Consider the following 56,571-nt stretch of genomic DNA (forward strand, 5'->3'; position numbering starts at 1 on the left):
TCGTCCACTATGCCAGCGATCCCGAGATCCGCAGCAAGATCGTCTTTCTGGAGAACTTTGATCTGGAGATCGCCAAACATCTGGTTACAGGCAGTGATATCTGGCTCAATACCCCCCGGCGGCCTCTGGAGGCAAGCGGAACCAGCGGCATGAAGGCGGCCATCAACGGAGTGCAGAACTTCTCGGTCCTCGACGGCTGGTGGGACGAAGGGTACAACACCGAACTGGGCTACGCCATCGGGGCGGGTGAGGAATACGCCGACGAGGAGCTCCAGGACGAGATCGAAAGCAAGCTTCTCTACGACCTGCTGGAGCGGGAAATTATTCCTACCTACTACGAGCGGAGTCTGGACGGCCTTCCCCGGGAGTGGATTCGGCGCATGAAGGAATCCATGCGGCAGCTGGGAGGCCAATTTTCCACAAGCCGGATGCTCCTGGAATATGCGGAAAAATTCTATCTCCCCGCGCTCAAAAACTACGACAAGATGAAACGCGATGATTTCAACCAGCCCCGGGAGGTTGCGGCCTATCTGCAGACCCTCCAGTCTCAATGGGAGGGAATTTCTGTCAGCGCGCTCCACGATGAAAACAGCCGGAGCCTGAAGGTTGGTGATTCGTTCTCCGTATCATGCTCGGTTCACCTGGGAGAAATTGCCCCCGACCAGGTGGATGTCCAGCTTTACACGGGTCGGGTCAACTCCCAGGGAGAGCTGGAATCGCCCGAGGCGGTCTCCATGAAACAAAAGGATTCCGATGGGCCGCTCCACACCTATCACGGGAAGGTCCGCTGCAAGCTGGCAGGACGCCAGGGCTACGCGATCAGGGTGATGCCCAACCACCCCGATCTGGTACACCCCTATGTCCCGGGACTCATCGCCTGGAACAGCTGATTCCTGCCCCCCCATCGAGCCTGGAACGCACCGGGCGTTCCGGGCTCGATGTGTACCAGGCATGAGGCGATCCGGAGGTAAAACACCGGCCCCGCAGGCCAGGAAATCTAGAGAATAAACCTGCCGATCCAGGGGTCGGCAGCCACCAGAAGCAACACAATAACGAGGGCCGGCAGGAAGTCGGCTGTCTTGATTTTTCTCAACTCCAGAAGATTCAACCCGATCATCACCACGATGGCACCGCCCACGCCACTGATCTCACTGAGCATCAGGGGGGTCACCAGAGGAGCAAGGAATCCCGCCGCCAGGGTCAACCCTCCCTGATAGAGCAGAATCGGAATGGCCGAGAAACCCACCCCCAGTCCGTAGGCTGCGGTAAGGAGTACCGCCATGGCTCCGTCCATAACAGATTTTGTCAGAAGCAGGGCGTACCGTTGCTCCACCCCTGCCTGAAAGGCCCCGATGATCGCCAGCGCTCCCACGCAGAACAAAACCGTGGCGACCAGGAACCCCTCGGCAAAGGAATGGTCGGACCCGGTGTGGCGGGGGAGTCTCCGCTTGATCATCTCTCCACAGCGGTATATCCGGTCTTCGATCTCCAGAGCCGTTCCCGCCAGCCCCCCTGCAACCAGGGAGATCACCAGAAAGAGAATGCGCTGCGTCTCCAGGGCCATCTGAATCCCCAGAAGAATCGTCACCACACCGATACCGGTAAAGACAACACTCCGGAAATGCCCTCCCAGGCCCTTCCCCGCCAGAAGACCCAGGATCGTCCCCAGAATAACGGCGACAACGTTCACAACTGTAGCTATCATGGAGAGTGATTCTATCGAGCTTGCAGGAGCTGTGCAAACGTGCTAGCTTTTTCCCGATGACACAGTTGCGTTCCCCCTCCGGAACGAGCCTCCGGGCTCTGGTTTGTGTTCTTTCGCTTCTCCTCTCTCTCTCCGCCCTTGCCGGATGCCAGGGTGCCCCCGAAGAGATACCTCCCGATCTCAGCAGGATGGAGATGTTTCAGCGGGCCCAGGAGGCCGCCGACCGAAACCAGTGGGATCTGGCGCTCCGCTACTACCGGGAGTTTTCCCAGCGGTTCCCCGAGGATCGCGGCGCCATTATGGAAGCCGAGTACGAGATTGCCTTCATTTCCTACAAGCAACGGGATTACACCGAAGCGCGGCAACGCTTCCTGGCGATCCTCGCCACCTATGAGGAAGACACCAGCGGATCCCTGCCGGAATGGCCGCGCGTACTGGCAAACCGTCTTCTGGAAATCATCGCCGAACGAACCGAGGGGGATCAATCTGGAGGGACAGAACCCGATGGAAATGACCCCGAAGGGGAAGGAAATGACCCCGAAGGGAATGAAGATGATACACAGCCTCTCTGACTTTCTGAACCGTGTAACCGACGGCCCCCGGCGCGTAACAGAACTGCGGCGCCGGTACCGCCAGGCCTACGGGGACGACCCCACGGTGGTGGTGAGCGCCCCGGGGCGAACCGAGATAATAGGAAACCATACCGACCATAACAACGGCCGCGTGGTGGCGGCAGCGATCACCCAGGACACACTGGTGGTGGCCGGGCCATCCCAGACGCCCCGGGAAAGCACCCTGCGCCTCCTCTCGCTCGGGTGGGATCAGGAGTTCTCCCTGGATCTGGCTCACCCCGACAGGATGTCCCACGATACGGAACGACTCATGCTGGGGGTGGCCGAGGGGCTGGCCCAGCGGGATCTTCCCGCGCCTCCTTACTGGGGGTGCATGGAGAGCCGGGTTCTCCCGGGAAGCGGTCTCAGTTCATCGGCAGCCCTGGAGGTCGCCCTGGCGGGGGTCCACGGCGCTCTGGCGGGAGTCAATATATCTCCCCTGGAGGCAGCCCTGGCAGGGAAGTACGCCGAGAATACCCACATGAACAAGCCCAGCGGCCTCATGGACCAGCTTGCCTCGGCCTTGGGCGGCATGAACGCCATCGACTTTATCGATCCCGAGGCACCTCGGATTCACCGGATGGAAGTTGATTTCTCCCGCACCAATCACACCCTGGTGGTGGTCCACACGGGAGGCTCCCACGCTGACCTCACCGATGATTACGCCTCGATCCCCCGGGAGATGAAAGCCGTGGCCAAGGCCCTGGAGGCAGAAACCCTCTCGGAGACCTCCCGCAAGGACCTTCTGGCACACCTTTCGTCGCTCCGGGCGCAAGCGGGAGACAGGGCCGTTCTTCGGGCGCTCCACTTTTTTGCCGAGCAGGACCGCGTTTCGGCCTTTGCCGATGCCGCTGACTCACGAAAAACCACCGAACTTCTCCGGATCATCAACGAAAGCGGAGATTCCAGCACCGGACTGTTGCAGAATATCACCGCCGGTGGAGCCTGGCAGGATCAGTCCCTGGGTCTGGGAATCGCCCTGACCCGATCCTATCTGGAACAACGCCAGGCCACCGGGGCTTGCCGCGTCCACGGCGGAGGATTTGCCGGCACCATGCTGGCAATTATCCCCGACGATCTCCTGCCCGAGTATAGCCATGCCCTGGAACGGGCCTTCGGCGAAGGGGCCGTGGTTCCTCTGGAAATCCGCCCCCAGGGACTGATGGCAGCGCAACTCGCCGGCACGGAAGATATCCCGGAATAAGAATGCTTCCGGGATCGCCCCTGAAGTTAGAGGCCGCGATCCCGCTTTATGGTGTTCCAGGCCTCCTGTATTTCCTGAAACCGTTCCGAGGCGTACTCCACAAACTCCTGGGGCATTCCCTGGGCCACAATCCGGTCAGGGTGGTACTCCTGCACCAGTTGCCGATAGGTCTGACGCAACTCATCGTCGCTCGCCTCGGGAGTAAGCCCCAGCACGGAGAAGGCGTAATCGGCTCCCCCCAGATGCTTGTCCCGAATTGCCCGCAGCTCCGCCGCCGAAACTCCCAGCACCGAGGCAACGGAGGAGATGATCTTTTCCTCCTGGGGATGAAACTCCTTATTTGCCAGAGCCGTCTCAAAAAGCATATCGATCAGACTGGCCCGCAGATCCGGCTGGTTTCGGGTGCATTGGGCAAACTGCCGCGCAAAATCTTCTACCGAATAGGGTGAGTTCTTGGCTTCGTTGAAGACCCGGATCGCGAAGGCCCGTTGTTGCCCCGTTACACCCATCCTGTCCAGAAAAGAGATGGCCGCTTCTCCCTGCTCCCGGGTGATTCTGCCGTCGGCCTTGGCCAGTTTTCCCAGAATCGAGAAGAGAGCCAGAAAAAACGCAGCCTGTCGTTCTTCCCGGTGGCGCTGCTCTCCGTGACCCTGGGTCTGTTGTCCCCAGGGAGCCCCCCCTGTCCGAAAGCCCCCCTCCTGAGACCAGACCCGCCGGGAACTCCCCGGCCGGGAGCCACCGGCCTCCTGAGGCTGCTTATCAAAAAGGTGATGTCCGATCGCGGCACCCGCCACCGCCCCCAGGGGGCCACCCCCAATCACGAGACCGATGGTCCCTCCCAGAATTTTTCCGAACCAGCTCATCCTTGTTGCATCCTCTCTGTTTGTTCGCACACTCCGGATCATCGCACACACTCCGGAATGCAGACCACTCCGGGATCAGGAGTTCCGGGGTCGAAAAAGCCCGTCACCGCCCTGCCTGGACACGAGCGGCTGTGACCTCCCCACTGATCATGCTCATGGTTGTACCCGTTCCGGGAAGCGTGTACTGCCCGGCATAGTAAAGATTTGAAACCTTTTTTGACCTGTTTTTCAACCTGAACCAGGCTGTCTGAAAGAGGGTCTGTCCCAATCCGAAGGCGTTCCCCTTAAAGGCGTGATAATCCGCAGAGAACTCCTTCAGGGACATGCTTTCCTGAAACATCAGGTGCTTCCGCAAGGGCCGCCCCGTTTTTTCCTCCATCCGGTCCAGGGCGTGTTCCAGGTAAATCCGACGCTGTTCCGGCGTGTCCTCGAGCCCGGCAGCAACCGGTATCAGGAGAAAAAGCGCCTCTTTTCCCGGAGGAGCGCAGGTTTTGTCGGTCCGGGAGGGCAGATGCAGGTAGAAGAGCGGTTTTTTGATCCACCGGGGCTTCTCATAGACCGCATGAAAATGCTCTTCCCAGGGGGCATCAAAGAAAAAGGTATGGTGCTGAAACTCCTCCAGGGGACGATCGAAGGCAAGGTAATAGTTCACCACAGCCGGCGCCAGCGAGAGGCGATCCCACCGTCCGGGAGAGACCGACCGGTACTCCGGAGGCAGAAGTTGTTGCTCCACATGGTGGTAATCGGCGTTGGCCACCACCAGGTCGAACTCCTCCTGATAGGTCTCGCCCGCCTGGGTTCGAACCGAGGCCGCCCGGACACGCCGGCCCTCCAGGGAGAGCTCCGTGACTTCGTGGCCCAGGCGAAACCGTACGCCCAGATCCTCACAAACCTGTTGCATCGCCCGGGCCACAGCGGAAAACCCTCCCTGGGGATACCAGGTTCCCAGGGAGAAATCAACGTGGTTCATGAGTGTGTACACCGCCGGGGTTTTCCCCGCCCGGCTTCCCAGAAAGACCACGGGAAACTCCAGAATCTTCTGGAGCGCCCCATGGCGCACCTGGCGGCGAACCCGGGAGCCGTAACTCTGGAAGAGGTTTAACCGGGGCAAATGGGGAATTACCCGGGGGTGGAGAAAGTCGGCGATAGAATAATAGTTGCGGAAGACAAAGGAGTCCATGGCCAGGCGATACTTGGCCGCGCAATCCTCCAGATACCGGCTCAGACGGCCTCCGCTTCCCGGCTCGAGTCGCTCGAAGACATCCCGGGCTCCCTGGGGGTCCGCCGGGAGATCCAGATAGTATTCTCCCTCTTCGCCCAGGGGGGAATCAAAGTAGACCCGATAGCTGGGATCAACCCGGTGAATCTCGTAGAACTCTTCCCGGGAGCGACCCATTTCCCGAAACCATCGATCGTGTTCCTGGGGCATCCAGTACCAGCTGGGCCCCATATCAAAGCGGAAGCCCTCCCGGGAAAACTCTCGCGCCCGGCCGCCAACCCAGCTGTTCTTCTCGAGAACCGTTACATCGTAGCCATCCCGGGCAAGGAACGCCGCTGCTGAAATTCCCCCAAACCCCGCGCCAACCACCAACACGCGTTTCATCGATGCCTCCTGCGCCTCCAGCGCCTTGCTTCGGTCAGAACAATCCCTGTACCCGCCCCGTTTCCACATCGATATCGATCCCGCGGAAAGCGGGGACACTGGGCAGGCCCGGCATCGTCCGGATATCTCCAGCCAGGGCGTAGACAAAGCCTGCTCCTGCACTGGGCCGCAACTCCCGCACTGGAAAGATAAAGTTTTCCGGCGCGTTTTTCAAAGCGGGATCGTGACTCAGGGAAAGATGGGTCTTGGCGATGCAGACCGGCATGGTGCCGTAGCCCTCTTCCTCGTATCGGGCAATCTGACGGCGTGCCAGAGGGCTCAGCTCGATGTCCCTGGCCCCATAGACCCGGGTTGCCACGGTACGAAGCTTTTCCTCCAGAGGAAGCGAGAGATCGTAGAGAGGAGAGGGACTGGTGGTCCGGGGCGCATCGGCAGCCCTGGCCACGGCCTCGGCCAGGGCCAGGGCACCTTCACCACCCCGGGCATGATGGTGGGTAACCACCGCGTCGGCGGCCCCCGCCTGAAGAGCCGCGTCGCGAACCAGAGCCAGCTCCCCCTCGGTATCGGTATCGAAGGCGTTCACCGCCACCACCAGGGGAACACCAAAGAGGCCGGCGATCCTGATGTGAGCCCGCAGGTTATCCAGCCCCGATCGCAGGAGCTCCAGGTTTTCCTGGCAGTACTCCTGCGGCAAGGGCCGGCCCGGCGTTACCGCGGGGCCTCCACCGTGCATTTTCAGCGCCCGGATTGTGGCAACCAGCACGACCGCATCGGGCATGAGCCCGCTCACGCGGCACTTGATATCAAAAAACTTCTCCATGCCGATATCGGCACCAAAACCGCTCTCGGTCACCAGAAATCCACCCTGGGTCAAGGCGATCCTGTCGGCCATAACCGAGGAGTTGCCATGGGCAATATTGGCAAAGGGCCCGGCGTGGACAAAGGCTGGTTGCCCCTCCAGGGTCTGGAGGAGGTTGGGCCACAAAGCATCCCGAAGCAGCACCGTGGCCGCTCCAGCAACTCCCAGATCCTCCGTTGTAACCGGTGCCCCCCCGCGATCCAGGGCCACCACGATCCGGCCGATACGCTCCCGGAGATCCCGCAAGTCCCTGGCCAGAGCCAGGACCGCCATAAGCTCGCTGGCAACGGTTATGTCGAACCCGCCCTGGCGAAGAGGGCCATCGGCGAGAGCTCCCAACCCGGTGACAACGGAACGAAGAGAGCGATCGTTCAGATCAACCACACGGTTCCAGGATATTTCGTAGGGATCGATATGAACTTTTTCTATTCCCCGCTTCTGGAAGAACGCATCGGACCAGCGGGATTCGTGATACATCTGGTTGTCAATTGCCGCAGCGATCAGGTTGTGAGCAGCCGTGATGGCGTGGATATCACCGGTGAGGTGAAGGTTGAACTCTTCCATGGGGAGGACCTGGCTGTATCCACCGCCGGCGGCTCCGCCCTTTATTCCGAAGGTCGGGCCTTGCGAGGGCTGTCGGATGGCGCACATTCCTTTTCGGCCAATGGCGCCGAGCCCCTGGGTGAGCCCCACGGTGGTGGTGGTTTTTCCCTCTCCCAGAGGAGTGGGGGTGATCGCCGTGACATCGATATACCGGGAATCGGGGTGGCGTTCACCCCGGGCAACGGCAGGGTCAACCTTGGCAATATTTCTTCCCCAGGGAAGCCACTCCCCCGAGGCGAGTCCAAGCCTGGCCGCGATGGTTTCAATAGGCTCCACCTGGGCGGCCTGGGCAATTTCCAGATCTGATAGACGCATTGTTGTGTTGTACCACAAAAACGGTGTGCCGACAACGAAAACCTGGCCATCCCTCCGGGACTCCCCCTTATCCTGCCGGAGAGTTCCCCCGGGGATACCTAAAAGGGAAGGAAATAACGCACCCCGATGCCAGCTCCAAAGTTGGGAGAGGTATCGGGAACAATTCCCACTCCGGGGGCTATTTCTGCAAAAAACTCCAGGGGCAACTCCTCCAGGGGAAGAACCGAGAGCCCCAAGGGAACCCGCACCTCCACCCGGTGGTCAGAACCGATCCGGTACGAGAGCCCTCCCCCCACGAAGGGAGAAAGATACCGCCCTCCCGCCGTCTCGATGATTGTCAGGTGATAGAGGGCGTTGCTGTGAAGGTACAGACCGGCATCCTCCTGAAACGACCAGGCCACGGCCGCATCAACGGCAAAACCCGTCTCGGTGAACCAGACTTTTGCCGTAAACCCCGAGGGCTCACCCAGAATGATACCACCTCCGATGATCGCCGGCCCCTCGGCAAGCCCCGCCAGATCCACACGGCTCCGTTCCTCGGCCCGGCGATCTGCCTGGCCCCAGAGCGGCGCCGCTCCAAAGATTCCCAGCATCAACACCAGCACCAACACCCGCATCAATACCCCGGGAAGGGCGCCTCCCGAAGAAAGTCCCGGGACCGATCCGGCCCTTATTTTTTTGCTCTCCCTATTCGCGTTCATATTATCTTTGCTCACAGTCTGCTCCTTCGTGTCCGCCTAGGCCTCCGCGGCCGCCTTATTCCATTCCATCAGTCTACCCCAAAGATACGCCGGGAACCTCTTCAGGTCAAAACTTCGGAAGAGCGGAAAAAATTGATTGCGAAACCCTCGCAACTGTCGTACCGTATAGGAATGGAAGTTCGAGTCGTTACCATTTGCGTCAAACCTGAATATTACGACCAATTTGAGGAAGTCACCGCAAAAAATCACGCTGCGTCTCTGGAAGAGCCTGGGGTGGTCCGTTTCGACGTGCTAAAAGATGAACAGAACCCCGGCGTCTACGCGCTCTACGAGATGTACCGTGACTCGGGGGCGATCCTGGCCCACAAGGAGAGCAGACACTATAAAGCCTGGCGCGATCAGGTGGAGCCCATGATGGAGCACCCCCGCCACGGCATGGATTTCACCCTTCTCTATCCGGAGAAAACTGGGAAGGATTAGCCCTCCAGGGAACCCTGAAAGGCGGCGCTCACGCGGTGCCCCGGAGCCACTTCGGTCATGATCAGCTCCCGGGGGTCTTCCACGGGAGGGGCCGTGAGGTCTCCCGTAGCCGGAACGGGCGGCGGCGTCAGCGGTCGTTCCCTGCGGGGCCGTCCCAGGGCAGGCTGAGCCTCGAAGAGGTACCGTGTGTAGGGGTGGAACCGCCCCGCCAGAAGCGCTCCTGCAGGAGCCTCCTCCACCAGAACGCCCCGATACATAACGCCGATCCGGTCACACATATACCCCACCACGGCCAGATCGTGGCCAATAAAAAGCATCGTCAAATTCCGCTCTTCCCGCACCTGGAGGAGCAGGTTCAGTATCTGCCCCTGGATGGAGGCGTCCAGGGCGCTCACCACCTCGTCACAGATAATCACCTCGGGCTCCGTGATAAGCGCCCGGGCAATGGATATTCGTTGCCGCTGCCCCCCCGAAAAATCGGCCGGGCGCCGATCCAGGTCTCCTGCCCGGAGCCCCACCTCTTCCAGTATCCGCCGGGCCTCCACCTCGGCCCGGGCGCGGCCGGGCCAGGAAGGAGCATAGCGGTACCCCGAGAGTAAAACCTCCCGGATAGTCATACGGGGGTTCAGAGAGCGGGCCGGATCCTGAAAAATGTAGCGAATCCGGCTGCGCATCTCCTTGAGGGACCGGCGATCCAGCCGGGAGAGGACAAACTCGCTTCCATCACGACTGCGAAAAGTGATCTCTCCCGCCGAGAGACGCTCCATCCGAACGATCATTCGGGCCGTGGTGGTTTTGCCGCACCCCGACTCGCCCACCAGGCCGTAGATCTCGCCTGGCTCAACGGCGAGGCTCAGACCGTGCACGGCGTGAACAAACCGGTCCTGGCGGGCAAAGAACCCCGCCTCCAGGGGGTACCGCTTTTCCACACGCTCCAGGGTAATCACGGGAGACCTCCTTCACCCTCGGCCGGGGCGGATCCGCCGGGGGGATTCTCCCCCACTCGGGGGAACCGCAAGTCGGGCCCCTTGGGACCGGGAACCAGACACCGAAAGGAGCTCTGCCCTTCTCTTCGCCAGGGCGGAAGCTCCCGGCGACACTGGGCAGTCACCAGAGGACACCGGGGAGCGAAGGGGCACCCCTCCTCGGGGGCCAGAGGGTCAGGCGGTGATCCTGCAAGCCCTCGCAATGGTCCGTCCCGGTGATGCGCCCCCAAGGGCACAAGCCCTCCCAGAAGCGCCTCGGTATAGGGATGCCCCGGTCGGGCCAGAACCTCTCCAGGGGGGCCCTCCTCCAGAATGATCCCCGCGTACATTACCACCAGCCGGTCGGCAAACTCCGAAATCAGCGCCAGATTGTGGGTAATAAAGAGAATCGCCAGATTCCGCTTGCGGCGGAGCTCCAGCAGCAGCTCGATGATCCCCGCCTGGATCGTCACATCCAGGGCGGTGGTGGGTTCATCGGCGATGAGCAACGCCGGTTCGGCCGCAAGAGCATGGGCAATCATGATTCGCTGCAGAAGCCCCCCGGAAAACTGGTAAGGAAAGTTGTCGAGCCTCCTGGCCGGGTCGGGAACCTTTACCTCCTCCAGAAGCCGGATCGACCGTTCCCTCGCTTCGCGGGGAGACATCTCCGGCGCATGGGCGCGCAAGGTCTCTCTCAGGGAGGCTCCCACGGTATAGAGGGGGTCAAAGGAGCGGCCCGGCTCCTGGAAGATCATGGCCGCCTCCTTGCCCCGATACCGGCGCAGAGCCGGGGCCTTCAACCGGGCGATATCTTCCCCGCGATAGAGGATTCTTCCCCCCGTGATCGCTCCGTTGCCAGGCAGGAGCCGCAGGATCGAGTGGGCCGTAACACTCTTGCCACTTCCCGACTCACCCACGACCCCCACAATCTCGCCCTGATCGACCTGAAAGGAGACGCCCCTCACCGCCTGGAGCGTTCCTCCGGAGGTGGCGAAGTCCACCCGCAGCTCCTCCAGGGCAAGCAGCTCTGTGTTCTCTTTCACGAGGAAACCTTCCGTTCCCGGTGGTAGGGATCCAGGAGATCCCGCAGAAGATCACCGATAAAGTTAAAGGCCAGGGTGGCCAGAAGCAGGAAGAGCCCCGGGTAGAGAAACCAGGGAAAGTTTCTCAGGTTTGCCAGCGTGGAAATCTCCCGGTTCAACAGACTTCCCCAGCTCACGGCGGGATCCACGATCCCCAGACCGAGGTAACTCAGAACCGTCTCGCCCAGAATAAACCCGGGGATCCCCAGGGTCACACTCACGATCAGAATGGAAGCCATCTGGGGAATGATATGCCGAAAGATGATCACCAGAGGGGGGATGCTCTCGAGGCGGGCGTTTACCACAAAATCCTCGCGCTTGATGCTGTGCACCAGCCCCCGGATAAGACGGGCGCTTCCGGGCCACCCCACAAAGGAGAGGATCACCGTGATCAGCATAAAGGATTGGCCCGAATCGAGCTCCCGCGAGAGGAGGCTTCTCAGAAAAAGGATCAGATAGAGACCGGGAATGAGGATCACGAACTCGGCGATCCGCATGATCAGCCAGTCGATCCATCCTCCGTAGTAGCCGGCAAACCCTCCCAGAACGATGGCGATCGAGAGGGAGATCGAGATGCCGATGAAGCCGATGGTAAGGGAGATCCTGCTTCCGTAGAGAATCCTCGAAAAGAGATCTCTGCCCAGGTTATCGGCACCCATAAGAAAGACGGGGTAGGTTCGCCCGCCCTGCTGCCAGTCAGCGCCCCGTTCATCGTAGGGTTCGTCCGTTCCAAAAAGCCGAACTGTTCCCGGCAGAACCCCCGTCAGACGATAGGACGGACCGGAGGTGAAGAACCGGATCGGCACGTACTCGCCCCGGACGGGAGCGTAGCGCCAGGTCGATTCATCGATCAGGACGTGCTTCTGCACCTGCGGCCGAAACCCCAGCTCCCGGGAATAGAGGCGAAGGTTGGGCGGGTGATAGGCGTGCTCCCGGAAGACCGTTCCCGCCGGGTAGGGTGCAAAAAACTCCGCCAGGACCATGGTTCCGTAGAGGATCACCAGGACCAGCACGGAGGTTCCCGCCAGGGGGCGACGGAGGAGAAGCCGGCCAAAGCGCTTCATCGGTCTGCTCCAAACTTGATCCGGGGGTCCACCAGCGCAAGGAGGATATCGCTGACCACCATGCCAAAGAGCACCAGAAAGCTGATAAACATGATGTTTGCCAGGACCAGGTTAACGTCTTCCTGACGAACGGCCTCGAACATGAGGCGTCCGATTCCGGGATAGGAGAAGATGATCTCCAGGATCAGGGAGCCCGAAAAGAGGCTCGCCAGGAGGTTTGCGCTGGAAGTGATGTAGGGGTTCAGGGTGTTGCGGAAGGCGTGGGCAAAGTAGACTCGCCGCTCGCTGATCCCCCGGCTGCGCAGGCTCGTTATGTAGGGCTGCCCCAGCTGATCCAGCATGGTGGCCCGGATCATGCGCAGGGTCCCCCCGATGCCACCCAGAAAGGCCCCGATCAGGGGAAGCAGAATATGGTGGAGGTAACTGAAGGTGAACCTCACGGGACCTTCGGACCAGGGAAAATCAGGGTAGGCCGTAATGGGGAAAATTCCCGAAACCGAGGCAAAGAGCTGCAGCAGAATCAGAAGCAGGAGCCCCGGAAAGGCGTGCAGCACCAGAGCCACCACGGAGGCCACCACATCGGTGCGCGTCCCTACCTTGGTACTGAAGTAGATTCCCAGGGCAAAGGAGATGATCGTAAGAAAAAAGAGCGATATCAGGTTGAGGATCAGACTGTTGATCATGCGATCCCGGATCAGGAAGAGCACCGGTGCCCGGGAGATCAGGGTTCGACCCAGATCCCTCTCGACCACTACTCGTCTAAGCCAGGTGGCATACTGGATGTAAAAGGGCTGATCCAGACCAAGCCGGGCCCGGGCAACAGCGATCGCCTCCTCGGTGTACTGGTGATCAGGCTGGCGAAACTCGACGTCCATCATCATCTGGCTGCGCACGTAGGTATCCACGATATCGCCGGGGGTAAGGGCCATGAGGCCGAACACTCCCAGACCGAGAAAAAAGAGGATGGTCACCATGGAGAGCAACCGCCCTGTGATAAACGAAGCCAGGGGGAAGGCTTCGCGGAAGAGTCCCAGAGGGCGAACCAGCCGCCGCAGGAGTTCCTCCGGAGTTGCCCGGAGGCGTCCCGGGGCATTCATGAATCACGACCTTTCATGGAGTCCCCTTTCATGGAGCCCCCTGGAGGAAATAATACATGCTGTCGCTCCCGCCCAGGGTGTCAAAATAGACGTTCTGCCAGCGATCGCGAATCGCGAAGAAGGAAAAGGGATGAACCGTGTAGAGCAGGGGCAGCTCGGTCAGGATAATCCGCTGGAACTCGTCGTAGATCTCCTTGCGCCGTTCCTGATCGAGGGTGAAGCGGCCCTCGTTGTAGAGGTAGTCCACACGGGCCTCCCACTCCGTGGCGGGGGTCTCCTGGAGGGGGTGCCAGATGTGAAAATTTCCGCTGGACTGCCAGACGTTGCTGCCACTCTCGGGCCAGTAGTTCACGCCCAGAGCCACCAGAACAACCTCCCAATCGAAGGTTGAGGATATTCGCTCCACCAGGTTCTGAAAATCGATGGGGCGCACCCGGGCGGTGATCCCGACATTTTCCAGTTCATCGGCAAAGATGTTGGCCATGTCTATTCCTGCGGTGTTTTCCGCGCCCAGGCTGATGGTAAACTCGATGTGGTTGCCCCGGTCGTCGTAGAGAAGGCCGTCCTCACCGGGGGTAATCCCGATCCCGGCGAGCAACTCCAGCGCCCGCTCGGGATTGTAGGTATACTCCAGCCGGATATCCTCATCGAAGAAGGGATTGGGAGGCGCAAAAAAATGGTAGGCCGGTGAGGCCAGGCTCCGGTAGACCTGACGGGCGATCCGGGGCCGGTTCAGGAGACTGCTCATGGCCTGGCGAAACTCGCGTTGCATGAACCAGCGGTGTCGCTGGGGGTTAATGTTGGCAGGGTTCTGGTTGAAGGTGAAAAACGAGGCTCCCAGAGAAGCTCCTCCGCGATAGATCGTGAAATCCCGCTTCCCGATGCGCAGGAGCTCGTCCAGCTGCTCGGGCCGCACGGAGTGGCTGTCCTTTGAGCCCTCGCGGAAAAGCAGATAGGCCGTATTGTCATCAGGGACGATCCGGTAGATCAACCGCTCGATGTAGGGAAGGCGCTGACCGGCCTCGTCCCGTCTCCAGTAGGCGGGGTTTCGCTTCATCACCGTCCGGACCCCCGGGGTGTATTCCACAATGTGGTAGGGCCCCACGCTGGGAATGGTCATGACATCGGTGTCCACGCTGAGCACGTCCAGGAGGGCCTCGCTGCCTCCCTTTTCCTTGGCGGGCTCGAAGATGTGCCGGGGCCAGACCCGCATATTGGTAGAGAGAACAGGATTTGCCACAATCCGGGGGAAGGTAAAGACCACCCGGCGCTGATCGATTTTTTCCACGGTAACGCGGGCGCTGCTCCCGTCGGGCATCTCCACAAACTGCCCCGGGTAGCCGGGAAGGCGCAGACTGGGGTTTCCCTCAACCTGGTCGTACCAGAAAACGATATCGTCGGCCGTCACGGGAATCCACGTCTCGGGATCCGAGTCGGGCGTGGTCCAGTAGAGATCATCCCGAAGGGTGTAGAAAACGCGCAGCTTGTCCTCTTCGTGATCGACCTCTACGGAGAAGGAGGCCATCCGGGGGATAAACTCCCGCCGGTACACGTCGTAATCGGCCAGGTAATCGCTCAGGAGGTTCACAATTGCCCGGGTATCACCGTCCCGGGCGGTGAGGTCGTTAAAGGACTTGGGATCGCTCGTGAGGGTGGCCACAAAGGTTCCACCCGGCTGACCGGGACGATACTCGGGAGGCCCCGGGCGGTAGGAGGTTTGCTGGAGCAAGGCGCTGCGCCGCTGCTCGCGCAGGAGCTGGGCCTCCTCCCTGGACACCTCGGGTTCCCGGCTGCATCCCGCCAGGCCCATTGCCAGAGAGACCGCCAGGATCGTCGCCAGCCCCGCTGTCACAGTCAGGGCGAGCCCCCTGCGGAAAACACCCCCCGTCCTAGACAAGCCGAACCTCGATCCCCCGGCTGCGGAAGAGATCCACATATTCCTCGGGCGCCTTTTCATCGGTCACTACATAACTGAGTTCGTTCAGATTTGCAACACGGTTAAACCGGGACTTTCCAAACTTGCTGGAATCCGCCACCAGGATAACCCTGCTGGAAACGGCGATCATGGCCTGCACCAGGGGAACCAGGCGACTCTCGAAGAAGGTAACACCCTGATCACGGTGGATACCATCGGCCGAGAGGATCATGGTGTGCTCCCTGTGGCAGGTGTCAAAATACCCTCCCCGGCCAACTCGGGGATCTACCACGTATTTGTTCCAGACCTCGCCGCCCAGGAGAACCAGGCGGATATTGTCGGACACACCCGCTTCCAGAGCCAGCTCCACGGAACTGGTTATCAGCCGGAAGTGACGGTCCTCGATCCCGCTCATGATCTTTCCCGTGAGAAAGGTGGTGGTTCCCGGACCGATAAGGATATCGTCCTGATCCCGTACAAGTTCGGTGCAGTACTCGGCGATACGTATTTTTTCTTCCACGGCGTGGACCATGGTGCCAGGAGACAGGGCTCCGGCTTTATCGGAGGTGTAGACAACCCCGCCACCCATGGTCTGCAAAACTGCAGAATCCTGCTCGAGACGCTTGATATCTCTTCTGATTGTGGCCGTGGAGACCTGAAAGAACCGCGCCAGCTCATCCAGTGTGGTGTGGCGTTCCAGGCGAATCTTGTTCAGCACCCCCCGCAGACGTTCCTTTCTGCTTTGCACCACCATAGTCATAGCCCGGCTAACCGCTAGTCACTGTTGAGATACCCCACAATTTTTTCAAGGTCCCGCTCAAGACCCACTCCCGTGAGAAACGAGACAGAATGGATTACGGGGACATCGCCCGTACCGGAGACGAAGGTGGTGGTTACCACCAGATCGTGGCCCTGGACCTTCTCGGGAACCTCAGCGGCTTTGCATTGTGTTGTCTCAACGGGAATATTGCGTTTTCCCAACTCTTCTTCAATTTTTCGCGCCACCACGGTGGACGTCGCAATCGCGGTCCCGCAGGCCACGAGGATTTTCTTTTTTTTGACCATATGTATGGTATCCCTCTCTTCAGACGGTGCCGACACCCTTCGCGGAACGATACGTCTCGCGTCTGTTATATATTTATTCTATCACATTGAAGCGATGAACACCGCCACCGCCCCATTCTACCACAGGATACTGATATAGCGGCGAGAAGACAACGGAAGAAAGGCAAAAAACCTTTCCTGACTGAAAGAGATTTCACGAAAAAGCGCTTTCATCGGAAACGCTGATTCTGATCTGGGCCCGCCCCCGCAGGAACGCTCCGGGAGGAACTCCCGGGACTCCCAGAGAGGGAAAATTGAACGCATCGGCCGGCCCTGTGACCGGCTCCAGCGCTATTGAGCGACGGTGGGGAGGAATAAAAACCTGGACCGCACCGAAGGCGTCGCCGCACCATACCTCGAGACGGTGATCCCGGCCCTGGAGAACCACCGGGGAACCGCCCTGGCCGTCCCGTTTCAGGGGCCAGGCCAGGTCTATCGCGGCGGCTCCGATCGGACGGGCGGTGCGAAAATCCCGGGAGGAACCCTCCACCAGGGGCAACTCTCCCGTGGGAATCAGGCGGCTGTCCACCTGATAATAACGATCGGCGGGAATCTCCAGCCGGAGCCGGTCTACCCGATCCGCCTCGGGCAGGGAAAAATAGGGATGCCAGCCCAGGGCAACGGGGGCTGTCTCATCGCCGGTATTCTGGACCAGGAGATCCACCAGAAGAGCATCGTCCCTGAGCGTATAGGTTACCTCCAGAAAGAGCGGAAACGGGTAGCCCTCGCACGGCCCCAGAGTTCCCTCCAGAAGCAACACCGACTCGCGGGAACATTCCTGAATCTTCAGCTCTTTCAGGACCGTCCTGCACAGAAAACCGTGAATCGCATCGGCTCCTTCGGGATCGTTCAGGGGCAGCTGAAAAAGCCTTCCCTGCCAGCGATATTCCCCCCGGGGAATGCGATCATTAAAGGGAGCAAGCAGGCGTCCGCAGAACCAGCGGGCCGATTCTTCAGAAGAGGAGCCATCGTCCAGGATGTTCACAGCTCCCCCGAGGGAGCCTTCCGGTACCAGCCGGATCTCCCGGACAGCGCCGCCCTGGTCCAGATCAACCGCCAGCCTGGCCCCCGAGGGCCGCTCAAGACGTCGTATCACTTCCCTTGTCACCTTTCTTCGGAAGAAAAGAGCTTTTCGTACCGCCGGGAATCGTAGAAGGTAAAGGGAAAGGTGCGGACATACTCCACGGGCCCGCCCCGGCGCAGCCCCTCCACCAGATGAGCTATCTGGGCCTGGGAGGCAAAAGCCTCGATGGAAGCGATTTTTTTCTCGAAGAGCGATGCCCCGGTGCGGATCTCCAGGTCAGGATCCTCCACAAAGGGGCAATAGGCGGCGATCTCGTAAACCCGGGGAGTCTCTTCCAGGGGCGGCCCCAGTTCGGGCCAGATGTCTCCTCCGGCGTGGAACAATGAGATCAACACCTCCTGGTGAACCAGCTTGTGGTCAGGGTGATAATCGGCGGAGGACATGATAAAGACCCGGTTCGGCCGAAACGAGCGCAACTCCGCTGTAAAGCTGTTCTGGAGGCCGCAGAAACCGGCAACACTGTGGGGGTCGCCCTGGCCGGCACGATCGGCGGCCCGCCGTCCCAGATGAAGGTGCAGCTGCGAGTCCGGATACCCGTACCAGGCATAGTCGCTCACTCCCAGGATCCGGAAGGAGGCAGCCGTCTCCTCCTGGCGAACCCGAACGATCTCGTCGGCCCCGGTAACGCTGGTATACCCCATGCGTCCGTCCGTGACGATCCGGGCCCTCTGGGAAACCCCCTCGGCCGCGGCGGCCGCCATGAGCAATCCGCCACCAATCGCCAGATCATCGTCGTGGGGAGAGAAAAAGAGCCACCTCTCCTCATCGGTCCATTCTTCCATTACCCGGGACAGCGATCCCCGCCGAACAGCGCCGTCGGGAAACCGTCGTGCCAGGCTATACCCTTTTTCTGCTCCGTTTTCGGTCATCTTATCTCCAGTCATAATCTCTCCGAAAGATTAATCGCTCCGAAGAGCAAATCTCTCCGGAGCGTGAATATCTCCAGGGACCGATCCCTAGGAGCCCTGAAACTCGTTCCCCACCTTGCGGGCCCGCTGGGGTTTATCGGGATTAACCCCCAGGGCAAGACCGATCTCGACAAGGAGGTTCCAGCCTGCGGCAAGCTGGGCGTAGACAGCCTCGGGCCCCGCCTGGGGAATCCGGATCGTGGGGAACCGGGTCTCCCGGGAAGCGATCGCCACAACCTGAAGTCCTACGCCCTGACTGAGAACCTGGGCAAACTTTTCCTCTTCCTCGGGGTAGGGATCGATGAGGACAACCGTGTCCTCGGGGTTCATGACCTCCTCGATCCCGTGAACCGCATAGGTTCCCTCCAGATAATCGGCTCGCTTGCGCGTGATCTCGTTGGTCTTGAGGGTGAGTTCTTCGGCTACGCCATCGTTGCGTCCGGCAAAATAGATCAGGGGAGACTCGGCGATCCTGGCAACCAGGGCTGGATCGATCTCCACAGCCAGGGCTTCTTCCATGACCGAAGCAAGCTTCTCCCGGTCCAGCCCGGGCTCGCCCAGGACATCGCGAAAGATCTCATCGTAGACCAGGGCCTGCTCCACCACCGATTTGGTGGCAGCCACGGCCGCTTCCGCGCCGCACTGCAGCACAACGCGACTATCCGATTCAAGGGCGATGGGCGTACCGTCGTGAGCGACCACACCGGTGATAGTAACCCCGGTGCCCTGCTTGCGAAGATGACGTATCAACTTGACCCCCTCGGCGGTTCTTCCCGAGTTGGAGCCGATAAACACGTGATACCCCTCAAGATCGTACTCCCGGGCCTGAAGGCAGGCCTCGGTGATCATCCGAGGGGTTCCGGGCAAGCGGAGCGCCCGGGCAATGAGATGCTTGGCGGGAAAGATCCGGCTGGAGCCTTCCCCGGAAAGCAGGACCCGATCGGACGAGACCTGGATCGCCTCCATCGGGGCTGTATCCAGGTTCCGGACCACCGAGACGGTCTCCATCATTTCCCGGCACAGGGCGTAGCGGGTATATTTCTCTGTGTGTTTCATGGCCAATTCCTTTCTTTTCGGTTCATCTGATTCCGGTTTATACGATTCGGGTTCATACGATTCATAATATGGACCCGGTTATTCCCCGGGCCCCATGGTCTATCACTGCAACCCTGATTACGACAGGGGAGCCCCCACCCGGGGAAGATCGCCCAGATCAAGAAACTCCTCAAAGTCTCCCACCAGGGGCCGCAGGTAATCGAGAAATGCCGGGGTCACATACCCGGGGACAAGAAACTCTCCAGGCATGGGCCGTGCCCGGACAGCCACCTCCTCAAGCGGAGCCGTTCCGTAGCCAACCCGGTAGGCCTCGCCTGGTTCGCGCCGGATCGTTACCATGACCCCGCTCTCACCCCGCACAGCCCGGGAAACAGCCTCGACACCGCAGGCCCAGGCCTCTTCCCTGTCCAGGCCCACCACCCGATCCGCCGCCGACATGGGGAGCGATTCGGGAATCTGGAACTCCCCGCGATACCCCGTGGCCTCGCTGATCATTCGGTGCAGGCTCAAGGCAGCGCTGGCCCCGCTCATGGCCCCGAACTCGATATTGTTGAAACGATCCCGGGCGGTATTACCGGTGACTCCCGCCGAAACAGGCGTGCCGTCATCCCAGCAGGTTCCCTCGCCCACCACGATCGAGGCCCAGCCGTACTCGCCGATAACACGCTCCACATCGGCAAGAACCGTCTCCCGAGTCAGGGGAATCTCGGGAACGTAAATAAGATGGGGAGCATCTTCGGGCGATCTCTTGACCACAGCCGAAGCAGCAGCAAGCCACCCGGCATCACGCCCCACGGTCTGGTGAACCACAAAGCGATCGACCCGCTTCATGTCCCGGGCCAGCCGGCCGGCATGCTGTACCGAAAGCGCCACATACCGGGCAGCCGAGGGAAAGCCCGGTGTATGGTCCGTGGCGTAGAGATCGTTGTCCACGGTCTTGGGAATTCCCACGCCCTGAAGCCCGTAACCGCCCTCACAGCAGTAGCGGGTGACCCGGTGGATCGTATCCATGGTGTCGTTCCCACCGATGTAAAAGAGATAGCGTATATTATACTTTTCCAGAAGCGCTCGTATCCGGGGCAAATCCTCTTCCTGAACCTTGTGCCGGCAGGACCCCAGGGCCGAACCGGGAGTGCGGCTCAGAGCAACCAGTTCAGCCGGCGAGAGCCCTCCCAAATCCAGAAGACGATCCTCCATGAACCCCTCGATCGCGTAGTTCATGCCGTAGATTCCCTCGAACCCTGCGGCCCGTGCTGCCTGGATCACGCCGGCAAGGCTTGCGTTGATTACCGCCGTGGGGCCGCCCGACTGACCCACCAGGATATTTCCCCGGGCCGTTCCTGTTGCTTTTTCTCCACTCATTTCATTCCCTCTCCTGCAAGTATCGTATCAAGACTATCCTCATAGACCAGATGAGCAGCCCCCAGTAACGCCGCCTGGCGATGCAGAACCGTCTCCACGGTAATCCCTGAATCATCCAGAGCACGCCGGGTTTCCCGCAACTCCCCGCGAAGCCCTTCGGGCGAGGCAGAATCGGGTACGCTGATCACCACCCGGGAAGGGTCGGAAAATCGAACCGCCGTGGCAGCAGCCATATCCAGCTCCTCCGGGGTGTGACCGGGCGAAGGCGGCAAAAGCTCTCCCGCACTACCCCGGGCACCACGCCATACCCGGCCACCCATGACCATTCCCGCGCCCACCGAGGGCGGATCCTCGGTGAAGACCAGCGCCAGAAGCACCTCCTCCTGGAGGCGGGTTTTTCTCCAGGCGTTGAAGGCGATACAGTTGGCATCGTTCTCCACCACCACCGGAAGAAGCTGGACCGTCTCCCGCGCCAGATCACCCCGCGCCAGGGAATCGGCCAGAGCCTGCCGGAGAAGCCGGGGAAGATTCTCCAGATCGTGGGGAAAATCTGCCGAGGCGCGCACGTTTCCCTCGGGGGTCACCACGCTGGCCACTGCCAGGGCTGCGCCCAGGATCGGAACCGCCCGGGATTCCCCTGCCCCGGAGGAAGAACCTCCCGGAGAACCCTTCTGAAGCTCCCGGGCCAGCCCCGCGAGAAGCGAGGAAAACTCCTCTCCCGACGGCGATTGTGCCCCGGAGGAACCCGGGACTTCGGGAGCGCAGCCACGTCTGGCCGATGAAACAACCCGGCCCGTGCAATCCACCAGCACTCCCGTCAGCTCCCGGGAGGTCCAGAAAAACGAGATATACCGGCCCCGGCCAGGATCAAGGGAGAGAAGCCGCGAAGGTTTTCCTCCCCCTGCGCCAGGGGTTCCCCGGCCCCGCTCCAAAACCCAGCCCTGCCGGGAGAGTTCCCGAACCAGATTGGTCACCGTGGAGGGCCTGAGCCCCGTGGATCGGGAAAGATCAGCCCGGGAAACAGCGGGGGAAGAGCGCAAGGTCTCCAGAAGCGTGCGAAGGTTTTCCCCTTTGATTCGATCCTGTGTTCCCATGTATCCCTGTCCCCCGACGTTAGTTCATTCACCGAATAAACTAACAATAGCACAGGGACCGTTCCCGGTCAACAAAAACCCGCCCGCCCCACCCGGCGGGTATGGGGGCCGTCAGAGTGGAAGCCGCCTGTCCCTTACCCCCCCTTTTCTGATATGCTCGGGCCATGGCGAAAACCTTCGACGACAAACGAATCATTTATTCCATGCAGGGCGTCTCCAAGATGCACGGCACCCAGCAGGTACTCAAAGACATACATCTGGCCTACTTCTACGGTGCCAAGATCGGCGTGCTGGGACTCAACGGATCGGGGAAATCCACCCTTCTGCGAATCCTCGCAGGGGTCGATACGGATTTCACCGGAGAGACCACGGTCTCCCCGGGGTTCACCATCGGCTACCTGGAGCAGGAGCCGGAACTGGCCGCCGGAAAAACAGTCCGCGAGATCGTGGCCGAGGGCGCCCAGGAGACAATCGACCTCCTGGCAGAGTTCGAGGCGATCAGCGAGGCCTACGGCGATCCCGACGCTGACTATGAGAAACTTGGCCAGAAACAGGCCAGCATTCAGGAGAAAATTGACGCCGTTGACGGCTGGGAGCTCGATTCCCGGTTGGAACTGGCCATGGACGCCCTGCGTTGCCCCGAACCGGAGACGGTGGTGGATGTTCTCTCGGGAGGAGAGCGCCGCCGGGTGGCCCTGTGCAGACTGTTGCTGAAGCAACCCGACATCCTCCTCCTGGACGAGCCCACGAACCATCTCGATGCGGAAACCGTGGCCTGGCTGGAACGGCACCTGCGGGAATACCCCGGCACGGTCATCGCCGTGACCCATGACCGCTATTTTCTGGATAACGTGGCGGGGTGGATTCTGGAGCTGGACCGGGGCCTGGGAATCCCCTGGAAAGGAAACTATTCAAGCTGGCTCGAGCAGAAACAGGACCGTCTTGCCCGGGAAGAAAAGGGCGAGAGCGAACGCCAGCGGACCCTGGCACGGGAACTGGAATGGATACGCATGACCCCCAAGGGAAAGCAGACCAAATCCAGGGCCCGAATCGCCAACTACGAAAAACTCCTCTCCCAGGAAGGTCGGGAAAGAGTCCGCGACACCCGCCTTACCATTCCCCCGGGACCTCGCCTGGGAAATCTCGTTATCGAGGCAGAGAAGATCAAAAAGGGCTATGATACCAAACTGCTCTTCGAAGACCTCTCCTTCTCGGTTCCTGCCGGAGCCGTCGTGGGAATCGTGGGCCCCAACGGAGCGGGAAAAACCTCGCTCTTCCGCCTGATCGCCGGTCAGGAAGAGCCCGACGAGGGAACGCTGCGTCTGGGCGAGACGGTCCAGATCGCCTACGCCGACCAGATGAGAGCGTCCCTGGACCCGGAGAAGACCGTCTGGGAGCTGCTCTCTCACGGTCAGGATCTGATCCGCCTGGGTAATCAGGAGGTGAACTCCCGGGCCTTCTGCGCCTGGTTCAACTTCACCGGTTCAAGCCAGCAGAAACCTGTGGGTGTTCTCTCGGGGGGTGAGCGAAACCGCCTGAACCTGGCAATGATGATCCAGCAGGGCGGAAACGTATTGCTCCTGGACGAGCCCACCAACGATCTGGACGTGAACACCCTGCGTGCCCTGGAAGAGAGTCTGGAAGAGTTCGCCGGATGCGCCCTGATCATCAGCCATGACCGCTGGTTCCTGGATCGGGTCTGCACCAACGTGATGGCCTTCGAGGACGATGGCGTGGTCTGGTACGAGGGAACATGGAGCGAATACGAGGCAGAGCGACGCAAGCGCCTGGGATCGGCCGCTGACCGTCCCCACCGCTACGTGCACCGCAACCTTACACGCTGATCAGCCTTTCTGCCGCCGGGCCTGGAGATCAACCCCCGACCGGGCGGTGATCTCCACCGGCACCACGCTCCCGGGGAGGCAATCGGCTCCATCGTGGATCACCACCAGGCCGTCCACCTCGGGAGCGTTCAGGGGCGAACGCCCCAGAAGAATCTCCGTCCCCTGGATCTGCTCCTCCACAAGAACCGGAAGCGACCGCCCCACAAAGCGATCAAGTCGCCGGGCGACAATTCGTTCCTGGACCTCTTCCAGAGCTTTTTTCCTGTTCAGCATCTCTTCCGGGGAGACGATTCCCCTGGTTTCCTCCCCTGCCGGAGTCCCCTCCTGAGCACTAAAGGGAAAGACTCCCACCCACTCCAGCTCAGCCGCTTCGATAAAGGCCAGAAGCTCCCGGAAGTGATCATCGGTCTCACCGGGATAGCCCACAATGAAGCTGGACCGGAGCGCTGCGTCGGGGTTGATCGCACGAATATCCTCGATCAGCGAAAGGTACCGCTCGGGATTTCCGGGGCGCCCCATGGCACGCAGAATTTCAGGAGACCCGTGCTGAAAAGAGAGGTCAAAATAGGGAAGGAGCCGCGAATCTTTGCAGGTGAGTTCCACCACCTCCAGAGGAAACATGTCGGGATAGAGGTACAAGGGACGCAGCCAGAACGAACCCGGCTCTCCGAGCAGGCTCCGCAAGAGTGCGACGATCCCTCCAGGCTCGGCCTGATGTCTCCAGGCCGCAAGATCCTGCGCAACCAGGTTGAACTCGTAGAGCCCTTGCTGGCGGAGCTGACGAAACTCATCCAGAATGGACCCGGCGCTCCGCGAGCGCTGGGGACCGCGAATATCGGGAATCGCACAGAAGGTGCACCGGTGATCGCACCCCTCGGCAACCTTGAGAAAGACCGATCCGGGATGCGACAGAAGCCGGCGCCGTCGGGGTTCGGCAAGGTCTGCCCCGCCGGGGGGCAACCAGACCAGAGGGTTTCCTGCAGGATGACCATCAAGACGGTCCAGGAACTCGGCAATTTTATCGGGCTCACGGTTGCCAAAGATACCTGCCGCTTCGGGCAATCCCTCGGCCAGGGCATCGGGAAACCGCTGGGTCAGACACCCTGCAAGAACCACCGAGGCCCGGGGATACCCGGCCATCATGGCCAGGGTGGTATCGATCGATTCCTGCTGAGCCGGCTCGATAAATCCACAGGTATTAACGATAATCACCTCGGCCAGGGAGGGATCATCCGTCCAGACCCGGCCGGTCTCTTCCAGGCGAGCCCCCATGATCTCGGCATCCACCTGGTTCTTGGCACAGCCCAGGTTCTCGATATAAAAGGTTCCTGCTCCGGGGGATCCCCCGGCTTGTTCTCCGGAATCACCCGATCCCGGTTTGGCAGTCTTGTCTGGCATGTTTTGAGTTACCTGTTTCTTGAGTTACCTGTCGTTTCGGGCAGGCCCGATCGGCCCGCGCGAACACCGTCAGTACAAGGGAAGTTGCTCGACCAGGAACTCGTCCCCGTCGGCGATGCGCCGGAAGACCAGAGCGACAACCTCACCCTGTCTCCCCAAACTCAGGGAGGTGCCGGCAACATTCAGATCCACGTTTCCGGCGTTGCTCACCCAGAGCCGCACCAGATGGGATGCAGAAAGAGAAAGGCTCTCACCCCGGGCGTAGACCGCCTCCTGGCGAGAACCCTGGTCAACCTGGTATCGCACCAAAGTGCTTTCCAGAACCTCCAGGGAAAGGGGAAACTCGATCTCCTGACCCAGCGAAGCCACAACCTGGGGCGATCGCTCCCGGGAGGGCTCGCGGGTCTGGCCAATCTCGATCTCCAGGCGGTCTTCTTCCGAGAGGAGCGCCGCCCGCGATGATTCCTCCTGGAGCTGCCCCACAACGCGATCGATCCGGGCGACCACCAGGGGAGGGTCTTCATCAAGGTAGATCTCCCGGATCGCCACACGCACATCGGGAGTTCCCTCGCCAGTAATATCCAGAGACCGGCTGGAACCCCGGGAAATCTCCACGATCCCCGCCTCGCTCCCCAGAGCCACCCGATCGCCGATGGAGATAAACTGCAACAAGGCCCGGGTATCACCCACGGGAACGGCCACACGATCACCCTGGGCAAAACGACGCTCGATAAACTGGTTGCTCAGGAGGATCGGCGGAGCCGAGGCAGACTCCTGGACAACGGGTCTCGAGAAGGAAGGAAGTTTCAGGTCCGTCTGAAGAAACAGATAGATCCCTCCTCCGAGGAGCACCACCAGCAGAAGCCCGGCCAGGGATTTTACCGGAACCTTGAGAGGCTTCCTATCCAGAAGTTCATCCATGGGAAGGGGCTGTTCCTGAATTTGCATATTGCGGTAGAGCCCCACCACATCGTCGGGATCAAGGCCCAAATACGCCGCATAGGAACGCAGGAAGCCCAGAAGATAGGCCTCTCCGGGCAACTGATCAAAATCCTCTACCTCCAGCGCCTGGATGTATCGCTTCGAGATATGGGTATCGCGCTCGACCTGCTCCAGAGAAAGGCCTCGGACCTCCCGGGCAGACCGTAGCTTCTCGCTGATAGACTCCAAGATTACCCCTCGCCTTCAAAGAGAAAGTCGTGAAAGGTGTTGGCCGACGAGGGACCGCGATAATCGAAACGGCTCGCCGGAATTCCGGGATTTCGATCAATGTTGGTGAAATCAAGCTGGATTTCCTGATAATCGGCAGTAACACCCTCAATGCGGCGAATGAGGTTGTTCGCACCTATGGAGAGAATCAACTGGCGGAATCCCTCGGAGGTGCTTCTCCAGTTCAGGCGCAACTTGGTAACCAGCTCATCGGAGCCCTCTTCCAGGGGAACAGCGTTGGGGCTGTCCAGATAAGCAATTCCATACCCCCGCCGCAGAAGCTGCAACCCCCGCCCGCTGGCTGCCGCGGTCAGGGCGGCATCCCCTCCGGACTGTAGACGCTGACTCAAAACGACGTTGTACCGGGGCAGATAAATCTGCAAGCGCTCGCCATCGGAGACAATCACCTGATCCTCGGGTTGGGAGAAGTCGATCCTGATTCTCTCGGGGTTTTTGAACAACAGGACACCCCGGGAGACACTGCCTCCGTTTTTGATGGAGATGTTGGCAGAATACTCCTCGATAGATCCGTATTCCTGCGCCACCTGGTCAAAGAATGCCGTGGCTGGCAGGAGATCCTGCGCAGCGGCAACACCACCGACCACAAGCAGAAGAACTGCCAGGCCCGTTTTTGCTATTTTCTGTAAATCAAACACCATACCCTGCATTCCTGATCCTGCCACTGTTATATTTTTGTAGTGTAGCCACATATACTGCTTTGTCAACCGGAGACCCCTTCATCTGATCATATCCCCAGTGAGGGGAAAATTCTACGGCACGCCTCATCTTTTGCAACCTTCCCGGGTCTGATAGAGTACCCCCATGTTCGTCATATCTCTCGGAGGGTCAATCCTGGTTCCGGACCAGATTGACACCAGCTTTCTTGCCTCGTTTCGGACGATCCTGGAGGAACACCTCCAGGATCCCACCCAGCGCGTTGTCCTGGTAATTGGCGGGGGCGGGCCCGCCCGGCGTTACCAGGAGGCCTACCGGTCTCTTACCTCATCCCCCGACCCGGACGCCCAGGACTGGATCGGGATCATGGCAACCCGATTGAACGCCGAGCTCGTCCGTCAGGCCCTGGCGCCGCTGTGTTGCGATCCCGTGGTCTACGATCCCACCGGGGACATCTCCTTTACGGGAAGAATTCTGGTTGCCGCCGGCTGGAAGCCCGGATTCAGCACCGACTTTGATGCTGTCAAGCTGGCCGAGCGTTTCGGGGCCGATACAGTAGTGAACCTGAGCAATATCGCCCAGGTCTATACGGCAGACCCCAAGGAGGACCCCTCGGCGACTCCCCTGGAAGAGGTTTCCTGGGAAGAGTTCCGGCGCATTGTGGGAGACCACTGGACCCCGGGCAAAAATCTCCCCTTCGACCCCGTGGCAACCCGCCGTGCCGCCGAACTGGGGTTACGTGTAATCGCCGCCGACGGAAAAAACCTGGACAATACCCGTGCTATCCTGGCAGGAGAGGCCTTCTTCGGAACCCGCATTGGTCCGTAGGGTACCCGGAATCAACCAGGGCTGACGGAACTTCAGCGATTGTTTCTGGCCAGCCGCTCCAGATCGGTCACCGTGGCGGGGTTCAGGCGGTGGGAAGCAGGAATCATCGCGAGCGCGAGCGACTGCTCACCCCGCTCCGCATCGGCCAGAACCGGAATCGACCGATCGTACTCGTCCAAAGCGAGATACAGCCGGGCGATCCGGTAGGCCGGGGATTGCTCCTCCCCCGGAAGGGGGAACGGAACCCGCTCAATCTTCCCCAGAAGCTCCCGGGCCCCCTCGCGATAATTTCCCGCCAATAGCCGCTCTGTAGCCGCCAGATTTATATGGGCCAACTCGTCGGCCGAGAGAATAAGACCCCGCAAACGGGCCACCTCCTGGGAACGGTTCGCCATAATCAGGGCTGCTGTGAGCGACGAAAGAACGTCGATCCGCACGTTCTGATCGAAACGGGATACCGAAGTCTGGCCCAGCAGCTCCGCGATCGTAGCCCCCGGACTCCATTCAGGCTCCCCCTCGGTGCGAAGCCTGATCACAGCAGCCACCGCTCGGGCCCGGACTTCGGCGTCGGCGATGGCAAGAGCTGTAGCACAGGCCTCGTCGTAGTAGTTCCGGAAGGGAAGCCGCCGATCCTCCTGAAGGGCCACGGTACCCAGGATTGCATAAGCGACAGCCCGGGACGAAACAGGGGCAATGTTCCCGATAATTGCCTCTGCCCCCGGCCGGTCACCCTGGGAAAGAAAATAGCGCAACACCTGCCGGATCTGTTCAAAATCATCGGACCGCACCAGCAGCCCCTGCTCGGCCCGCCGCAACGCCTGATCCTGGAGACTCCTCGCATCCCGACTGTTCCCCAGGGTCAGACTCAAATCAGCCAGACGGACTTTCAGGATCAGCGCCGTCGTGGGGTCCTCGATAACCGGCACGATGGCAATCGCCTGCTGGACCACGGGATTCAGCGCCAACCGATCCCCCTGATCCCGGATCAACTCGGCGGCCTCCACCAAAAAGCGGGCACGCACCATATCGTTGTCCAGAAGGTACAGGGAATCGAGAGTTCTGCGAATTGATTCTTCATCGATATTGGGATTGGCCAGCTGCGCTTTCAGCAGACGAAAGAGCAACTTTCCCGCCTCCTCGGAAGGAAAGCTGCGGGCACGGGCAACCACATCAGAACTCACCGCTGCCGCCCGTTCGCCGTAGGCCTCGTCAAGACTGGCAAGGGAGATCCACATCCAGGCCCATTCCAGCAACTCGCTTCCCCGCAAATCGTTTGCCCTGGATATTCGGGCATCCAATCGCCGGGCAATCGTTACGGAGCGGTCCAGCTGGTCCTCATCGGCCTCAAGCGAAGCCAGATTGACCGCCACCCGGGCATAAACAGGAATGACCCTGGCGAGAGGCTCTTCCTGGACACGTTCAAGTGCCACATCCAGGTGATAGATTCCCGTCCTGGGGGGGCCCGGATCACGCTCAACCTCGGGCCCTGTGGTGCAACCGGAAACAGAAAGGACAAGAAAAGTGACGAACACAACAACGCCCCCGAGGCGAGGTTGCCAGAAAAACCGAGAAGTATGCACCGGGACCATCGTATCGAACATAGGCAATTCCCCTGGTTTGGTCAACGCGCTATAGTAGAGAGATTATGTTTCATTCACAGAAGTTTCTTACACAATGCCGAAAAATTCCTGCCGGAGCCTTTGCCTCGGCCGGAGACGAACAAAGCCAACTGGAGGCGCTCTTCTCCCGCTTTTTGGGGGCCGCTCCCCGAGAACTTTCCCAGGATTTGCTGGCCCATGTCCTGGAACACGCCAAAGACCGGGATGAAGCCCAGCAGAAGCTGGCCGATCTGGTGGATCTCTTCTGGTTGCAGTACGACGATGCCGCAGACCCCCTCGATTTTTCCGACTGGGAAGTCCTGAGGGACGGTATCAACAGCTGGGCCCAGGATCTGGATATAGAACTGGTCCAATATGTGATGGAGCGGGTACTCTCCCACAAGGCCCTCTGAAAAGGGATGCTGAGCGTGGGGATTCCGATCCCGGGCACCCCGGTTTCTTGCGCGCGGGTGAGGCTGGAGGCGGCAGAGCACGGCCCGCCCCATTGCGCAGAAAGCGATTCTGGTGTAGTATCCTCCCCTGAATAACAGGCCGGCGTGGCGGAATTGGTAGACGCAGCAGACTCAAAATCTGCCGCCCGCAAGGGTGTATCGGTTCAAGTCCGATCGCCGGTAGTTTCTGATACATTTTAATGTAAGAACTTAGCTTTCGCGGTATACTTTCTGGCGAAACCCCATAGCGGGTGGTCTGAGATTACAGGAAGGATCACATGCCGCGCGGCAAAGCACCATTCAGCCTTCAGAAGCGCCCCACCAACAAGCAAGAAGCGGAAAAGAAACGCCAGGGCAGAAAATACCGCTACATATTCTACGTACAGTTCCGGGATCAAACGGGAAACTACACCTCGGCCATTGGTACCGGTGAGAACTCCGAGGGTGCAGCTCGCGCCTGGGCGATGGACTACCTCCGCAAGGGGAACGTACCGGTACATCGCAGAGTCCCGTCGTAACCTGAATAACCGACTTATCCCCTACTTTGGCAGGAAGAAACTCTCCATCGTCCGCCCGGAGGACATTATGCGCTGGAAGTATGAACTCTACAAGAACGGTGATCCAGGCCGCCGGTAGTACCCGCGTCCAACAGAAACTAGACGCTTGGTCCTGAGATAGTAGTCAACGGTGGGTCGATCAAATCCCTTGCTGAAGAGCCACGGCCTGTTCACGACCTGCCCTCCCGGAAACATATCCGGCAGGGATTGTTGCGTTCGTGGTTCGTTCATTGCTGTTATTGCATAGTAATGTATGCAATTCAAGACGATAGTAAACCTAACCGAAATGTAAGACAGGTCGAGACAAATTGTCCTCATTTGCTCTCATTTGAGGTCATCTTGTCTCATTGACACACGTCGTGGTCTGTCGTTACTTGACAATGAGACAAGTTGTACTCAATAATATGTATGTGAGGACATAATGTCTCGTGAACAAACCGACAAAAGCGCTCTCGAAACCATGGAGAAACACGGCGGACAACTCCGCATGGCAGAAGCACTCAAGGAAGGCATAGCTCGACGAACGCTATACCGACTCGTCGACGAGGGCAAGCTGGAGCGAATAACTCGCGGGGTATACCGTCTTGCCCACCTTCCGGAAATCAGCTATCCGGATTTTGTAACGGTGTCTGTCCGTGCCCCTAAGGCTGTCATCTGCCTGGTATCCGCCCTGTCTTTCCACGACCTCACAACCCAAGTACCTCATTCGGTGTGGATCGCTATTCCCCGGGACTCAAGACCTCCAAGGATCGACTACCCACCCATCTCGTGGATCGAGGTTTCTGGAGAGGCCTACGACAGTGGGGTAGAACGACACTTCCTTGATGAAACAGAGGTCCGCATCTACGGACCAGAGAAAACCCTTGCGGACTGCTTCAAATACCGAAACAAGATCGGTATGGATGTCGTGCTCGAGGCCCTCAACCTATATGTGCGTGGCAGCAGGCAAGATATCGACAGCCTTCTCCACTTTGCGGAGATCTGCCGCGTTTCAGCTGTAATGAAACCCTACCTGGAGGCGCTGGTGTGAACACCAAGAAAAACATCGCCGCTTCAGTCCGACAACGACTGCTCAACAGGGCCCGCACGGACGAAAGACCGTTTGCCGAGCTACTTCAATACTACGCAATGGAGCGTTTTCTGTTTCGATTATCGCAGTCGGAACACGCCCGGAGGTTCATCTTGAAAGGCGCGCTTCTGTTGCGCACCTGGGGATCTGCGATAGGTCGTCCAACGATGGATATCGATTTGTCGGGAAAAACCTTGAATGATATTTCCGCCATACAAGCCCAAATCACCGACGTAATCGGTGTCGCTTCGAACGACGGACTGGTTTTTGATTCGAAATCGATCCAGGTGCAGCGTATCACTGAAGAGGCAGAATACGAAGGTATCCGGGCTCGATTCCTGGGGTATCTAGGAGCAGCTCGGATCACCATGCAGATCGATATCGGGTTTGGTGACGTCGTATTCCCGGAACCCACAGAGGTGGAACTGCCGAGTGTTCTTGATGCGGATCCTTTCACGATGCTCGGCTACAGCCGTGAGAGCGCGATCGCCGAAAAAGTCGAAACGATGGTCAAACTCGGACTGGTGAACAGCCGGATGAAGGATTTCCACGATATATGGCTGCTGAGCCGAGGCTTCGACTACTCCGGCGCACTCCTACAAAAAGCAATGGTACAAACCTTCGAAACGCGGGACACCACCATACCACCAGGTTTCGAATCGATCGTGGCGCAGGTGCAGACCTTTACCGAGCCTGTTCTTCAGAGTATTCGTTCACCCGATCCCTTCGCCGTGACCTGGAAGGCGCCTGGCCCTTGGGGGATTACCTGACCATCCCACTTGGTCCGAGAGTATTGGATCGAAACAACCACCGTGCGTCTCCACCTTGTCAGTGGCTTCGCTCGGCTATGCATTCGAGAGCACACCAGCCGAAATCGATAGTGTTTCGTCAGATACCCATTTCGCTTCGTACATCCGCGAGAGACCGAGTCTCCGCATCCTGTTCAGCCTGCTTCGCCTCCCGCAGATCGCGGAGATCCTCGTAATCGTTGAGCTCGGTTTCTATACGTTCAAACTCTTCGTATGGCAGAATCACGAATTCCTTTTTTCCGTCTTTCTCAAGTATCTTCGGATGCAGCTCCATGACTCCTCCTTACCGATATGCCTCTCGGCGATGCATGATGCGATAGACGATCACACGATCTGTACCATCGATTTCGAACAATACACGATAATCACCAACTCGCAACCGGTACTCCGGCGTGTGGTTCGTCAGCTTCTTCACGTCTCCCTGTAGATCGTGTTGAAGTCGCTCCAACGAATCCGCGACCCTGATCGCTTGAGCTTTTTCGATCCTCCGAAGGTCCTTAACCGCTTTCGGCTTTAGGTCGATCGCGTATTCCACACAACAAATCTAACACATCTTTGGTCATTAGGCTCCATCTAAGATTCCCCCGCGTTTCGGTCCGGCCATTGAGCAGAGATGCTGCTATGCAAACAGCCTATATAATCGAACGGCGGCAGACATCGATGATCGTCAGGAAGGGTTCGTTATCGTTTGCCACGTAGTCCTCGTTCCACGTCGGCAAGGTTGTCTTCCACCTGACTGAGTTTCTCTTCCAGGACCTTTCTCTGCCGCACCTTCGCTTTTACTTCTTGGGCAGCATCGGAGTCGACCGGACCGACATATTCGAACTTCACTTTGTCGGACTCCCGATATGCAAGATAGAGATACTCCCGATTCCATCGCTTCTTTCTGGAAAGAGATCCCTTCGGTAGCTCAGACAGTTGCCGCTCGTATCGCGCCTTGAGGCTGAGAAGTCTACGCTTCTCCTCTTCGAGGATAGCGAATACCATTGCCATTGCTTATATCCTTGCCTAACAAATAGACAGTATACGGTATTTGTTTGGCAAGCAATGCATTTGTCGGAACAAGCGGCTGTTGCGTGATGGTCAGCATCAGATTCTCGGGAATACCTGACCATCTCACTTGGTCTGAGATTTAGTCTGAGATTGTAGAACGGAAAATTGCGCAAAAGCGAGTCCAAGCGACGCAGGATCATCAGCTCAACCGGACAGCCGTGATCTGAACCGAAATTTTGCGGTTCTTGAATGACTCTGATTCACAATGTATATACAGAAATGGTATAACAAAACTGTATGGATGTTGTTCGGGATGAGGAAAGGAATACGGTCCTCAAACAGGAAAAGCAACGTCTCGCTCCAGTTGTCGTGGCTATCGCGTTCCCCGCCCGGAGGATTTTCTCCTCTCGGACAGATCTCCGTTTTCCCCCGGAAACACTGTCCGAAATCACCGGAGTATACACACAGCACCCCATAGGGCGAAGGAAAACGTGTGAACGTCGAATACACATTAGGACTCATCTCATTTCTGACCTCCTTCGTTGCCGCAGTTATCGGCTTTGGCGGAGGCATGCTACTCATCGCCATACTCCCCGTTTTCTTGAGCCCCGGCCTCATTATCCCCGTTCATGGAATTACACAACTCGCGAGCAATTCTTCCCGGCTACTCTTCTCTTTCACCCACGTGCGATGGACCCTGCTTCCCCGATTTCTGGCGGGATCTTTAGCGGGAGCACTGGTGTTTGGTTACTTTCTGTCGAATATTCCAATCAGGTATCTGCCTGTGGCAATTGGCAGCTACATCCTTCTCACCCTCTGGAGCAGGAGATTCTCTTCTCTGGCGGGCAAGTACGAGAACTACTATGTGATTGGCTTTATACAAACCGGTCTGGGACTCGTCGTTGGATCAGCGGGGCCCTTATCCCTATCTCTCTTGACAAAAAAACTGAAAACAAAAGACGAGATCATCGCCACCAGCTCGATGTTTCTGACAATCAGTCACTTTGCGAAAATACCAGTCTATTCAGCAATTGCAACGGGACTGACCTCAGCGCTGGGAATAACAACCGCCATGGTAATAGGGTCGATTCTGGGATCGTTTGCCGGCACACGGGCACGCCTTCAAGTCAGCAACGATACCGTCTTGGGGGTAATAAAAATCCTGCTCACCCTGTTATCCCTCCACATGATCTCCAGGGCCCTGCCTTTCCCCTGGAGCTAACCCTGCCCTGGGCTCCTCACCCTGAGAACAGGAACCGAGACCCTGATGAAGACTATCTCGCGGAGAGTTTCCTCTCAGCGAGGCAGTCCCCACTGCTCCCGGCTTGCCCTCCCAGGGAGGGCATCCTATCATTGGGAAAACCTGTCAGTTTAACTCGTTCGGCGTGAGTCGTGCACATGCGTCGATCCGATCAAGATCGATTTGAGCTTGTTGTGCGTGTGTGGCGGAGTGATACCGGCGCGTACCAGAATCGCTTTCAGACTCTTTTCCGCAGCTTGCTGCGCGTGAAAACCAATCACCTCGATTGGTTGGGGGAGCATATCCAGTGGTAGTAGTCTGCCTCACCAAAATCAGCCTCAGCCTCGCCCAGAGAATGCGTCAGCGGGTATCGCCGGATCGTGCTCCTCTGCAATCTCAGTGACCGACATCCCTTTACGAAAGAACGCCGATCGAATACGTTGTTGTTGAGCCATTGTGAGCATCCTTGATGGTGCCTCCCTTGCTGGTTGGTGGTTCTTCCACCAAGGGCAGGCGACCCATCCGAGGTCTTACAATGGCTCTTGCAATCCCGGGGAAATCCGCGATGCAAGAGCGGGGGGTGGGAGAGAATCTCCTGGATAGACCGATCAAGGTTCTGCTCCGCCACAACCGCACGGTAGGCATCGGTTGAGATAGCGAAACCGGACGGCACCGGCAGGCCCGCGCGAAGCATCTCGCCAAGATTAACGGCCTTTCCCCCGACGAGGTCAATACAGTCGCTGGTGAGCGAATCGAGCACAATTGTTCGGGGTCTGGCGTGAGTGCACTGGCGCTGTTCGTTCCGTCCACGGGGTTCCTTTCTTCTCCACAACACAGGGTTAACCAACAATGCCAGACCCGCGAAGCGGGGGGTACAAACCGTGACAGCCGGGGGTGTCCGGATCCAGAGGACCATCATACTCAGTTCACTTTGTAATCTTCCCTTCTATTCCACGCTGTAGTCCGGGGCGACCTCTGCGGCCTCTTCGTGCTGCCCCTGCTGATACACCGGTATGTACCCCGACAGGTAGCGGCTGAGCCGGGAGTCGCAAGCATAGACGAAGGTCCCCCGAATACCTCTCGTCATGAGGGTTTTGTAAATATTCAGAATGTAGTCTACCATCCGGGAGGGGGAAAGGGATTTATGCTTGCCATGCCGGTCCTTGTAACGCTCGGGATGGTAGCGCAACAGACCATTCTCCATGGTAATCTCCGGGCCGATGATGACCCCGGCATAATTCAGGTCATAACCTTGAACAGTGTGGATGCAGCCTACCTCTCTATGAGCATTGGGGCTGTTGATCCAGTTCTTCGTGGTGGAATTCCATCTGAGCCGGCAACCCTCTATTTCTATATCGCAAACATCGGGATTGTCTCGACTGATCCAGTCCCAGGCGAAGCCTGCTGCCAACCGGCAGAGGCCATGCTGCTCATTCAGACCCTGAATATCTCTGATCATGGGCAGCAAACGGGTGTACAGGCGCAGGTCGTAGCCCGGAAAACTCTCGGTCTGCGGATTGCGCTGGCGCAGAATGGCATCGATGTAACCGGTATAACGGTTGCCGGCCAGAACCCTCATCTGCGACTGCAGCACAAACTGTCGCGATTTCGGAGCCAGCGAGCTAAAACGGTTAGCTGCAACATCAGAGGGTTTTACGCTCTGCTTACTATCATAGAGCAACACCGCGTGGCGGGTTTTCTGCAGAATCCAGTCTAATTGATCGGTTTGCCCCGGGTCGAGGCCGAGCTTTCGGGCAGCAGAGTCAAAGGCCGCGTAGCTTGCCAGATTCTGTCGACGGGTCAGGCGGTGGGCCTCATCCACAATCAAGAGGTCAAACTTCTGCTCGTCCTTTACCACCCCGTTGGGGCCCAGCACCATGTTCTTTTTGAGCCCCGAGATGCTTCCAAAGATTTGTCGCACCGTTTCGCGCAGCGAGGTCTGTGGCAGCACTATACCAATCTTGAGTCCCGCCGTAGCATCTCCCGACAGCAGATACTTTACCAGATAGATCGCCAGAATAGTCTTGCCCGAACCCGGCTCACCCTTGATGATGCTGAGTGATTCCGGGTTGGAGGTAATGATTCCCTCCAGCTCGGCAACGATTTCAGCCTGATCATCGGTCAGAGCCTTGTAGGGAGAGTACTTAAACAGATCACTGTTCTGAATATCATCTATGCTGTGACGGACAATATTATGGCTCTTGAGTTCATCCCAGATCTCCCGAAACAGATCCTCGTAGTACTGGCGGTTATAGTAGTTGTGATTGCGTAATCCCCGATTGCTGTTCTGCAAGGTGTAGGTGCCATCGCCGGAAATATACTCGATAAGCGAGGCCTCAAGATCCAGGGTAGCAGACTTGTTAAACTTTTCATCCTTGATCAGGAAGATCCTGCTGAAGATTCGCCGTTCGCGGTTGGCCAAATGATTGCGGATGCGCTGCAGAGCACTGGTTGTCTCGCCAATATAAGCCTGCTTGCGGTTTTCCAGAATATAGATGATCGGCCAGTTGCGATACTGTTGCTCATTCTTAAGCGTCTCCAGGGTTTCAGGGGCAAAATTGTAACTCACAACCCTGTTCGTCGTCATATCTCTGCCTTCTCAGACACTCCTGGATCCACCCGCGTGGCCTTACCGTTGTTCCCCCTGACCCGATCCACGGGGAATCGCTCCTCATTTCGTGCAAGCTTTTGCTCCATCAGCGCCAGCGGATCCCGCCCAATCTCCTTTGCCAGCAGAAAACAGTAGATTAGAACATCGGCGATCTCATCAGCGAGCTTGTCATCCGGCGGCTTTTCGCCCCACTGAAATAACTCCAGCAGCTCACCGGCCTCTATCGATACCGATTTAGCAAGATTTTCTTTGGTGTGAAATTGCTGCCAGTCGCGCCTGTCGCGGAATGCTACAATACGTTGCATTAGTTTTTCTGCGGTCATGAAGGACTCCTTGGAGGCAAGTGTAGCACATGAGACCAGTCACTGCCGAGAAATCCCCTGAAAGGGCCCCCGCAATCACTCCCCTTTGAGACCGTCAGGGCCCACCTCAAAGCTCGCGCAATAGGGACAGTAGGGTCGAACGGTGTACTTGATATCCGATTCGTCTATCTGTGCCTTTGGAACTGCGGCGTATAAAAGATCATGAAGGCTCCAGGTATGGCAAAAACTCTCGCAGGTCTGTATTCCTGAAAAAGTTCGCCCACAGGCGAAACACACATAGCGGGATTCTTCCATTCTCATCCTAATTTCCCGCCAAAATTATACCTACACCGGCGGGGAGACGCCGAAGGCCTGGTAGATTTCCCGTTGTCGTTTGGTGACTGGAAACAGGATCCGGCGGCCGTCGATCACCTGGGTGCGTAGCTTTTCCATCGTCCGGATCAGCTCCTTCATGGTCATCGTCTTGTAGAGCTTCTGCTCAAGCATCACGCGATGAAAATGGATATTCCGCTGAATCCTGCCACCCGGGGAGTGTGTGCAACCTCGCTTCAGCCAGCATAGGGCGCCGGCAGGTTTGTCGTCAATCTGAGGGTGTTTGTCGCCGTCTACTCCCTCCTTTCAGTTCGAATATCCAGGGCGTGTGGGCAAGACGGTCCATTATCGCATCGGCGATCGTCGGTTCTCCGATGATCTCATGCCACGCACCGATGGGAACTTGGCCGGTGATGATCGTCCCGGCTGTGTTGTAGCGGTCGTCCAGGAGTTCAAGCAGCGACAGGCGGTCATCTGAGTTCAGGGGAGTGAGCCCGAAGTCATCGATGATGAGTAATCCGGTCTTGGAGAAGCGTTGGAAAATGCTGTCTATCTTACCGTTCGGGATGACGGGGTTGGTCACCATGATAACTTTGATTCTCCCCAATCAACCGGCTTCGGCTACATGATAATTGACATGTTATCAGATTCTTATACGGTTGAGTATGATAACGGCACCAAAAGCATAGTGAAGTTTGAGCTATAATTTACTTCACTGAGAGCGGCAACTCGGGGGCAAGGGAAAAACAGGTTACCTCTGGAGAAGACTCCCTTCAAGATCTTCCAGGGACTGAAAAACGAAATCGGTCACCACCAGGAGCTCGCGTTCCGACGATTGCAGAGGTTTACCCTGGTAGCGCCAGAAGTTGAAATACACTCGCTCCCGCCGGGCATCCGGCACAACAGAGCTGTGTACGGTAAAGCGCCCGGCCACCAGATGCTCCTCCGGCGGATAATCAGAATGGCCGTGCCAGCTCAGGAAATCCACCCTTCCTGGCTGCCACACAAAACGATGCGTTGTGGCAAGCCCCTCCTGGATCAAGTTAAACCGATGCCGGTTCTCTTCCTGCGCCGACGGCTGCACGGAAAATTGCATGTTGGTCATCTCGATGTTACCCCATCGGGAAAACTCGATGTCGATCTCTCGATGGTACTGGTGATTGCTCGGAAGTTCGAAGGTGAAGAAACCAAATACCGCCTGTGGATCAAGATGATCTATCCGTCCAAAAAACCGTGCCTCATAAACGCCGTAACCAAGGGGCCGGCGTGACCGGACTTCCGTGGCATGGTTCCCGAGGGTCATATTCAGGTGGCCGCTCTGGTCTACCCAGATGTCCTCGGGAGCTGATGAGAAGGTATTGCCACCCGGAGCGGTGGGCTTAGCGCTTGCCCGAACGGTCCACTCGTATCCGGCAAATGTGATTGTACGCGGTTGCGCTACCGGCGCTGGTATGGCCACCGTTCCAAATACCACAATCACCACCCCCGTCAGAACTGTCTGCCCCAGAGCTCTTGGATCCATCTTCTCATTATACAAAAAAACGCTCCTCATGGTACAATCAACACTGTTTTATGAATGATATACAGTGTCCCACAACGGGCCTGCCCGCAGGCTCTGCACTGGAAAAAGCAATCCAGAATCTGGTTGAACACAACACCAGCAACGGGTGGATTCTGTTTATCCATGTCGACCGAATCGAATATATCAACACCTTCTACACCCGCAAGGAAGGAGACGAGACGCTCTACCGAATAGCACAAATCCTCTCCCGAATTGAATCGTCACATCTCTACCGCTTTGCCGGGCCGATCTTCGTCATGACTCTGACAGGAAACACGGCGAAGGCCCTCGACGTGGCAGAACAACTCCGCCGGGCGGTGGGAGACTCTACAGAACTGATCGAAAACCTCACCGTCTCTATCGGTCTGGTGGCCGCCGATGAGGCTGAATCAGCGATGAAGATCCAGGACATTGCCCTGGATCGCCTGAAAACTGCCCGGAGGCGGGGGGGGAATACCATATGCGCTATCTCGCATTCTGACGAGGACTCGGAATACTCGTCCAAGACGGTGTTGCTGGTAGACCCGGAGTCGGACATGCTCACCGTGCTCATTCGGGAAATCGAGAACAAGGGGTTTTCGGTGATTACCGCCCAAGATGGGTTGGAGGCGTTACAGGTTGTCTCCCAGATTTCGCCGGATGTTATAATATCGGAACTTACCGTGCCGAAGCTGGGCGGATTTGAACTTCGAGCCCGCCTGAGACAGTCAGAGGAACTTGGGGCGATCCCCTTCGTACTTCTCTCTCACCGGTGGAACGACGAATTGATTCGGGAAGCATCGTCTCTGCGGATTCTTCACTACCACCAGAAACCCCTTTCGGCAGTGCACATAGCCGAACTGGTAAAAAATCTCGCTGTCGGACGATTTCGGGAAGAGGAGTCGGGGTGCGTCTGATAGGTACCGAAATAATGGTGGTCGAGCTGGTCCTGGCAACTTTCTTCTTCGTCCTGGCATCGTGCGCCGTGATCATTATGGCAGGGGCCGGCATGGTGCGGCGTCGCCGCGAGCGCGCTGTTGCACGGTGCAGGGAGTTTCTCGCCGGGCCTTCGGTAAATGACATGACCGTTCAAGAAATCGCCCGATTTATCGAACGCCGGCAAATACCCTTTCTGCGTGCCTACGTGGAGATATCCAGCCATGTCCAGTTCTCCGACGATGCCCGACGGAAGCTGGAATCAGCCCTGTTGCAGGCGCGTTCCGATATGCACCTGATCCGTGAACTGAACCGGCGATCCCCATTCCGCCGAAGCCGAGCGGCACTGTTCCTGGCGTATATACCCTCCACGCCGGGGGCTCGTGCTCTGGACCACGCCTTGAGGACCGAACGATTCTCTCGGGTCAAGATCCGGATCGTTTTCGCCATCGTCCGTCGTCGATATCTGCACTCGATACCAACAATTCTGGACAGTTTATCTGGCGCATCCCCTGAGTACCAGAAACAGGTCACAGGTCTGCTAATGGACTTGGGATCCGATCTGGTGCAAATACTTCCGGTGTTGCGGGACCGAAAGGATCCTGAGCTTCAGATGGTGTTCGTAGGGGTGGCGGAGCAGGTTCCCTCCGACACGATGCGTACGTATCTGGAGACCCTGGTAGACCAAGCCACACAGGATGTGGCTCGAGAAGCGTTTCGAGTGTTGTTGAATTATTTTTCGGACACGGTGGATCCAACGCTGTACTTTAAAAACAAGGATACATTTTTCGTTAACCTGGCGGTAGAGGCCCTGGGGCGGTTCCCGTCAGAGGAAAGCGTCGAGGCAGTCCTTCCGTACCTGGCAGATGCAAAGATCCGCAAAAGCGCGGTGGCAGCCCTGATGACGATGATCGGTTCTGTGCCACGACTGATGCCGTTCCTTGTAACGCACTTCCGGACCACCCAAAACCGGGGAATCCAGGAAGGCCTCGCCGAGGTTTTGTCATCCCGTTCCGAGTACCTGCTCAACACTGCCCGTCGCGAGCGGTGGCCCGATGCCGAGCACGTGCTGAGCATGATACTCCAGACCCATAAAGCAACGGGAGTGCTGGCCTTCCTCAACCGCAATACTGATCAGGAACAGGAACGCGAGATCTGCCAGCTGATCGGAGCCACGGTACGAGAAGACCCGTGGCTGCGGAAGGAGTTTGGTCTGTACGGAAAGCCTTCCGTGATACGAGAGTTAGGAATCGAAAAACAGGAAATTGCGTCTCAACGGGGGGAGAGGCTCGGCGAGAATCCCAGTGTACGGATTCTTGCGACGGTGGTCGGGATGACTGTCCTGTTGCCTCCCCTGATTTTCACAGCCCTGAGGATATTCGGAGGGCGCGTTACGGACTGGAGGGATCTCTTCCCGGCGTATCTGATCAGGTTCGAAGAGCTCTTTATCTTCTATGCCGTCGCCATCAACTCGGTGTATCTCTTGCTGCTGCTGGCAGCAGTATGGTCCATCCTGGAATCCACCCGATTATGGGAGACCCGCCCTCCTGAACTGCTCTTCAAACCGGGAATACTCCCTTCGGTAAGCATCATCGCTCCAGCATACAACGAGGAAGCAACAATTGTGGAAAGCGTGAGAGCGTTGCTAAACCTCAACTATCCCGACTATGAAGTGATCGTCGTCAACGATGGGTCCCGGGATGGCACGCTCCAGCGCTTGGTGAGCACCTTCGAACTGGACAGGATGAGTATGCCCCTCCACGATCACCTGAAAACCCAATCGGTCCGGGGAGTTTACAAAAACCCCCGGCTACCCGGGCTGGTGGTGCTCGATAAATCGAACGGTGGAAAGGCTGATTCTCTCAACGCAGGTATTAACGCGTCACGGAACGCGTACTATGCTGCGATCGACGCTGATTCTCTCCTTGAGCCACAGGCGCTATTGCACCTGGCGGTGGAGACACTGGATTCGGAGATTCCCGTGGTAGCCACTGGAGGAAACGTCCTGCCCATAAACGGGTGCCTGGTGGAGCGAGGACACATCGACCAGATACGAATGCCCCGGAACTGGCTTGCGAGCTTCCAGATGGTGGAATATGTCAGAGCGTTCATGACCGGCAGGACCGGGTGGGCGCGTATCAACTCGCTTTTGATAATATCTGGTGCCTTTGGCCTGTTCAATACCTCCAAAGTAATCGATGTGAAGGGATACCTCACCTCAAGCGAACGACTGCTGAAAGACACGGTAGCGGAAGACATGGAACTGGTGGTGCGTCTCTCACGGGAGCTTCGGGATCAGGGCCAGGAATGCGCGATTCGCTACGCCCCCGGCGCAAATTGCTGGACCGAGGTGCCCGAGACGGTTCGGATACTGGGGTCCCAACGAGATCGGTGGCAACGGGGTCTGATTGATGTACTTTTTTTTCACGCTGCCATGGCCTTGAGGCGACGATTCGGCCGTCCCGGCATGATCGGGATGCCCTATCATTATGTGTTTGAGCTTGTTGGCCCGTGGATCGAAATCCAGGGATACCTGTTTCTTCTGTTGGGGCTGGTGCTAGGCGTGCTACCAGCGAGGCTCGTTGTCTCGGTGCTGGTGGCGTCGGTCGGCCTGGGAATGATAGTCTCTCTCTTGTCGGTTCAGCTGGCGGAGTGGGCACACAAAATGTTTCGCCGACGCGATCGCGTGCAGATCTTGCTATTTGCGATGCTCGAGAATTTCGGGTATCGCCAACTCGCGAGTGTGTTTCGACTGAGTGGCTATATCAGCGTCCTGCGCCAGCGAACGGGCTGGGGTACCATGAAACACGGCGCGGATTCCTCAAAAAGGCGGGGTAGAATGAGTGTAACACAGAGCAAAACAAAAATCTGGCTGGTACCGGCCATCACCCTGTTCCTGGTGATCAACGGTGTACTGCAAGTAGACGCCCAGGCCTTCCGGAATATTGCGGCGTTTTCCGTGGAGAACTATTTCGACGACACCTTCGCCACACGCCTGGAAAATACCTTTATCGCCCCCCTGATCGAAGATCGCCTGCAGATGCAGGTAAAGGTGAGCAACCAAACCGACAACATTCTCGAGGACACCCGCTCTCTCTCGATGGTGCACACCGGACCGATTATCCTCTTTACTCCGCATCTGTACGGGCTCGCAGTATACGGCGCCGGCTTTCGCGATACCGGATCAATAGTGCACGAAATAGACCTGCAGCTGCATTACGAAACGGCTGGGTACCGCATCGGCGCGGGCACCCGGGGGCAATGGGACCGGACGAAGACGTAGCTTACGTCGTACCCTCTCTCGGTGGCCGGATACAACTATCACAGTGGATCGGTCTGCAGGCAACGTACTTTATGGGCTTCAACAACGATGGAGATATCAGTAACTCTATCTGGATGGAGGGAGATTACGCGGTCAATCCGGTGGTTACCGTAAAACTCGGCGGGAGCGCCGAGCTCGGCGACGACGTGGAGCTCCCGGACGGATCGGATTTGACCTACAACCTTATCTCCGGGATCAGGGTCGCCTTCACAGATTCCGTATCAGCACGGTACCAGCTCGATTATATCGGACGAGAGGACCAGGACGATGGAGTGCGCAGTTTCTTTTTCGTGGACTGGCGGTTCTGATCGGTTAAGGATCCGGCGTCCCCTCAGGGCCCCGAAAAATCTCTGCGAAATACCGGGGGTTGAAAAACGTTTCAAACAGAATGACTCCTGTCCGATGAAAAAGCGTTACCTCTTCCCTGATTTCTCCAGGAAGCGTAGCCCAGAGAAGCTCGGAGCAATAAAGCTCCCCGTTTTCAAGAGAAAAGGAATGGTCGAAGGTCACGCGCTCTGACAGGTAGAGCTGCGCATCCCGGACCATGGCGTCGCGAATGACCTGCGACGACCGAAGCCGCATCACGATGACAGAACCCGGGACTGCTTTCTCCAGAAATTCCGTCAGTGATTCCACTTGCACGCCATCCTCGTGGTACAGTCGTCCCGAGACTGAATGAATAACTGCCCAGGAGTCATCGTCTTGCCTGAAGAGAATCCCGCCATGGGAGATTGCCTGGGGCTCATCAAGTACCGAGACAATCATGCGACTCAGCAGGCCTGTCCCGTGTCTGAAAACAAAATCACCCTCGTGCAACAGGGCCTGATCGATCTGTGGTATCGATGATGGATGCCCCGGAGGGGACTCCTGTACCGGGCATGAGACGAGCAGAACTAAAAGAACCAGGAGAAGAGAGGACAGTCTGGCCAGGGACTGCCCCCGCATCATCAGGATCACATATCCTTGTCTATGTCATCTTTTTCGAGACTCACGAGCCATTTGCCATCAACTCGAACAAGCGGAAGGACTTCCTGATCGCCCGCAACGTCAAGAGTAACCAGGGCGGTGTCGTTTGTGACTTCAGACGACACCACAGACACTTGATCGGGATTCGGCATCTGCGCTTCCTGACGCCATTCTTCCTTGCTCATCCCGGAAGTCATGAGCGCAATAAACTGGATAAGCTCCGCCGTTTCCTCAGTACCAATCTCTTTTGCCTCATCCCACTCTGCATTCATGTAATGGTGGAAAAACTGCACTGCCACATCCTCCGGAGCGCCTTCCCCGGCAGAATCACAGGCAAAAAATACACCGACAAACACCATAACCAAAACAAGACTCAAAGCACGCATCGTAACCCCCCTTTTTCCCGCTACACTACTACCACGCTCTCATTGCTGGTAGTTGCTCATACAATCCTAGGGTATACGGCTCTCGAAACGCAAACTCGCACCAGAGTCCGGTGGTTCTGTCATTCTCGAGTTCAACTGCCGGATTCACACCGATCGATCTTTCCCTGAAGGTTGCTGTCAAAAGCGGGGTCTCTCCCCGGTAACTCCAGGGCGTGGATATACTCTTGCAAGGCCCGGGCCTTGAGGTCCTGAAAGAAGAAGGCGTCGCCCAGATAGACCCTGAACCTTCGCTCCTCGGGAAAGATTCTGCAGGCCTCGCGAAAGTGTTGTTCTGCCTCGGCGTATTTCCTGTTCATGAAAAGGTAGTCGCCAAGATTAAACCAGGCGACCTCATGGGCGGGATCTACCGTGAGCGCCACATCCCAGCAGAGAGCAGCCTCGTCCCAGCGGTCCAGATGACGCAAAAGATTGCCCTTTATTACGTGGTAGCGCGGTGTGTCTTCGGGAACATCGGCGATAACCTGCAATCCGTGATGCGGATCACCGTCCATCCCCATGAAGGACGCCATCTCAAGCTGCAATCGCTCGGTGCTCGCGCAATTCCGCAGACCATACTCGAGGACACTATAGGCCTTTTTTGCGGCCCCCTCCTGATACAGCCGAAGCGCCACGGCATCGATGATTTCCTCCTGGAACGGAAAGATATCCAGGAAGAAGTCCGCGGCGGCATCGACTCCTGCGATGAAGTCGATTGAAACCAGCGCATCAAGGGCTGTCTCCGGGGAGAGCTCATCGGAACAGATCAAACCCGGGGGGTGGGGCAGCGTATCCAGAAGTTCATCAATACACTCCTCGCAACAGGCGATTCCGGGAATGTTCACGATGAAGACACATTTTTTACCCGCAGGACCACCCCGGTTCCGGGATGACCTTGAATCCACAGCCATCCCCCTGCCCCGAAAAGCAGAATCTCCGGGAGTATACGCAACCATCTCCCCGCAGCATGAACAAAATCCGTGTATCTGCACCAGCCCCTCCAGAGGATCTGCACGTGAATCTCCAGGCCGTTCCACCAGGCCCGCATGGCAGCTCCCTTGTACGTTCCCGTATCACTATACCACAGTATCACGGATAATAGATTTTTTGCTGTAAATGATTTTGTTTTTGACATCCCTCAGAAGAAGCTCAGACGTGGCCGGTTTTGGCCTCACTCCACCTTCACAGGAAGTGTGCGCGTGATCGCCCGGAGAATCACCAGAACCACCATGGCCAGCCCGACCCTGGCCCCAAAGAGCGCCAGAGGGAACATCGCCAGAGGAGAAGTATCCAGAGCAGCCAGCGGTGCCAGGAACGGCAGCGTCACCTGAGACCCTCCCGCCCAGAGCAGATCGGTGACACCGGCGATCACCAGAGCCACCACCAGCGAGGCCAGCCCGGGAAGAATCCCCGACCGGTAAAACCCGGCAGAAACAAGCCACCCCAGGCAATAGTAGACAAAACAGAGCAATAGCTGCGCCGGAAGAACCCGCACCATACCGGCAATGCTCCCGTAGCGGGCTATGCCGGGGACCATCGATACCACCAGGCCAGCCACCATGAGTAGGCCCGAGAGAAACAAGGCCTCGGCTGCAGCTCCAAGAAAATAATCCCGCCGGGTCACCCCCAGGGCCACAAAAAAACCCGTCATGGAGGAGAAGGTCACAATCCCCACGACCAGAAGATAGACCGAGGCCGAGGTCGTGACCGTTGTAAAAAAGGATATCTGATCCAGCCCCGTTTCTCCACCAGCAACGCGAATCACCGGAGGAAGCACCAGATGAATCGCCAGAAGCACCCCGAAATAAATCAGAGTCCAGAGCAGGTGCATCCGAAACAGATCCTGAGCCACCTTGAACGGAACAGATTCAGCGATTTTCCACATCTTGAGCCTCCCCGGCAGTAAGATGGATCAAAAGATCCTGGAGCGCCACAGACCCCACCTGCAAGCCCCTGGTTCGAGCCCGATCCCGGTCATCCTCTTCGAGGGCACCCCAGAGTGTGACCTCTTTGGTTCCGCCCAGGGTTCGCTCTGCCAGAACCCTCTTTCCCCGGGAAACAGAATCAACACACCCGGCCTCGCCGGTGAGGGTCCATCCACGACAAAGGACCTCCTCCAGAGGTTCATTCACCAGCAGCTCCCCCTGGTGCACGAGCAGAACATGATCAAAAAGATACTCCATCTCCGAGACCAGATGCGTTGAGATGACCATGATCCGGGGATGGCGCTCCCGATCCTCCAGAACTTCCCGATAGAAAATCTCCCGCGCCGGGGCATCCAGGGCGAGATGGATCTCGTCAAAGATCGTCACGGGACACCGGCTGGCCAGGCCCATCACCAGGTTCAGGGCTGATTGCTGGCCCCGGGAAAGGGACTTCACGGGGCGTTTCAGGGGAAGCCGAAACTCCCCGGCTAACCCTTTGGCGTAGTCGAGATCAAAAAACGGCCGGTAGCGATGGCAGCTGCGAAGATACCCGGCTGCGGAGTCGTATTCCTCGCTGTAATCGGAGGGATAGACAAAGCTCACCTGCGGCATAACCCGGGGGTTCTCGAAGGGGTCTTCACCACCAATCAGGAGAGACCCCGCCGTGGGCCGGTTATAGGAGGCCAAAAGCGAGAGAAGCGATGTCTTGCCCGCTCCGTTGCGTCCGATAAGGCCGTATATAAGCCCCGGTTTCAGATCGAAGGAGAGGTTTTTCAAGACCTCCTCTCTACCGTAGCGAAGGCAAACCTTTCGGGCGCGGACGTCACAGGTCATCGTCTGTATCCTCCCTGAAATTTTTGAGCAGGGCCAGAATCTGCTGGTCCGATATGTTCAGCCGTGCCGCTTCCCGCAGCAGAGGCTCCAGATAACGACGGGGGAAATCCCGCCGCCGGGCCTCGCGCAGTTTTTCTTGTGCGCCAGAGGCGACGAAAACTCCGATGCCCCGCTTTTTATAGAGGACCCCCTGCTCAACCAGCAGGTTGATTCCCCTGGCTGCAGTGACGTGGTTTATCCGGTAGAACTGAACCAGCTCTGTTGTGGAGGGAATCCGGGAGTCCTCTTTCAAACGGCCGTCCACAATCTGGTCCTCGATCTCTTCCTTGATCTGCCGGAAGAGAGGACTCTCTTCATTCAGGAGATCCTTCACTGCGCCACCCCTTATATGGTTATATAGTATTGTATACAACCATAGGTGTCAAGAAAAACCGGTGGATCAGATCTCTGAAGATTGGATCCAGAGTACGAAAGATCTCTTTTTCGCAAAAAGATCTCGTTTTCACCGAGCCTGTGACATGTTATGTCGCACCAGACCCCTATTATCACACACACCAGGAAGGGATTCAAAACCAGGCCCCTCCCCACCACAGGAGATTCTACGACGGAAAGGAGATCCGATGTCCTTACAAGACGCCCCCCCGGCACATTTTTCTGCAGACGGTGACGGGCCTCTGCTCCTCGTCACCGGTGAATCCCGCGCAGGGAAAAGCACTCTCATCAGAGCGATCTTTGGAGAGACCCCCACGGGAGAGGAGCGGTTCTGCGGGGACCAGGCCCCTTCCCTGGAGATACTCGAAACCAGGACATCGGGCAACGTCTGGCCGGCTCCCTCCCCACCCGCTCGGTCAGACCAGACAATTCATCTGGCCTGGTACTGCCTTGCCGGAGATGCCCCCGGAACAACCGAAGATCACATCAGGAAAATCAGGATGATCAGGACGATCACCCCAGTCGCGGTGGTGATCACCCGGTGTGATCTGAAATGGTTCAACGATCCTTCACCGGGGGAATACTGCTCCCAGGCTGGCCGTAGCCTGGATAGAGCTCTGCGACGGGCAGGCCTCACCACCCCGGTCTTTGAAACCACAGCGGACCCGGACATCCCCCTGGACCTGACCAACCTCACGAAGTGGTCAATTGGGGCCCTGGCCAGGGAGAATCACCGCCAGGCCTTCGTGGAGTCACAACATCGGGCCCTGAAACGGAATCTTGCCCTGGCCTACGCAGTCTGGCAGGAACGGCGTCGCAGGAAGATCATCTATGTAAAATTTGGCCCGGGTGCCCGAGGACGATACGGAGGAAGGCCCTTTCCCGGGAAGTATTTTCCAAAATAGTTGCCCCGGCAGAAAAAGAGTAGTATTTCTGTCATATGATCACCTGGAACGATATATGTCGCCTTGCCGATGAGGGGACCCCTCCTCCGGCCCGCCGGGTAGAGAAGAGCGACCGGGAATGGCGGCAACTGCTCACAGAAGAACACTATCGGGTAACACGCACCGCCGGAACGGAACGCCCCTTCAGCTCGGCCCTGTGCACCCGCTTTGAGCCGGGAACCTACGGGTGTGTGTGCTGTGGTGAACCCCTCTTCAACGCCGACACCAAGTTTGACTCCCACTCGGGATGGCCCTCGTTCACGCAGCCCCTGACGGCCACCGCCGTGGCTTACCGCTGGGACGCATCCCTCGGCATGACCCGGATAGAGGTGCTCTGTAACACCTGTGATGCCCATCTGGGCCACGTCTTTCCCGATGGCCCGGCGCCTTGGGGGACACGGTATTGCATGAATGGCATCGCCCTCAAAAAGGTGTCCTGAAGGCCCCCGGTGGTGATCCCCGACTATGAGTCCGGCGGTGCCTCAGAAGGCGGCAGATATCGGGCCAGGGTTGCCTTGAGTTTTTCCGATTCTATCGGCTTGGTCAGAAAGTCCTCCATGCCGGCAGCAAGGCAGTTGTCCCGCTCCTCTTTGGAGGCCCCCGCAGTGAGGGCAACAACGGGGACCTGTCGGCCCGTTGCGTCCTGGAGGGCGCGGATCTTCCGGGTGGCCTCCAGTCCATCCTGGATCGGCATCTGCACGTCCATCAGAACCAGGTCCGGCGAAGACTGCCGGTATTGTGTAACCGCCTCTACCCCGTTGGTCGCCTCCAGGAGCGTTGCCCCCGGGCAGAGCTTCTCCAGGATCGTCCTGATCATCAGGAGATTCATCTCCACATCTTCTGCGATCAGAATGGTCCTGCCCTGGTAGTGCCCGCTGGCAGTCTCCACCTCCCCGGAGTCATCCTCTGGTCGGGAGAGGCTTTGGGGCTCCGGGTCCCGGAGGTGGCTCAGATACTCAAAGAGATCCCCCCTCTTCACCGGTTTGCTCAGGCGAAAGCGCACCCCCAAATCCTCGCATTCCCGATGGAAGGCAGCATCTTCCGTGGAGGAGTGCAGCAGGATCACCGGTTGCTTGTCGGGGCCAAGGTTGAGGCGCTCCCGAATCATGCGGAGGGTCTCCAGCCCGTCGACACGGGGCATGTGGTAGTCGCAGATAATTACATCGAAGGGTTCTGAAGTCTCGAGAACCTTCAGGGATGACAATCCATTATCACAGGATTCGCTGACGATCCCCCAGGTTGCGAGGATTTCCCCGAGGATGAGGCGATTATGGGCGTTGTCGTCGATGATGAGACAGCGCTTGACCCGGGCAATGGATCTTCTGTCCGGTTCCTTTCCATCCTCGGTGTCGGTGATAATATCAAAGGAGAAGGTGCTTCCCCCACCTTCCCTGCTATCGATCCGGATCCTGCTGTCCATCTTTTGGGCGATCAGATCAGAGATGATCAGGCCCAGGCCGGTGCCGCCAAACTCGCGGGTGGTGGAGCTGTCAGCCTGCGAGAAGGCCTTAAAAAGTTTTGCCTGCTGCTCCTCTGCAATCCCGATGCCGGTATCGCGAACGGAGAAGGAGAGGATTCCCTTTGCCTCCGCCCCCAGAGCGGTATACTCCGCTCTGAGCTCCACCTCGCCCTGCCTCGTGAATTTAACGGCGTTTCCCAGGAGGTTTGTCAGAATCTGCTTCAGGCGAACGGGATCGGTCACGGCAAAACGCGGCATCCCGGGATCGATATGGAGGAGAAGCTCCAACCCTTTCTCTGCTGCACCGTATTTCACAAGGTCGACACTCTGTTCAAGAAGCGAGATCATGTCGGTCTGAACCATCTCGAGATGCAGCATCCCCGCCTCGATCTTCGAGAAATCGAGGATGTCGTTGATAATACCGAGCAAGCTGTGTCCAGCCACGTTGGCGTTGTTGACGTAGTCCGCCTGCACCGGCGAGAGCGGCGTATCCCGAAGCAGATCGGTGAAGCCGATAACGCCATTCAGCGGCGTTCGTATCTCGTGGCTCATGTTTGCCAGAAATTCGCTCTTGGCAGCAGAAGCCTGACGGGCCTGGGTTGCCATCTCCCTGGCCCGGGCGGTTGCTTCTTCCAGATCCCGGTTTGCCTGAAGCAGTTCCCGGCGAGACTGCAGCTTGAGAAGAATCTCGCCGACCATATTCGCCAGCACAGCAAGGCTGGAAATCTCGCGTTCGCCCCAGAGGTTTTTCCGCGTAACCCCATCGCACCCCACGAACCCCCAGATGTTCTCTCCCCTCACAATTGGCGCGGCCATAAGGGATCGAACGTTCCGGGCTGTCAGTTCTCTCTTCCCGGCCTCCGGTTCATCGGGAAGGGCCTCCACATCGGGGATATGCACAGCTTTTCCCGAGAGGATTTGCCCCTTGAGCCACGCAAGCGATGCCGCCGACAGGGCCTGTCCGTCTTCACTCCGGGGCGCGACCTCCCCGGAAGACCACTGGTGGATATTGCCCGTGCCATCGTCAGCGTCAGTGCCATCGCCACCGCCATCGTCAGCGCCATCGTCAGCGCCATCGTCAGCGCCATCGTCAGCGTCAGCGTCAGCAAGGGAAAACGTAACCAGATAACTCCGATCGGCGTGAAAAGCACCGCCAATGGTCTCAAGCATGTGGCGGATATCGTCGTCAAAACGCTCCTCCGTGGTTGTAACAAACCGCGAGGAGATACTGGCAACACAGAGCTGGAAGGCCAGACTGTTTTTCAGCTGTTCCTCAGCAACCTTGCGGGACCGGATATCCAGAAAGCTCACGATACAGCCGATCTGCTTCCTTTTCCGGGGCACGGCACTGTGGCGGGCCCTGCTCCGGTGCGCGATGCTCCGGGAGAACCGGTTTCGGTACAGGGGCGTGACAAGCAGATCCACAGGGAAACCTTCACCACTCTTGTGCCAGAGCCACTCCTCGCCCCTTCTCTCCAGGCCGTCAGTACTGGTCCGGCAAACCGGGCAGTCCTCCCAGGGGTAGGGTGAACCGTCGGGACAGCTATGGTGGAAGAGGCTGTGCTGATCCTCTCCAAGGACCTCATCTTTCTCGTAGCCGAGCATGCCCAGGGCGGTCTGGTTGATGAAGGTGCACCGGCCGCGATGATCCACACCGAAGACGCCCTCGCCCAGACCGGCCAGCAGGCTGGCCTGAAACTCGGCCTGCCGGGCCTTGACCCTGCGAATAACCAGCACCACCGAACCGGCTACCACGAGAAACACCAGGAGGATCGCCAGTACAATCAGCTCTCTTCTCCAGCGCTGCCAGGCGTCCACCAGGGTGAACTCGGGCACCTGATCAAAGGGGGGCTGCCGCAGTGTCCGGAGCAGCTCCTCCACCGGCCGGTAATCGGCGGGGATGGTGAAACCGTGAATCCCCAGTTGCCGGCTGACTTCACCGGCGTGGGGCAGGGCGAGCACCGCCGCCGCCACCTGCAGGGCCATTTCCTCATCGGAGTCGGAGAGAACCACAAAGGGCCACTCGGGATAGAGCGGGGTGGACAGTACCTGGGGGAACCCGGGGTGTGACACCGGGTTGAGAAGACGGACCTCGTCCTCTTGCAGGAGGCCCTCCCGCACCAGCGATTCCAGAACCCCGCTCCGCACAAAGGCCGCATCGGCCTCGCCTCTCAGGGCCGTCTCGATAGTTGCAGCGTGGGGCATGCCGGTGAAGACCAGATCCAGGTGGTTTTTGGCTGCCACTCCGTGGTTACGCAACTCAAAGGCCTGCGCCAGATACCCCCCAAGCGAGTTGGGGCTCACGGCCGCCACAGTTCTTCCCCGCAGATCCCCTGCGGTCCGGATATCATCCCTCCCGGCCGGCACCACCATGACGCCCCCGAATCCCCGAATCGGCACGCCCTCGACCTCCTGGATCAGGCTGGCCAGGGGCGCGGAAAAGCGCTCCCGATGTCGCAGTATGATGTAGTGCCCCGGATTTGTCAGAACATAATCCAGTTCACCTTGCTGGATAGCCCGCTCCAGATCGGGGTAGTTGAAGGCCCGGATTTCCAGATTGAGCCCCTCCACGGTGGCGTTGAGATAGTCCACCAGGGGCTGCCACTGCGCCTCCGTCACGGCGACGGACCGGAAAGCCAGAACCCCGAGCGTGTGGGGCCGCGCCCGGACCACCGAGGGCAAGACCACCAGGGGCAGGAGAAGCAGCGCGAGAATACTGAGAACCTTCCAGCTTGCCTTGATTGCTATCCCTCCCGTTGCCAGAAGAATAGATAACCCTGTAGCGAAACACAAGACCGGGGCAGGACCTTTGGTAGCTCCATCGGGATACAGGTCTTTATCGCCCAGGGGCGAGTATCGGTTTCTACGCCGCTGGTTTTACCCAGGCCCTGGTACGCAATCGGGTACGCCCCCGCTCCCTGCGGTTCCTGGCGCCGGGAGTAGCAGTACGAGGGCATGCCACCCATGCTCTTTGTGAAGGCTGCCGGGGTCTTCGATCTCTTCGCCTGACCCCTGGCACTCTTACCTGGTTCCCTCATTCCGGCCCCGGGCACGCTGCTGAATCGCCTCTGCCAGGGCCTGCGCGACCTCTTCGGTCTCGGTGCGGAGCGCCAGGAGGCTCTGGTTCTGTCCCTCCTGAACCAGGAGGTCCCACCTCACGATGGGCCCCTGGAGGGAGGCCCGCTGCATTCCCGGTACGATCTTGCAGGAGCTGATCGCCGACCACTCCCGGCAACGGCTCTGGATCTTTCGCCGAAGCACCCTGTCGTCCCGCAGGTTCTCGGGGGCCACCACGACCCGCACCAGGACGGGGCCCAGCAGGGCCCGGAGAAAGACAATAACTATCAGAAGGCCCAGGGCAAGGGGGATCATTCCCGCCGCCGCCAGGGCCGCGCCGACCATCACCACCAGACCGGACCAGAGGTATCCCACAGCCTTGTCGCCCCGCAGGGAAACTGCCACCAATTCTCCCGAGGGGGCATAGCCCATCCGGAAGAGTCCCCTTTTGGGACGAAAGAGGCGTCCCGCCACAGATCGGGGATCCCCGGCGGTGCGTTCTTTTTCAAGCACCGCCAGAAGCTCCCGGGGTTCCCCGGAAACCAGATGCGTCGCCTCGGCACCATCGATGGCGTCCGGCACAGTGCTCCCGGCCATTCCTTCTGCTGAAGTCCCCGGGCCTTCCCCGGTTTCTGCTGTGCCGGAGCTGCTCACACTCACCACGGGCAGACGGATTACCCCCTGGATCGAGGGCCTCAGGGTTGTGCTCTCTACCACCAGCTCCCACCATATCCACTCGACTCGTTCGCTGGTCATCGCCGTGGTGGCAGGAGCATCGGAGGGTATCGCTATGTCCACAGGGATCCGAAGGGCTCTTCCCGAGGCGGTTATGGCCTCTTCCATCGCCACGGTGGTGCTGACCTCGGTCACCACCCGCTCCCGACGCCGGCGGGACCGCAGCATCAAATCCCGCTGGGCAATACACTGGAGGGTTACCCTGCACTCCAGCGCGCGGGCCGACGCGTGCCCTGCTCCATCGGCACCACGACGAACCCCGGGGAGTTTCTGTGCTCCCAATACTACCTGACCCCGGAGCAGCCCCCCGAGAGAGGGCTCTTCCCCGGTCAGTTCAAAATGCAGAGACCCCCACCGCGCCGTCCTCGCCAGCATCGAGACCCACTGGAGAAGAAGGGGGATCCCCACCAGGGGCACCACGTACCACAATGCCTGCTGCGGATCCGCCGGGATCAGGGCAGGGGGCGCCTGCGTCAGTGCCAGAGGCCACAGCAGACCGTTCAAGACCACCGGCATGATCCCGGCGCTCACCACATTTCGCCACCGGCCTCGCCGGACATTACCGAACTCGTTTCCTCGTCGTGCCATGAAACAGAGTATACACCGAAGTTTGCCCGGCAGGTTTCCTGTCCCGCTATAGAATCCCTGTTCCCGGAAGTAATTGACCCCTGCCAGAGTTCCCGCTATGGTGAGCCCCGGAGAGAGGGACCATGGAAAATCAGGCCCTGTGGATACTGTACACCACCAGCAACGACCGGTTCCCCTACCGGGTGGAGATTCGGCGCGGCACAGAACAGGTTATCGCCCTCTGGACGCAGGACAAGTGGCCCGGTAGTGGCAAGCAAATCTTCTGCATCCGCGAGGGCGAGCCCGACGGGGAACCCTGGCAATTTACCGAGGTCGAGCGGGTTCCCGTGGTCCGCCTTGAGCGGTTCGGCAAGCAACTTACGGTGATTCTGGACAGGCCCACACGAAAGCGCTGCAACTTTCTCTTTCTGCAAAAGCGCTACAAGAACCGCCCCGGCACCTACGAGCAGATCTTCTTCCGCACCCAGCAGGGAATGAACCAGCATCGTTCATCCTCACGGGTCCGCCTGCCCCCGGGCCACAGCCCCTACCGGGTAATTGTCGACAGCGCCGAACGCTATCCCTGGAAATTTCCCGGCCCCGCCACGGAACGGCGCAAGCTCCCCGCCGGCGACTACGCCCTGGAGATTGATCATCAGCTCCATGCCGTGGTGGAGCGCAAGACCTTTGAAAACCTGCTCTCCGATTTTTCCTCTCTCCAGGGTCTCCACGCCAAGCTCGATGATCTTGGCCGGTGGGATCACGCGGCGGTGGTGATCGAGGCGGAATACCGCGATTTTCTGAATCCCCGCAAGATGGAGGGCCGCTGGCCCATCACCCACGCCGTGCGTGTTCTGGCCGAGCTCCATGTGATCCATCGGGACATCCAGTTCGTCTACGCCGGGAGCAGGAAGGCAGGAGAGCAGTGGACCAACGCCTGGTTTTCTGCCAGGGCCAGGGAACTCTGGCACCGGCGGGAAGAGACCCATCCCGACCAGGATCAGGGTCAGCCAGACCGGGTCGCCCAGGCAGGGGAGCCCCCGGCGATCTACGACGCTGACCGCCTTCGTTCACCCGGAGACTCCATACAGGACCTGCGGCAGCTCATCCTGGAGGGGCCTGCCCTGGAGGAGCCCTTCTCGATTGCGGATCTCCGGTCGCTGGTTCCCGACCTCCCGGACCAGCGCCTGCGGACAACCATGCGGAACCTGAAAAAGGAGGGCCACCTGGAACGGATCGGAGCAGGCCGGGCTGCGCGATGGCGCCGGTGCCAGGCCGGTGGAACCCGGCGGGTTACTCCCAGCCCCACGAAATAGCTCACCGTCCAGACCAGATGGGTCGAGATCACCACGATCCGGGGATGCCGCTCCCGGTCGGGCTGGCCCTCCTTTACGGAACCCCTCGATGCCAGAGCTGTGGCCTACAGCAGGGATGACTTCCTCGGCGTGAGCCGGATCGGGATACGGTGCAATACCTGCGATGCCCATCTGGGCCAGGTCTTTCCCGATGGTCCCGGTCCGGGGGGGCTCCAGTACGGCATCAACGGAATCGCCCTCAAACGGAATGGCCCTGAATCAGGAATCTGAACAGGCTCGACTATCGGAGCCCTTCCGTAGAAAAGACCAGACCGTGCTGAAAGAGGGGCGTTGTCCCGTAGTTGCCATCGGCGGTGATCTTCACCAGCCCCAGGGGAACACAGAACCGTTGCAGTAGCAGATCCCGGTAGACATGGCGTAGCCAGCGTATCTCCGACGCATCACCTTGGGCTGGCCCGAGGAAGGCAGGAAAGGCCCGAACGAACCGGTCGGTAAGATCGTCAAGCCTTCCCTCGGGATAGCG

Annotated in this window: 59 protein-coding genes and 1 tRNA gene (2 of these 60 running past the window's edge); 20 read left to right on the top strand and 40 right to left on the bottom strand. The window is 58.6% G+C overall.

Features of this window, described 5'->3' with window-relative positions:
* Positions 1–890: the end of an alpha-glucan family phosphorylase gene (gene glgP / locus BW950_RS05710; protein ID WP_076488338.1), read on the top strand. It extends 1,654 nt beyond the left edge of the window; the window shows 890 of its 2,544 coding nt (coding positions 1,655–2,544); its start codon lies beyond the left edge, outside the window; the stop codon is at positions 888–890.
* Positions 891–997: 107 nt separating this feature from the next.
* Here glgP and BW950_RS05715 read toward each other — a convergent pair whose 3' ends face one another.
* Positions 998–1,705, bottom strand: coding sequence for a DUF554 domain-containing protein (locus tag BW950_RS05715; protein WP_076488339.1), 708 nt, complete (start codon positions 1,703–1,705; stop codon positions 998–1,000).
* Between the two features lie 56 nt (positions 1,706–1,761).
* On the opposite strand from BW950_RS05715, the gene BW950_RS15075 reads away from it, so the two are divergent.
* Positions 1,762–2,277, top strand: a complete 516-nt coding sequence (locus BW950_RS15075) for an outer membrane protein assembly factor BamD (protein WP_159438731.1) — start codon at positions 1,762–1,764, stop codon at positions 2,275–2,277.
* Positions 2,252–3,520: a galactokinase gene (locus BW950_RS05725; RefSeq protein ID WP_159438732.1), complete on the top strand. Its 1,269-nt coding sequence runs from the start codon at positions 2,252–2,254 to the stop codon at positions 3,518–3,520. Before BW950_RS15075 ends, BW950_RS05725 begins: the two co-directional genes overlap by 26 nt.
* Positions 3,521–3,546: 26 nt before the next feature.
* Here BW950_RS05725 and BW950_RS05730 read toward each other — a convergent pair whose 3' ends face one another.
* The 4 genes from BW950_RS05730 to BW950_RS05745 all read right to left on the bottom strand — a co-directional run bounded on the left by BW950_RS05730 (position 3,547) and on the right by BW950_RS05745 (position 8,479).
* Complete coding sequence (locus tag BW950_RS05730; protein ID WP_159438733.1) at positions 3,547–4,383, bottom strand: TerB family tellurite resistance protein; 837 nt, start codon at positions 4,381–4,383, stop codon at positions 3,547–3,549.
* 103 nt (positions 4,384–4,486) lie between these two features.
* Positions 4,487–5,986: a phytoene desaturase family protein gene (locus tag BW950_RS05735; RefSeq protein ID WP_076488343.1), complete on the bottom strand. Its 1,500-nt coding sequence runs from the start codon at positions 5,984–5,986 to the stop codon at positions 4,487–4,489.
* A 34-nt stretch (positions 5,987–6,020) separates the two neighbouring features.
* Positions 6,021–7,763 (bottom strand): formate--tetrahydrofolate ligase, encoded by a 1,743-nt coding sequence (locus tag BW950_RS05740; protein WP_076488426.1) that lies wholly within the window; start codon positions 7,761–7,763, stop codon positions 6,021–6,023.
* 98 nt (positions 7,764–7,861) lie between these two features.
* Positions 7,862–8,479: a hypothetical protein gene (locus tag BW950_RS05745; protein ID WP_076488344.1), complete on the bottom strand. Its 618-nt coding sequence runs from the start codon at positions 8,477–8,479 to the stop codon at positions 7,862–7,864.
* Positions 8,480–8,635: 156 nt separating this feature from the next.
* Here BW950_RS05745 and BW950_RS05750 point away from each other — a divergent pair, with 156 nt between their 5' ends.
* Complete coding sequence (locus BW950_RS05750) at positions 8,636–8,944, top strand: antibiotic biosynthesis monooxygenase (RefSeq protein ID WP_076488345.1); 309 nt, start codon at positions 8,636–8,638, stop codon at positions 8,942–8,944.
* Here BW950_RS05750 and BW950_RS05755 read toward each other — a convergent pair.
* From BW950_RS05755 to BW950_RS05820, 12 genes are all read right to left on the bottom strand, one after another.
* Positions 8,941–9,891 carry an ATP-binding cassette domain-containing protein gene (locus BW950_RS05755; RefSeq protein ID WP_076488346.1) on the bottom strand — a complete coding sequence of 317 codons (951 nt, stop codon included), beginning with the start codon at positions 9,889–9,891 and terminating at the stop codon, positions 8,941–8,943. The genes BW950_RS05750 and BW950_RS05755 overlap by 4 nt on opposite strands.
* Positions 9,888–10,952 (bottom strand): ABC transporter ATP-binding protein, encoded by a 1,065-nt coding sequence (locus tag BW950_RS14845; RefSeq protein ID WP_094336460.1) that lies wholly within the window; start codon positions 10,950–10,952, stop codon positions 9,888–9,890. Before BW950_RS14845 ends, BW950_RS05755 begins: the two co-directional genes overlap by 4 nt.
* Positions 10,949–12,055 (bottom strand): ABC transporter permease, encoded by a 1,107-nt coding sequence (locus BW950_RS14850; RefSeq protein WP_076488347.1) that lies wholly within the window; start codon positions 12,053–12,055, stop codon positions 10,949–10,951. The genes BW950_RS14845 and BW950_RS14850 overlap by 4 nt, the downstream gene beginning before the upstream one ends.
* Complete coding sequence (locus BW950_RS05780) at positions 12,052–13,152, bottom strand: ABC transporter permease (RefSeq protein WP_076488348.1); 1,101 nt, start codon at positions 13,150–13,152, stop codon at positions 12,052–12,054. Before BW950_RS05780 ends, BW950_RS14850 begins: the two co-directional genes overlap by 4 nt.
* 28 nt (positions 13,153–13,180) lie before the next feature.
* Positions 13,181–15,049, bottom strand: coding sequence for an ABC transporter substrate-binding protein (locus tag BW950_RS05785; RefSeq protein ID WP_159438734.1), 1,869 nt, complete (start codon positions 15,047–15,049; stop codon positions 13,181–13,183).
* On the bottom strand, positions 15,042–15,827 hold the full coding sequence (locus tag BW950_RS05790; RefSeq protein WP_083943771.1) for a DeoR/GlpR family DNA-binding transcription regulator: 786 nt from the start codon (positions 15,825–15,827) through the stop codon (positions 15,042–15,044). The genes BW950_RS05785 and BW950_RS05790 overlap by 8 nt, the downstream gene beginning before the upstream one ends.
* A gap of 14 nt (positions 15,828–15,841) precedes the next feature.
* Complete coding sequence (locus BW950_RS05795; protein ID WP_076488350.1) at positions 15,842–16,132, bottom strand: PTS sugar transporter subunit IIB; 291 nt, start codon at positions 16,130–16,132, stop codon at positions 15,842–15,844.
* Positions 16,133–16,325: 193 nt separating this feature from the next.
* On the bottom strand, positions 16,326–17,267 hold the full coding sequence (locus BW950_RS05800) for an aldose 1-epimerase (protein WP_076488351.1): 942 nt from the start codon (positions 17,265–17,267) through the stop codon (positions 16,326–16,328).
* 8 nt (positions 17,268–17,275) lie between these two features.
* Positions 17,276–18,139 carry a PIG-L deacetylase family protein gene (locus BW950_RS05805; protein ID WP_083943773.1) on the bottom strand — a complete coding sequence of 288 codons (864 nt, stop codon included), beginning with the start codon at positions 18,137–18,139 and terminating at the stop codon, positions 17,276–17,278.
* A 72-nt stretch (positions 18,140–18,211) separates the two neighbouring features.
* A complete protein-coding gene (locus BW950_RS05810; RefSeq protein ID WP_076488353.1) occupies positions 18,212–19,219 on the bottom strand; it encodes an SIS domain-containing protein in 1,008 nt (335 codons plus the stop codon).
* Positions 19,220–19,336: 117 nt separating this feature from the next.
* Positions 19,337–20,581 carry a diphosphate--fructose-6-phosphate 1-phosphotransferase gene (locus tag BW950_RS05815; protein ID WP_076488354.1) on the bottom strand — a complete coding sequence of 415 codons (1,245 nt, stop codon included), beginning with the start codon at positions 20,579–20,581 and terminating at the stop codon, positions 19,337–19,339.
* On the bottom strand, positions 20,578–21,675 hold the full coding sequence (locus tag BW950_RS05820; protein WP_076488355.1) for an ROK family transcriptional regulator: 1,098 nt from the start codon (positions 21,673–21,675) through the stop codon (positions 20,578–20,580). The genes BW950_RS05815 and BW950_RS05820 overlap by 4 nt, the downstream gene beginning before the upstream one ends.
* A 164-nt stretch (positions 21,676–21,839) precedes the next feature.
* Between BW950_RS05820 and ettA the strand changes: the two genes are divergently transcribed.
* Positions 21,840–23,519: an energy-dependent translational throttle protein EttA gene (gene ettA, locus BW950_RS05825; RefSeq protein ID WP_076488356.1), complete on the top strand. Its 1,680-nt coding sequence runs from the start codon at positions 21,840–21,842 to the stop codon at positions 23,517–23,519.
* Here ettA and rimO read toward each other — a convergent pair whose 3' ends face one another.
* From rimO to BW950_RS05840, 3 genes are all read right to left on the bottom strand, one after another.
* Complete coding sequence (rimO, locus tag BW950_RS05830; protein WP_083943774.1) at positions 23,520–24,917, bottom strand: 30S ribosomal protein S12 methylthiotransferase RimO; 1,398 nt, start codon at positions 24,915–24,917, stop codon at positions 23,520–23,522. It abuts the gene before it with no gap.
* 69 nt (positions 24,918–24,986) lie between these two features.
* Positions 24,987–26,087, bottom strand: coding sequence for a helix-turn-helix domain-containing protein (locus tag BW950_RS05835; RefSeq protein WP_076488357.1), 1,101 nt, complete (start codon positions 26,085–26,087; stop codon positions 24,987–24,989).
* A 2-nt stretch (positions 26,088–26,089) separates the two neighbouring features.
* The gene (locus BW950_RS05840) at positions 26,090–26,785 is read right to left on the bottom strand and encodes a LolA family protein (protein ID WP_076488430.1); all 696 of its coding nucleotides are present in this window, start codon (positions 26,783–26,785) and stop codon (positions 26,090–26,092) included.
* A 163-nt stretch (positions 26,786–26,948) separates the two neighbouring features.
* Between BW950_RS05840 and pyrH the strand changes: the two genes are divergently transcribed.
* Positions 26,949–27,629, top strand: a complete 681-nt coding sequence (gene pyrH / locus BW950_RS05845; RefSeq protein ID WP_076488358.1) for a UMP kinase — start codon at positions 26,949–26,951, stop codon at positions 27,627–27,629.
* Between the two features lie 32 nt (positions 27,630–27,661).
* Here pyrH and BW950_RS05850 read toward each other — a convergent pair whose 3' ends face one another.
* Entirely contained in the window at positions 27,662–29,161 is a 1,500-nt protein-coding gene (locus tag BW950_RS05850; protein ID WP_143559138.1) for a hypothetical protein, read from the bottom strand.
* Positions 29,162–29,274: 113 nt separating this feature from the next.
* Here BW950_RS05850 and BW950_RS05855 point away from each other — a divergent pair, with 113 nt between their 5' ends.
* The 6 genes from BW950_RS05855 to BW950_RS05880 all read left to right on the top strand — a co-directional run bounded on the left by BW950_RS05855 (position 29,275) and on the right by BW950_RS05880 (position 32,075).
* Complete coding sequence (locus BW950_RS05855; protein ID WP_076488360.1) at positions 29,275–29,640, top strand: hypothetical protein; 366 nt, start codon at positions 29,275–29,277, stop codon at positions 29,638–29,640.
* Between the two features lie 138 nt (positions 29,641–29,778).
* Positions 29,779–29,862 (top strand) — tRNA-Leu (locus BW950_RS05860).
* Between the two features lie 95 nt (positions 29,863–29,957).
* A complete protein-coding gene (locus BW950_RS15245; protein ID WP_083943776.1) occupies positions 29,958–30,197 on the top strand; it encodes a hypothetical protein in 240 nt (79 codons plus the stop codon).
* Positions 30,124–30,315, top strand: a complete 192-nt coding sequence (locus BW950_RS15525; protein WP_159438735.1) for a tyrosine-type recombinase/integrase — start codon at positions 30,124–30,126, stop codon at positions 30,313–30,315. Before BW950_RS15245 ends, BW950_RS15525 begins: the two co-directional genes overlap by 74 nt.
* 342 nt (positions 30,316–30,657) lie before the next feature.
* Positions 30,658–31,266, top strand: coding sequence for a type IV toxin-antitoxin system AbiEi family antitoxin domain-containing protein (locus tag BW950_RS05875; RefSeq protein ID WP_076488363.1), 609 nt, complete (start codon positions 30,658–30,660; stop codon positions 31,264–31,266).
* Complete coding sequence (locus BW950_RS05880; protein WP_076488364.1) at positions 31,263–32,075, top strand: nucleotidyl transferase AbiEii/AbiGii toxin family protein; 813 nt, start codon at positions 31,263–31,265, stop codon at positions 32,073–32,075. The genes BW950_RS05875 and BW950_RS05880 overlap by 4 nt, the downstream gene beginning before the upstream one ends.
* A gap of 118 nt (positions 32,076–32,193) precedes the next feature.
* Here the strand turns inward: BW950_RS05880 and BW950_RS05885 are convergent, their stop codons facing one another.
* The 3 genes from BW950_RS05885 to BW950_RS05895 all read right to left on the bottom strand — a co-directional run bounded on the left by BW950_RS05885 (position 32,194) and on the right by BW950_RS05895 (position 33,107).
* Complete coding sequence (locus tag BW950_RS05885; protein WP_076488365.1) at positions 32,194–32,388, bottom strand: prevent-host-death family protein; 195 nt, start codon at positions 32,386–32,388, stop codon at positions 32,194–32,196.
* Between the two features lie 9 nt (positions 32,389–32,397).
* A complete protein-coding gene (locus BW950_RS15530) occupies positions 32,398–32,649 on the bottom strand; it encodes a type II toxin-antitoxin system RelE family toxin (protein ID WP_076488366.1) in 252 nt (83 codons plus the stop codon).
* Positions 32,650–32,795: 146 nt separating this feature from the next.
* The gene (locus BW950_RS05895; protein WP_076488367.1) at positions 32,796–33,107 is read right to left on the bottom strand and encodes a DUF6788 family protein; all 312 of its coding nucleotides are present in this window, start codon (positions 33,105–33,107) and stop codon (positions 32,796–32,798) included.
* A gap of 493 nt (positions 33,108–33,600) precedes the next feature.
* Between BW950_RS05895 and BW950_RS05900 the strand changes: the two genes are divergently transcribed.
* Positions 33,601–34,329: a sulfite exporter TauE/SafE family protein gene (locus tag BW950_RS05900; RefSeq protein ID WP_076488368.1), complete on the top strand. Its 729-nt coding sequence runs from the start codon at positions 33,601–33,603 to the stop codon at positions 34,327–34,329.
* A 149-nt stretch (positions 34,330–34,478) separates the two neighbouring features.
* Here the strand turns inward: BW950_RS05900 and BW950_RS15535 are convergent, their stop codons facing one another.
* The 7 genes from BW950_RS15535 to BW950_RS05930 form a co-directional block, all read right to left on the bottom strand.
* Entirely contained in the window at positions 34,479–34,649 is a 171-nt protein-coding gene (locus BW950_RS15535) for a HEPN domain-containing protein (RefSeq protein WP_083943777.1), read from the bottom strand.
* A complete protein-coding gene (locus BW950_RS15540; protein WP_076488369.1) occupies positions 34,625–35,266 on the bottom strand; it encodes a PEP/pyruvate-binding domain-containing protein in 642 nt (213 codons plus the stop codon). Before BW950_RS15540 ends, BW950_RS15535 begins: the two co-directional genes overlap by 25 nt.
* Before the next feature lie 27 nt (positions 35,267–35,293).
* Complete coding sequence (locus BW950_RS05915; RefSeq protein ID WP_076488370.1) at positions 35,294–36,934, bottom strand: DUF2075 domain-containing protein; 1,641 nt, start codon at positions 36,932–36,934, stop codon at positions 35,294–35,296.
* Entirely contained in the window at positions 36,931–37,281 is a 351-nt protein-coding gene (locus BW950_RS05920; RefSeq protein WP_076488371.1) for a nucleotide pyrophosphohydrolase, read from the bottom strand. Before BW950_RS05920 ends, BW950_RS05915 begins: the two co-directional genes overlap by 4 nt.
* A 324-nt stretch (positions 37,282–37,605) precedes the next feature.
* Positions 37,606–37,770 carry a hypothetical protein gene (locus BW950_RS15085; RefSeq protein WP_159438739.1) on the bottom strand — a complete coding sequence of 55 codons (165 nt, stop codon included), beginning with the start codon at positions 37,768–37,770 and terminating at the stop codon, positions 37,606–37,608.
* Between the two features lie 91 nt (positions 37,771–37,861).
* Positions 37,862–38,179, bottom strand: a complete 318-nt coding sequence (locus BW950_RS05925) for an ATP-binding protein (RefSeq protein ID WP_076488372.1) — start codon at positions 38,177–38,179, stop codon at positions 37,862–37,864.
* A 165-nt stretch (positions 38,180–38,344) separates the two neighbouring features.
* A complete protein-coding gene (locus BW950_RS05930; RefSeq protein ID WP_076488373.1) occupies positions 38,345–39,115 on the bottom strand; it encodes a glycoside hydrolase family 16 protein in 771 nt (256 codons plus the stop codon).
* A 50-nt stretch (positions 39,116–39,165) separates the two neighbouring features.
* Here BW950_RS05930 and BW950_RS05935 point away from each other — a divergent pair, with 50 nt between their 5' ends.
* The 3 genes from BW950_RS05935 to BW950_RS05945 are packed head-to-tail and all read left to right on the top strand — an operon-like array spanning position 39,166 to position 43,699.
* Positions 39,166–40,050: a GGDEF domain-containing response regulator gene (locus BW950_RS05935; RefSeq protein WP_076488374.1), complete on the top strand. Its 885-nt coding sequence runs from the start codon at positions 39,166–39,168 to the stop codon at positions 40,048–40,050.
* Positions 40,041–43,352 (top strand): glycosyltransferase, encoded by a 3,312-nt coding sequence (locus BW950_RS05940; RefSeq protein WP_076488375.1) that lies wholly within the window; start codon positions 40,041–40,043, stop codon positions 43,350–43,352. Before BW950_RS05935 ends, BW950_RS05940 begins: the two co-directional genes overlap by 10 nt.
* On the top strand, positions 43,331–43,699 hold the full coding sequence (locus BW950_RS05945; RefSeq protein WP_143559139.1) for a hypothetical protein: 369 nt from the start codon (positions 43,331–43,333) through the stop codon (positions 43,697–43,699). The genes BW950_RS05940 and BW950_RS05945 overlap by 22 nt, the downstream gene beginning before the upstream one ends.
* Positions 43,700–43,703: 4 nt before the next feature.
* On the opposite strand, the gene BW950_RS05950 is transcribed toward BW950_RS05945, so the two are convergent.
* The 6 genes from BW950_RS05950 to BW950_RS05980 all read right to left on the bottom strand — a co-directional run bounded on the left by BW950_RS05950 (position 43,704) and on the right by BW950_RS05980 (position 47,911).
* Complete coding sequence (locus tag BW950_RS05950) at positions 43,704–44,339, bottom strand: YiiX/YebB-like N1pC/P60 family cysteine hydrolase (RefSeq protein ID WP_234969036.1); 636 nt, start codon at positions 44,337–44,339, stop codon at positions 43,704–43,706.
* A gap of 5 nt (positions 44,340–44,344) precedes the next feature.
* Positions 44,345–44,743 (bottom strand): nuclear transport factor 2 family protein, encoded by a 399-nt coding sequence (locus tag BW950_RS05955; protein ID WP_076488378.1) that lies wholly within the window; start codon positions 44,741–44,743, stop codon positions 44,345–44,347.
* A 131-nt stretch (positions 44,744–44,874) separates the two neighbouring features.
* Positions 44,875–45,684: a tetratricopeptide repeat protein gene (locus BW950_RS05960; RefSeq protein ID WP_159438740.1), complete on the bottom strand. Its 810-nt coding sequence runs from the start codon at positions 45,682–45,684 to the stop codon at positions 44,875–44,877.
* A 266-nt stretch (positions 45,685–45,950) separates the two neighbouring features.
* Entirely contained in the window at positions 45,951–46,664 is a 714-nt protein-coding gene (locus BW950_RS05970) for a hypothetical protein (RefSeq protein WP_076488381.1), read from the bottom strand.
* A complete protein-coding gene (locus tag BW950_RS05975) occupies positions 46,648–47,538 on the bottom strand; it encodes an ATP-binding cassette domain-containing protein (protein ID WP_076488382.1) in 891 nt (296 codons plus the stop codon). Before BW950_RS05975 ends, BW950_RS05970 begins: the two co-directional genes overlap by 17 nt.
* Positions 47,528–47,911 (bottom strand): GntR family transcriptional regulator, encoded by a 384-nt coding sequence (locus BW950_RS05980; RefSeq protein WP_076488383.1) that lies wholly within the window; start codon positions 47,909–47,911, stop codon positions 47,528–47,530. Before BW950_RS05980 ends, BW950_RS05975 begins: the two co-directional genes overlap by 11 nt.
* Before the next feature lie 247 nt (positions 47,912–48,158).
* Here BW950_RS05980 and BW950_RS05985 point away from each other — a divergent pair, with 247 nt between their 5' ends.
* Together BW950_RS05985 and msrB are read left to right on the top strand one after the other, a co-directional pair.
* Complete coding sequence (locus BW950_RS05985) at positions 48,159–48,875, top strand: GTPase family protein (protein WP_076488384.1); 717 nt, start codon at positions 48,159–48,161, stop codon at positions 48,873–48,875.
* 35 nt (positions 48,876–48,910) lie between these two features.
* Positions 48,911–49,354 (top strand): peptide-methionine (R)-S-oxide reductase MsrB, encoded by a 444-nt coding sequence (gene msrB / locus BW950_RS05990; RefSeq protein WP_076488385.1) that lies wholly within the window; start codon positions 48,911–48,913, stop codon positions 49,352–49,354.
* Between the two features lie 23 nt (positions 49,355–49,377).
* Here the strand turns inward: msrB and BW950_RS14755 are convergent, their stop codons facing one another.
* Both BW950_RS14755 and BW950_RS06010 read right to left on the bottom strand, forming a co-directional pair.
* The gene (locus BW950_RS14755; protein WP_083943779.1) at positions 49,378–53,166 is read right to left on the bottom strand and encodes a PhnD/SsuA/transferrin family substrate-binding protein; all 3,789 of its coding nucleotides are present in this window, start codon (positions 53,164–53,166) and stop codon (positions 49,378–49,380) included.
* A gap of 228 nt (positions 53,167–53,394) precedes the next feature.
* Positions 53,395–54,753, bottom strand: coding sequence for a hypothetical protein (locus BW950_RS06010; protein WP_143559141.1), 1,359 nt, complete (start codon positions 54,751–54,753; stop codon positions 53,395–53,397).
* A 122-nt stretch (positions 54,754–54,875) separates the two neighbouring features.
* Here BW950_RS06010 and BW950_RS06015 point away from each other — a divergent pair, with 122 nt between their 5' ends.
* Positions 54,876–56,048 (top strand): ERCC4 domain-containing protein, encoded by a 1,173-nt coding sequence (locus BW950_RS06015; RefSeq protein ID WP_076488387.1) that lies wholly within the window; start codon positions 54,876–54,878, stop codon positions 56,046–56,048.
* Between the two features lie 36 nt (positions 56,049–56,084).
* Positions 56,085–56,318 (top strand): peptide-methionine (R)-S-oxide reductase, encoded by a 234-nt coding sequence (locus BW950_RS06020; protein ID WP_268759995.1) that lies wholly within the window; start codon positions 56,085–56,087, stop codon positions 56,316–56,318.
* Positions 56,319–56,328: 10 nt separating this feature from the next.
* On the opposite strand, the gene BW950_RS15250 is transcribed toward BW950_RS06020, so the two are convergent.
* A protein-coding gene (locus BW950_RS15250; protein WP_094336467.1) for a YecA family protein crosses the window boundary here: on the bottom strand, positions 56,329–56,571 show its end. 891 nt of this gene lie beyond the right edge of the window; only the last 243 of its 1,134 coding nucleotides appear in the window; its start codon lies beyond the right edge, outside the window; it ends in the stop codon at positions 56,329–56,331.

This window comes from Alkalispirochaeta americana (genome assembly GCF_900156105.1).
GTDB lineage: Bacteria > Spirochaetota > Spirochaetia > DSM-27196 > Alkalispirochaetaceae > Alkalispirochaeta > Alkalispirochaeta americana.

Excerpts from the sequence above, each read along its gene's own strand:
- BW950_RS05715 (WP_076488339.1), bottom strand. The coding sequence starts at position 1,705 with ATGATAGCTACAGTTGTGAACGTTGTCGCCGTTATTCTGGGGACGATC.
- BW950_RS15075 (WP_159438731.1), top strand. The coding sequence starts at position 1,762 with ATGACACAGTTGCGTTCCCCCTCCGGAACGAGCCTCCGGGCTCTGGTT.
- BW950_RS05725 (WP_159438732.1), top strand. The coding sequence starts at position 2,252 with ATGAAGATGATACACAGCCTCTCTGACTTTCTGAACCGTGTAACCGAC.
- BW950_RS05730 (WP_159438733.1), bottom strand. The coding sequence starts at position 4,383 with ATGAGCTGGTTCGGAAAAATTCTGGGAGGGACCATCGGTCTCGTGATT.
- BW950_RS05735 (WP_076488343.1), bottom strand. The coding sequence starts at position 5,986 with ATGAAACGCGTGTTGGTGGTTGGCGCGGGGTTTGGGGGAATTTCAGCA.
- BW950_RS05740 (WP_076488426.1), bottom strand. The coding sequence starts at position 7,763 with ATGCGTCTATCAGATCTGGAAATTGCCCAGGCCGCCCAGGTGGAGCCT.
- BW950_RS05750 (WP_076488345.1), top strand. The coding sequence starts at position 8,636 with ATGGAAGTTCGAGTCGTTACCATTTGCGTCAAACCTGAATATTACGAC.
- BW950_RS14850 (WP_076488347.1), bottom strand. The coding sequence starts at position 12,055 with ATGAAGCGCTTTGGCCGGCTTCTCCTCCGTCGCCCCCTGGCGGGAACC.
- BW950_RS05780 (WP_076488348.1), bottom strand. The coding sequence starts at position 13,152 with ATGAATGCCCCGGGACGCCTCCGGGCAACTCCGGAGGAACTCCTGCGG.
- BW950_RS05790 (WP_083943771.1), bottom strand. The coding sequence starts at position 15,827 with ATGACTATGGTGGTGCAAAGCAGAAAGGAACGTCTGCGGGGGGTGCTG.
- BW950_RS05795 (WP_076488350.1), bottom strand. The coding sequence starts at position 16,132 with ATGGTCAAAAAAAAGAAAATCCTCGTGGCCTGCGGGACCGCGATTGCG.
- BW950_RS05805 (WP_083943773.1), bottom strand. The coding sequence starts at position 18,139 with ATGACTGGAGATAAGATGACCGAAAACGGAGCAGAAAAAGGGTATAGC.
- BW950_RS05810 (WP_076488353.1), bottom strand. The coding sequence starts at position 19,219 with ATGAAACACACAGAGAAATATACCCGCTACGCCCTGTGCCGGGAAATG.
- BW950_RS05815 (WP_076488354.1), bottom strand. The coding sequence starts at position 20,581 with ATGAGTGGAGAAAAAGCAACAGGAACGGCCCGGGGAAATATCCTGGTG.
- BW950_RS05820 (WP_076488355.1), bottom strand. The coding sequence starts at position 21,675 with ATGGGAACACAGGATCGAATCAAAGGGGAAAACCTTCGCACGCTTCTG.
- ettA (WP_076488356.1), top strand. The coding sequence starts at position 21,840 with ATGGCGAAAACCTTCGACGACAAACGAATCATTTATTCCATGCAGGGC.
- rimO (WP_083943774.1), bottom strand. The coding sequence starts at position 24,917 with ATGCCAGACAAGACTGCCAAACCGGGATCGGGTGATTCCGGAGAACAA.
- BW950_RS05840 (WP_076488430.1), bottom strand. The coding sequence starts at position 26,785 with ATGGTGTTTGATTTACAGAAAATAGCAAAAACGGGCCTGGCAGTTCTT.
- pyrH (WP_076488358.1), top strand. The coding sequence starts at position 26,949 with ATGTTCGTCATATCTCTCGGAGGGTCAATCCTGGTTCCGGACCAGATT.
- BW950_RS05855 (WP_076488360.1), top strand. The coding sequence starts at position 29,275 with ATGTTTCATTCACAGAAGTTTCTTACACAATGCCGAAAAATTCCTGCC.
- BW950_RS15245 (WP_083943776.1), top strand. The coding sequence starts at position 29,958 with ATGCCGCGCGGCAAAGCACCATTCAGCCTTCAGAAGCGCCCCACCAAC.
- BW950_RS05875 (WP_076488363.1), top strand. The coding sequence starts at position 30,658 with ATGTCTCGTGAACAAACCGACAAAAGCGCTCTCGAAACCATGGAGAAA.
- BW950_RS05885 (WP_076488365.1), bottom strand. The coding sequence starts at position 32,388 with ATGGAGCTGCATCCGAAGATACTTGAGAAAGACGGAAAAAAGGAATTC.
- BW950_RS05895 (WP_076488367.1), bottom strand. The coding sequence starts at position 33,107 with ATGGCAATGGTATTCGCTATCCTCGAAGAGGAGAAGCGTAGACTTCTC.
- BW950_RS15535 (WP_083943777.1), bottom strand. The coding sequence starts at position 34,649 with ATGCTCCCCCAACCAATCGAGGTGATTGGTTTTCACGCGCAGCAAGCT.
- BW950_RS15540 (WP_076488369.1), bottom strand. The coding sequence starts at position 35,266 with ATGATGGTCCTCTGGATCCGGACACCCCCGGCTGTCACGGTTTGTACC.
- BW950_RS05915 (WP_076488370.1), bottom strand. The coding sequence starts at position 36,934 with ATGACGACGAACAGGGTTGTGAGTTACAATTTTGCCCCTGAAACCCTG.
- BW950_RS05920 (WP_076488371.1), bottom strand. The coding sequence starts at position 37,281 with ATGACCGCAGAAAAACTAATGCAACGTATTGTAGCATTCCGCGACAGG.
- BW950_RS05925 (WP_076488372.1), bottom strand. The coding sequence starts at position 38,179 with ATGGTGACCAACCCCGTCATCCCGAACGGTAAGATAGACAGCATTTTC.
- BW950_RS05930 (WP_076488373.1), bottom strand. The coding sequence starts at position 39,115 with ATGGATCCAAGAGCTCTGGGGCAGACAGTTCTGACGGGGGTGGTGATT.
- BW950_RS05935 (WP_076488374.1), top strand. The coding sequence starts at position 39,166 with ATGAATGATATACAGTGTCCCACAACGGGCCTGCCCGCAGGCTCTGCA.
- BW950_RS05945 (WP_143559139.1), top strand. The coding sequence starts at position 43,331 with ATGGGACCGGACGAAGACGTAGCTTACGTCGTACCCTCTCTCGGTGGC.
- BW950_RS05950 (WP_234969036.1), bottom strand. The coding sequence starts at position 44,339 with ATGATGCGGGGGCAGTCCCTGGCCAGACTGTCCTCTCTTCTCCTGGTT.
- BW950_RS05955 (WP_076488378.1), bottom strand. The coding sequence starts at position 44,743 with ATGCGTGCTTTGAGTCTTGTTTTGGTTATGGTGTTTGTCGGTGTATTT.
- BW950_RS05970 (WP_076488381.1), bottom strand. The coding sequence starts at position 46,664 with ATGTGGAAAATCGCTGAATCTGTTCCGTTCAAGGTGGCTCAGGATCTG.
- BW950_RS05975 (WP_076488382.1), bottom strand. The coding sequence starts at position 47,538 with ATGACCTGTGACGTCCGCGCCCGAAAGGTTTGCCTTCGCTACGGTAGA.
- BW950_RS05985 (WP_076488384.1), top strand. The coding sequence starts at position 48,159 with ATGTCCTTACAAGACGCCCCCCCGGCACATTTTTCTGCAGACGGTGAC.
- msrB (WP_076488385.1), top strand. The coding sequence starts at position 48,911 with ATGATCACCTGGAACGATATATGTCGCCTTGCCGATGAGGGGACCCCT.
- BW950_RS06010 (WP_143559141.1), bottom strand. The coding sequence starts at position 54,753 with ATGGCACGACGAGGAAACGAGTTCGGTAATGTCCGGCGAGGCCGGTGG.
- BW950_RS06015 (WP_076488387.1), top strand. The coding sequence starts at position 54,876 with ATGGAAAATCAGGCCCTGTGGATACTGTACACCACCAGCAACGACCGG.